Source organism: Xenorhabdus eapokensis (genome assembly GCF_001908105.1).
In genome coordinates this window covers 57,672-113,498 of record NZ_MKGQ01000007.1, presented here as the reverse complement: position 1 = coordinate 113,498, position 55,827 = coordinate 57,672, and the positions used below count along the sequence as shown (strand labels likewise).

The 55,827-nt window shown below is 45.8% G+C and carries 68 protein-coding genes (2 of these 68 running past the window's edge); 20 read left to right on the top strand and 48 right to left on the bottom strand.

Annotated features, from left to right (window positions below):
• The 5 genes from ispG to der form a co-directional block, all read left to right on the top strand.
• Positions 1-812, top strand: partial view of a flavodoxin-dependent (E)-4-hydroxy-3-methylbut-2-enyl-diphosphate synthase gene (gene ispG / locus Xedl_RS07375; RefSeq protein WP_074023180.1) — the 3' portion only. It extends 310 nt beyond the left edge of the window; the window shows 812 of its 1,122 coding nt (coding positions 311-1,122); its start codon lies beyond the left edge, outside the window; its stop codon occupies positions 810-812.
• Between the two features lie 103 nt (positions 813-915).
• The gene (hisS, locus tag Xedl_RS07370) at positions 916-2,193 is read left to right on the top strand and encodes a histidine--tRNA ligase (RefSeq protein ID WP_074023179.1); all 1,278 of its coding nucleotides are present in this window, start codon (positions 916-918) and stop codon (positions 2,191-2,193) included.
• Positions 2,194-2,207: 14 nt separating this feature from the next.
• Entirely contained in the window at positions 2,208-2,828 is a 621-nt protein-coding gene (locus Xedl_RS07365; protein WP_074023178.1) for a YfgM family protein, read from the top strand.
• Between the two features lie 16 nt (positions 2,829-2,844).
• Positions 2,845-4,017 carry an outer membrane protein assembly factor BamB gene (gene bamB / locus Xedl_RS07360; protein WP_074023177.1) on the top strand — a complete coding sequence of 391 codons (1,173 nt, stop codon included), beginning with the start codon at positions 2,845-2,847 and terminating at the stop codon, positions 4,015-4,017.
• Between the two features lie 162 nt (positions 4,018-4,179).
• The gene (der, locus tag Xedl_RS07355; protein WP_074023176.1) at positions 4,180-5,676 is read left to right on the top strand and encodes a ribosome biogenesis GTPase Der; all 1,497 of its coding nucleotides are present in this window, start codon (positions 4,180-4,182) and stop codon (positions 5,674-5,676) included.
• Positions 5,677-5,910: 234 nt separating this feature from the next.
• Here der and Xedl_RS07350 read toward each other — a convergent pair whose 3' ends face one another.
• The 4 genes from Xedl_RS07350 to hemF all read right to left on the bottom strand — a co-directional run bounded on the left by Xedl_RS07350 (position 5,911) and on the right by hemF (position 9,897).
• Positions 5,911-6,141, bottom strand: a complete 231-nt coding sequence (locus Xedl_RS07350; RefSeq protein ID WP_074023175.1) for a protealysin propeptide domain-containing protein — start codon at positions 6,139-6,141, stop codon at positions 5,911-5,913.
• A 231-nt stretch (positions 6,142-6,372) separates the two neighbouring features.
• Positions 6,373-7,431 (bottom strand): M4 family metallopeptidase, encoded by a 1,059-nt coding sequence (locus Xedl_RS07345; RefSeq protein ID WP_074023174.1) that lies wholly within the window; start codon positions 7,429-7,431, stop codon positions 6,373-6,375.
• A gap of 232 nt (positions 7,432-7,663) precedes the next feature.
• Entirely contained in the window at positions 7,664-8,743 is a 1,080-nt protein-coding gene (locus Xedl_RS07340) for a M4 family metallopeptidase (protein WP_074023173.1), read from the bottom strand.
• Between the two features lie 245 nt (positions 8,744-8,988).
• Positions 8,989-9,897, bottom strand: a complete 909-nt coding sequence (gene hemF / locus Xedl_RS07335) for an oxygen-dependent coproporphyrinogen oxidase (protein WP_074023172.1) — start codon at positions 9,895-9,897, stop codon at positions 8,989-8,991.
• A gap of 140 nt (positions 9,898-10,037) precedes the next feature.
• Between hemF and Xedl_RS07330 the strand changes: the two genes are divergently transcribed.
• On the top strand, positions 10,038-10,460 hold the full coding sequence (locus tag Xedl_RS07330; RefSeq protein WP_074023171.1) for a GNAT family acetyltransferase: 423 nt from the start codon (positions 10,038-10,040) through the stop codon (positions 10,458-10,460).
• Positions 10,461-10,549: 89 nt separating this feature from the next.
• Here Xedl_RS07330 and Xedl_RS07325 read toward each other — a convergent pair whose 3' ends face one another.
• A complete protein-coding gene (locus Xedl_RS07325; protein ID WP_143187401.1) occupies positions 10,550-10,801 on the bottom strand; it encodes a hypothetical protein in 252 nt (83 codons plus the stop codon).
• A gap of 348 nt (positions 10,802-11,149) precedes the next feature.
• Here Xedl_RS07325 and Xedl_RS07320 point away from each other — a divergent pair, with 348 nt between their 5' ends.
• From Xedl_RS07320 to cysM, 6 genes are all read left to right on the top strand, one after another.
• Positions 11,150-11,713, top strand: a complete 564-nt coding sequence (locus tag Xedl_RS07320) for an RpoE-regulated lipoprotein (protein WP_244149681.1) — start codon at positions 11,150-11,152, stop codon at positions 11,711-11,713.
• A 262-nt stretch (positions 11,714-11,975) separates the two neighbouring features.
• Positions 11,976-13,013, top strand: a complete 1,038-nt coding sequence (locus tag Xedl_RS07315; RefSeq protein ID WP_074023168.1) for a sulfate ABC transporter substrate-binding protein — start codon at positions 11,976-11,978, stop codon at positions 13,011-13,013.
• A complete protein-coding gene (gene cysT / locus Xedl_RS07310) occupies positions 13,013-13,843 on the top strand; it encodes a sulfate/thiosulfate ABC transporter permease CysT (RefSeq protein WP_074023167.1) in 831 nt (276 codons plus the stop codon). Before Xedl_RS07315 ends, cysT begins: the two co-directional genes overlap by 1 nt.
• A complete protein-coding gene (gene cysW / locus Xedl_RS07305) occupies positions 13,843-14,676 on the top strand; it encodes a sulfate/thiosulfate ABC transporter permease CysW (RefSeq protein WP_074023166.1) in 834 nt (277 codons plus the stop codon). Before cysT ends, cysW begins: the two co-directional genes overlap by 1 nt.
• 14 nt (positions 14,677-14,690) lie before the next feature.
• Entirely contained in the window at positions 14,691-15,779 is a 1,089-nt protein-coding gene (gene cysA / locus Xedl_RS07300) for a sulfate/thiosulfate ABC transporter ATP-binding protein CysA (protein WP_074023165.1), read from the top strand.
• Between the two features lie 133 nt (positions 15,780-15,912).
• Positions 15,913-16,794: a cysteine synthase CysM gene (gene cysM / locus Xedl_RS07295; protein WP_074023164.1), complete on the top strand. Its 882-nt coding sequence runs from the start codon at positions 15,913-15,915 to the stop codon at positions 16,792-16,794.
• A gap of 164 nt (positions 16,795-16,958) precedes the next feature.
• Here cysM and crr read toward each other — a convergent pair whose 3' ends face one another.
• The 5 genes from crr to cysZ all read right to left on the bottom strand — a co-directional run bounded on the left by crr (position 16,959) and on the right by cysZ (position 22,024).
• Positions 16,959-17,468 carry a PTS glucose transporter subunit IIA gene (gene crr / locus Xedl_RS07290; protein ID WP_074023163.1) on the bottom strand — a complete coding sequence of 170 codons (510 nt, stop codon included), beginning with the start codon at positions 17,466-17,468 and terminating at the stop codon, positions 16,959-16,961.
• Positions 17,469-17,513: 45 nt separating this feature from the next.
• On the bottom strand, positions 17,514-19,241 hold the full coding sequence (gene ptsI / locus Xedl_RS07285; RefSeq protein WP_074023162.1) for a phosphoenolpyruvate-protein phosphotransferase PtsI: 1,728 nt from the start codon (positions 19,239-19,241) through the stop codon (positions 17,514-17,516).
• Between the two features lie 124 nt (positions 19,242-19,365).
• Entirely contained in the window at positions 19,366-19,623 is a 258-nt protein-coding gene (gene ptsH, locus Xedl_RS07280; protein WP_074023161.1) for a phosphocarrier protein Hpr, read from the bottom strand.
• Positions 19,624-20,064: 441 nt separating this feature from the next.
• Positions 20,065-21,018 (bottom strand): cysteine synthase A, encoded by a 954-nt coding sequence (cysK, locus tag Xedl_RS07275; protein WP_074023160.1) that lies wholly within the window; start codon positions 21,016-21,018, stop codon positions 20,065-20,067.
• A 229-nt stretch (positions 21,019-21,247) separates the two neighbouring features.
• Positions 21,248-22,024 carry a sulfate transporter CysZ gene (cysZ, locus tag Xedl_RS07270; protein WP_074023159.1) on the bottom strand — a complete coding sequence of 259 codons (777 nt, stop codon included), beginning with the start codon at positions 22,022-22,024 and terminating at the stop codon, positions 21,248-21,250.
• Positions 22,025-22,244: 220 nt separating this feature from the next.
• Here cysZ and zipA point away from each other — a divergent pair, with 220 nt between their 5' ends.
• Positions 22,245-23,180, top strand: coding sequence for a cell division protein ZipA (zipA, locus tag Xedl_RS07265; protein WP_074023158.1), 936 nt, complete (start codon positions 22,245-22,247; stop codon positions 23,178-23,180).
• A gap of 310 nt (positions 23,181-23,490) precedes the next feature.
• Positions 23,491-24,180 carry a hypothetical protein gene (locus Xedl_RS07260; protein WP_074023157.1) on the top strand — a complete coding sequence of 230 codons (690 nt, stop codon included), beginning with the start codon at positions 23,491-23,493 and terminating at the stop codon, positions 24,178-24,180.
• Between the two features lie 53 nt (positions 24,181-24,233).
• Here the strand turns inward: Xedl_RS07260 and Xedl_RS07255 are convergent, their stop codons facing one another.
• The 8 genes from Xedl_RS07255 to Xedl_RS07220 form a co-directional block, all read right to left on the bottom strand.
• Complete coding sequence (locus Xedl_RS07255; protein WP_074023156.1) at positions 24,234-24,452, bottom strand: ogr/Delta-like zinc finger family protein; 219 nt, start codon at positions 24,450-24,452, stop codon at positions 24,234-24,236.
• A 63-nt stretch (positions 24,453-24,515) separates the two neighbouring features.
• Entirely contained in the window at positions 24,516-25,628 is a 1,113-nt protein-coding gene (locus Xedl_RS07250; RefSeq protein WP_074023155.1) for a phage late control D family protein, read from the bottom strand.
• Positions 25,625-26,122 (bottom strand): phage tail protein, encoded by a 498-nt coding sequence (locus Xedl_RS07245; RefSeq protein WP_074023154.1) that lies wholly within the window; start codon positions 26,120-26,122, stop codon positions 25,625-25,627. Before Xedl_RS07245 ends, Xedl_RS07250 begins: the two co-directional genes overlap by 4 nt.
• Positions 26,122-28,872: a phage tail tape measure protein gene (locus tag Xedl_RS07240; RefSeq protein ID WP_074023153.1), complete on the bottom strand. Its 2,751-nt coding sequence runs from the start codon at positions 28,870-28,872 to the stop codon at positions 26,122-26,124. Before Xedl_RS07240 ends, Xedl_RS07245 begins: the two co-directional genes overlap by 1 nt.
• Positions 28,865-28,981 carry a GpE family phage tail protein gene (locus Xedl_RS07235; RefSeq protein ID WP_083600290.1) on the bottom strand — a complete coding sequence of 39 codons (117 nt, stop codon included), beginning with the start codon at positions 28,979-28,981 and terminating at the stop codon, positions 28,865-28,867. The genes Xedl_RS07240 and Xedl_RS07235 overlap by 8 nt, the downstream gene beginning before the upstream one ends.
• Before the next feature lie 14 nt (positions 28,982-28,995).
• A complete protein-coding gene (locus tag Xedl_RS07230; RefSeq protein ID WP_074023151.1) occupies positions 28,996-29,313 on the bottom strand; it encodes a phage tail assembly protein in 318 nt (105 codons plus the stop codon).
• 33 nt (positions 29,314-29,346) lie between these two features.
• Positions 29,347-29,862, bottom strand: coding sequence for a phage major tail tube protein (locus tag Xedl_RS07225; protein WP_074023150.1), 516 nt, complete (start codon positions 29,860-29,862; stop codon positions 29,347-29,349).
• Between the two features lie 11 nt (positions 29,863-29,873).
• Positions 29,874-31,046: a phage tail sheath protein gene (locus tag Xedl_RS07220; protein WP_074023149.1), complete on the bottom strand. Its 1,173-nt coding sequence runs from the start codon at positions 31,044-31,046 to the stop codon at positions 29,874-29,876.
• A gap of 261 nt (positions 31,047-31,307) precedes the next feature.
• Here Xedl_RS07220 and Xedl_RS07210 point away from each other — a divergent pair, with 261 nt between their 5' ends.
• Positions 31,308-32,009 carry a phage tail fiber protein gene (locus tag Xedl_RS07210; RefSeq protein WP_074023147.1) on the top strand — a complete coding sequence of 234 codons (702 nt, stop codon included), beginning with the start codon at positions 31,308-31,310 and terminating at the stop codon, positions 32,007-32,009.
• A 26-nt stretch (positions 32,010-32,035) separates the two neighbouring features.
• Here Xedl_RS07210 and Xedl_RS07205 read toward each other — a convergent pair whose 3' ends face one another.
• The 17 genes from Xedl_RS07205 to Xedl_RS07125 form a co-directional block, all read right to left on the bottom strand.
• Complete coding sequence (locus tag Xedl_RS07205) at positions 32,036-32,488, bottom strand: tail fiber assembly protein (RefSeq protein WP_074023146.1); 453 nt, start codon at positions 32,486-32,488, stop codon at positions 32,036-32,038.
• 2 nt (positions 32,489-32,490) lie between these two features.
• Positions 32,491-33,954: a phage tail-collar fiber domain-containing protein gene (locus tag Xedl_RS07200; RefSeq protein WP_074023145.1), complete on the bottom strand. Its 1,464-nt coding sequence runs from the start codon at positions 33,952-33,954 to the stop codon at positions 32,491-32,493.
• Positions 33,951-34,559 (bottom strand): phage tail protein I, encoded by a 609-nt coding sequence (locus tag Xedl_RS07195; protein ID WP_074023144.1) that lies wholly within the window; start codon positions 34,557-34,559, stop codon positions 33,951-33,953. Before Xedl_RS07195 ends, Xedl_RS07200 begins: the two co-directional genes overlap by 4 nt.
• Positions 34,552-35,460 (bottom strand): baseplate assembly protein, encoded by a 909-nt coding sequence (locus Xedl_RS07190; RefSeq protein WP_074023143.1) that lies wholly within the window; start codon positions 35,458-35,460, stop codon positions 34,552-34,554. Before Xedl_RS07190 ends, Xedl_RS07195 begins: the two co-directional genes overlap by 8 nt.
• Before the next feature lie 4 nt (positions 35,461-35,464).
• Positions 35,465-35,806 (bottom strand): GPW/gp25 family protein, encoded by a 342-nt coding sequence (locus tag Xedl_RS07185; RefSeq protein ID WP_074023142.1) that lies wholly within the window; start codon positions 35,804-35,806, stop codon positions 35,465-35,467.
• Positions 35,803-36,441 carry a phage baseplate assembly protein V gene (locus Xedl_RS07180; RefSeq protein ID WP_074023141.1) on the bottom strand — a complete coding sequence of 213 codons (639 nt, stop codon included), beginning with the start codon at positions 36,439-36,441 and terminating at the stop codon, positions 35,803-35,805. The genes Xedl_RS07185 and Xedl_RS07180 overlap by 4 nt, the downstream gene beginning before the upstream one ends.
• Positions 36,442-36,507: 66 nt before the next feature.
• The gene (locus Xedl_RS07175) at positions 36,508-37,143 is read right to left on the bottom strand and encodes a phage virion morphogenesis protein (protein WP_074023140.1); all 636 of its coding nucleotides are present in this window, start codon (positions 37,141-37,143) and stop codon (positions 36,508-36,510) included.
• A gap of 1 nt (position 37,144) precedes the next feature.
• Positions 37,145-37,558 carry a phage tail protein gene (locus Xedl_RS07170; protein ID WP_074023139.1) on the bottom strand — a complete coding sequence of 138 codons (414 nt, stop codon included), beginning with the start codon at positions 37,556-37,558 and terminating at the stop codon, positions 37,145-37,147.
• Positions 37,551-38,018, bottom strand: a complete 468-nt coding sequence (locus Xedl_RS25665) for a lysis system i-spanin subunit Rz (protein ID WP_074023138.1) — start codon at positions 38,016-38,018, stop codon at positions 37,551-37,553. The genes Xedl_RS07170 and Xedl_RS25665 overlap by 8 nt, the downstream gene beginning before the upstream one ends.
• The gene (locus Xedl_RS07160) at positions 38,018-38,233 is read right to left on the bottom strand and encodes a hypothetical protein (protein ID WP_074023137.1); all 216 of its coding nucleotides are present in this window, start codon (positions 38,231-38,233) and stop codon (positions 38,018-38,020) included. Before Xedl_RS07160 ends, Xedl_RS25665 begins: the two co-directional genes overlap by 1 nt.
• An 11-nt stretch (positions 38,234-38,244) precedes the next feature.
• Positions 38,245-38,649 (bottom strand): structural protein, encoded by a 405-nt coding sequence (locus Xedl_RS07155; RefSeq protein ID WP_074023136.1) that lies wholly within the window; start codon positions 38,647-38,649, stop codon positions 38,245-38,247.
• The gene (locus tag Xedl_RS07150) at positions 38,646-38,963 is read right to left on the bottom strand and encodes a phage holin, lambda family (RefSeq protein WP_074023135.1); all 318 of its coding nucleotides are present in this window, start codon (positions 38,961-38,963) and stop codon (positions 38,646-38,648) included. Before Xedl_RS07150 ends, Xedl_RS07155 begins: the two co-directional genes overlap by 4 nt.
• A 3-nt stretch (positions 38,964-38,966) precedes the next feature.
• Entirely contained in the window at positions 38,967-39,170 is a 204-nt protein-coding gene (locus Xedl_RS07145; protein ID WP_074023134.1) for a tail protein X, read from the bottom strand.
• Positions 39,170-39,634: a head completion/stabilization protein gene (locus Xedl_RS07140; RefSeq protein ID WP_074023133.1), complete on the bottom strand. Its 465-nt coding sequence runs from the start codon at positions 39,632-39,634 to the stop codon at positions 39,170-39,172. The genes Xedl_RS07145 and Xedl_RS07140 overlap by 1 nt, the downstream gene beginning before the upstream one ends.
• 86 nt (positions 39,635-39,720) lie before the next feature.
• Positions 39,721-40,377 (bottom strand): phage terminase small subunit, encoded by a 657-nt coding sequence (gene gpM, locus Xedl_RS07135; protein WP_074023132.1) that lies wholly within the window; start codon positions 40,375-40,377, stop codon positions 39,721-39,723.
• A gap of 3 nt (positions 40,378-40,380) precedes the next feature.
• Positions 40,381-41,469: a phage major capsid protein, P2 family gene (locus Xedl_RS07130; RefSeq protein ID WP_074023131.1), complete on the bottom strand. Its 1,089-nt coding sequence runs from the start codon at positions 41,467-41,469 to the stop codon at positions 40,381-40,383.
• A gap of 12 nt (positions 41,470-41,481) precedes the next feature.
• Positions 41,482-42,303 carry a GPO family capsid scaffolding protein gene (locus tag Xedl_RS07125; protein ID WP_074023130.1) on the bottom strand — a complete coding sequence of 274 codons (822 nt, stop codon included), beginning with the start codon at positions 42,301-42,303 and terminating at the stop codon, positions 41,482-41,484.
• A 153-nt stretch (positions 42,304-42,456) separates the two neighbouring features.
• Between Xedl_RS07125 and Xedl_RS07120 the strand changes: the two genes are divergently transcribed.
• Both Xedl_RS07120 and Xedl_RS07115 read left to right on the top strand, forming a co-directional pair.
• Positions 42,457-44,214: a terminase ATPase subunit family protein gene (locus Xedl_RS07120; RefSeq protein ID WP_074023129.1), complete on the top strand. Its 1,758-nt coding sequence runs from the start codon at positions 42,457-42,459 to the stop codon at positions 44,212-44,214.
• Positions 44,214-45,254, top strand: a complete 1,041-nt coding sequence (locus tag Xedl_RS07115; RefSeq protein WP_074023128.1) for a phage portal protein — start codon at positions 44,214-44,216, stop codon at positions 45,252-45,254. The genes Xedl_RS07120 and Xedl_RS07115 overlap by 1 nt, the downstream gene beginning before the upstream one ends.
• Positions 45,255-45,616: 362 nt before the next feature.
• Here the strand turns inward: Xedl_RS07115 and Xedl_RS07110 are convergent, their stop codons facing one another.
• From Xedl_RS07110 to Xedl_RS33550, 13 genes are all read right to left on the bottom strand, one after another.
• Complete coding sequence (locus tag Xedl_RS07110) at positions 45,617-46,732, bottom strand: helix-turn-helix domain-containing protein (protein WP_074023127.1); 1,116 nt, start codon at positions 46,730-46,732, stop codon at positions 45,617-45,619.
• A 12-nt stretch (positions 46,733-46,744) separates the two neighbouring features.
• On the bottom strand, positions 46,745-47,338 hold the full coding sequence (locus Xedl_RS07105; RefSeq protein ID WP_074023228.1) for a hypothetical protein: 594 nt from the start codon (positions 47,336-47,338) through the stop codon (positions 46,745-46,747).
• Positions 47,339-47,569: 231 nt separating this feature from the next.
• Positions 47,570-47,812, bottom strand: coding sequence for a hypothetical protein (locus Xedl_RS07100; protein WP_074023126.1), 243 nt, complete (start codon positions 47,810-47,812; stop codon positions 47,570-47,572).
• Positions 47,812-50,172, bottom strand: coding sequence for a replication endonuclease (locus Xedl_RS07095; protein WP_074023125.1), 2,361 nt, complete (start codon positions 50,170-50,172; stop codon positions 47,812-47,814). The genes Xedl_RS07100 and Xedl_RS07095 overlap by 1 nt, the downstream gene beginning before the upstream one ends.
• A complete protein-coding gene (locus Xedl_RS07090; RefSeq protein ID WP_074023124.1) occupies positions 50,166-50,498 on the bottom strand; it encodes a DUF5405 family protein in 333 nt (110 codons plus the stop codon). The genes Xedl_RS07095 and Xedl_RS07090 overlap by 7 nt, the downstream gene beginning before the upstream one ends.
• On the bottom strand, positions 50,498-51,316 hold the full coding sequence (locus tag Xedl_RS07085) for a DNA adenine methylase (RefSeq protein WP_074023123.1): 819 nt from the start codon (positions 51,314-51,316) through the stop codon (positions 50,498-50,500). Before Xedl_RS07085 ends, Xedl_RS07090 begins: the two co-directional genes overlap by 1 nt.
• A 1-nt stretch (position 51,317) precedes the next feature.
• Positions 51,318-51,539 carry a TraR/DksA C4-type zinc finger protein gene (locus tag Xedl_RS07080; RefSeq protein WP_074023122.1) on the bottom strand — a complete coding sequence of 74 codons (222 nt, stop codon included), beginning with the start codon at positions 51,537-51,539 and terminating at the stop codon, positions 51,318-51,320.
• A complete protein-coding gene (locus Xedl_RS07075) occupies positions 51,532-51,774 on the bottom strand; it encodes a DUF2732 family protein (RefSeq protein WP_074023121.1) in 243 nt (80 codons plus the stop codon). The genes Xedl_RS07080 and Xedl_RS07075 overlap by 8 nt, the downstream gene beginning before the upstream one ends.
• Positions 51,775-51,849: 75 nt before the next feature.
• The gene (locus Xedl_RS07070; protein ID WP_074023120.1) at positions 51,850-52,209 is read right to left on the bottom strand and encodes a DUF5347 family protein; all 360 of its coding nucleotides are present in this window, start codon (positions 52,207-52,209) and stop codon (positions 51,850-51,852) included.
• A 133-nt stretch (positions 52,210-52,342) separates the two neighbouring features.
• Positions 52,343-52,579 (bottom strand): hypothetical protein, encoded by a 237-nt coding sequence (locus Xedl_RS07065; protein ID WP_074023119.1) that lies wholly within the window; start codon positions 52,577-52,579, stop codon positions 52,343-52,345.
• Between the two features lie 37 nt (positions 52,580-52,616).
• Positions 52,617-52,994 (bottom strand): hypothetical protein, encoded by a 378-nt coding sequence (locus tag Xedl_RS07060; RefSeq protein WP_074023118.1) that lies wholly within the window; start codon positions 52,992-52,994, stop codon positions 52,617-52,619.
• A gap of 12 nt (positions 52,995-53,006) precedes the next feature.
• Positions 53,007-53,579: a hypothetical protein gene (locus Xedl_RS07055; protein ID WP_074023117.1), complete on the bottom strand. Its 573-nt coding sequence runs from the start codon at positions 53,577-53,579 to the stop codon at positions 53,007-53,009.
• A gap of 4 nt (positions 53,580-53,583) precedes the next feature.
• Complete coding sequence (locus Xedl_RS33550; RefSeq protein ID WP_244149680.1) at positions 53,584-54,255, bottom strand: hypothetical protein; 672 nt, start codon at positions 54,253-54,255, stop codon at positions 53,584-53,586.
• A gap of 94 nt (positions 54,256-54,349) precedes the next feature.
• Between Xedl_RS33550 and Xedl_RS07040 the strand changes: the two genes are divergently transcribed.
• From Xedl_RS07040 to Xedl_RS07030, 3 genes are all read left to right on the top strand, one after another.
• Positions 54,350-54,637: a helix-turn-helix domain-containing protein gene (locus Xedl_RS07040; RefSeq protein WP_074023116.1), complete on the top strand. Its 288-nt coding sequence runs from the start codon at positions 54,350-54,352 to the stop codon at positions 54,635-54,637.
• Positions 54,634-54,864, top strand: coding sequence for a hypothetical protein (locus Xedl_RS33545; protein WP_074023115.1), 231 nt, complete (start codon positions 54,634-54,636; stop codon positions 54,862-54,864). Before Xedl_RS07040 ends, Xedl_RS33545 begins: the two co-directional genes overlap by 4 nt.
• 84 nt (positions 54,865-54,948) lie before the next feature.
• Positions 54,949-55,827, top strand: partial view of a phage integrase gene (locus Xedl_RS07030; protein WP_074023114.1) — the 5' portion only. 135 nt of this gene lie beyond the right edge of the window; the window shows 879 of its 1,014 coding nt (coding positions 1-879); the start codon lies at positions 54,949-54,951; the stop codon falls past the right edge of the window.

The following is a 55,827-nucleotide window of genomic DNA, read 5'->3' as shown; positions in this document are numbered from 1 at the left end:
GTCTGCGTATCAACCCTGGCAATATCGGTAACGAAGAGCGTATTCGTCAGGTTGTGGATTGTGCCCGCCACAATAACATTCCGATTCGCATTGGGGTTAATGGTGGCTCGCTGGAAAAAGATCTACAAGAAAAATATGGTGAACCCACACCAAAAGCGTTGGTTGAATCGGCAATGCGTCATGTGGATATTCTTGATCGTCTGAACTTTAACCAATTTAAGGTGAGTGTCAAAGCCTCTGACGTTTTCCTGGCGGTTGGGGCATACCGTTTACTGGCTCAACAAATTGATCAACCGCTGCATTTGGGCATTACGGAAGCAGGTGGCGCTCGTGCGGGTGCGGTGAAATCTTCAATCGGCCTTGGTATTTTGTTGTCAGAAGGAATTGGCGATACGCTGCGTATTTCGTTGGCCGCAGATCCAGTGGAAGAGGTTAAAGTCGGTTTCGATATTCTGAAAGCATTGCGTATTCGTTCACGGGGCATTAATTTCATTGCCTGTCCAACGTGTTCGCGTCAAGAATTTGATGTTATCGGTACAGTTAATGCACTTGAGCAGCGTCTTGAAGACTTAATCACTCCAATGGATGTTTCTATCATTGGTTGTGTCGTGAATGGTCCTGGGGAAGCTGAAGTTTCAACGCTTGGCGTAACAGGGGCGAAAACCAAAAGTGGCTTTTATGAAGATGGCATTCGTCAAAAAGAGCGTTTTGACAATAATAACTTGATTGATCAACTTGAAGCGAAAATTAGGGCGAAGGCAGCTATCCTTGATGCTAAGAACCGAATCAGCATCAATCAGCTTGATGAGTAATTTATTGGGGATATAAGCATATAGATTTGCTTGCAGATTGAACCTTGCAAGTATTCGCTTTTATAATCGATGGCATTGTATAAATATTAATAAGAGATAAAACGTGGCAAAAAATATCCCAGCTATTCGTGGCATGAACGACTGCCTTCCTGCTGAAACGGCCATCTGGCAACGAGTTGAATCTACGGTGAAGCGTGTGCTGTCAGGTTATGGTTTTAGCGAAATTCGGACACCGATTGTAGAGCAGACCCCGTTATTCAAACGTGCAATTGGGGAAGTAACCGACGTTGTCGAAAAAGAGATGTATACTTTTGACGATCGCAATGGTGAAAGCTTGACCCTGCGCCCAGAAAATACCGCAGGATGTGTCCGTGCCGGTATTCAGCATGGTCTGCTGTACAATCAGGAACAGCGCTTATGGTATATCGGGCCTATGTTCCGTTATGAGCGTCCACAAAAAGGCCGTTACCGTCAATTCCATCAGTTAGGGGCTGAAGTGTTTGGCTTACAAGGGCCAGATATTGACGCTGAACTTATTTTAATGACAGCACGTTGGTGGCGTGAGCTCGGCATTGCCGATCACGTTACACTTGAATTGAACTCAATTGGTTCATTAGAAGCCCGCGCAAATTATCGTGAGGCGCTGGTAGCATTCCTTGAGCAACACAAAGAGAAATTAGACGAGGATTGTCAACGCCGCATGTATACCAATCCACTGCGTGTATTGGACTCTAAAAACCCTGAAATTCAGCAACTTTTAAATGATGCGCCGGCGTTGTTTGATTATCTTGATGCTGAGTCAAAAGAGCACTTTGATGGACTGTGCCAGATACTTGATAACACTGGGATAAAATACCGCATCAACCAGCGTCTGGTTCGCGGCCTTGATTATTACAACCGTACTGTTTTTGAATGGGTGACATCAGCATTGGGTGCACAGGGAACCGTCTGTGCCGGTGGTCGTTACGATGGTTTAGTTGAACAATTGGGCGGTAAAGCAACACCCGCAGTTGGTTTTGCCATGGGCATGGAACGTATGGTCTTATTAGTGCAGGAAGTCAATCCTGACTTTGTTGCTGATCTGACCGTTGCCGATGTTTATTTCTCTTCCTTTGGTGAAGGGAGCCAGCAGGCGGCATTAATATTGGCCGAAAAAATCCGCGATCAACTGCCAGAATTACGTTTAATGACTAACCACGGCGGTGGTAACTTTAAGAAACAATTGACACGTGCGAGTAAACACGGCGCCAAAGTCGCCTTGATCCTGGGAGAAGATGAAATTCAGGCAGGCAATATTACAGTGAAAGATTTACGCAACGGTGAACAAGAAACGTTGTCACAACAAGCGATCGCAGCGCGTTTGAGCGAACTGTTAGGCTAAGGAGAGAGACTCTAGTGCAAGTCTATACCACAGAAACTGAACAAGTTGACGCGATAAAGCGTTTTTTATCTACCAACGGTAAATACCTTGCTGTTGGCCTGGTGTTAGGTATTGGTGCTTTGTTGGGTTGGCGTTACTGGCAGAGTCATCAAACCAACCAATTACATAATACGGCGGCAGTATTTGAAGAATTGAACAAATCACTGGCGTCGGGATCGAAAGAACATGTTGCTGCCGTAGAAAAGTTCGCTAATGAGACAAACAATGTCTACGGTGTTATGGCTGATCTGGAACTGGCAAAACAAGCTGTTGCTCAGAATGATTTGGCTCAGGCAGAGAAAAATTTGCTAGCGGCATCCGGCAAAGCTAAAGATGAGAACATGCAAGCATTGTCTAACCTCCGCCTGTCCAGGGTTCAATTAGCGGAAGATAAAGCAGATGTTGCATTGAAAACGTTGGATTTGGTCAAAGGCAAAGGCTGGCAGATTATGGTTGAGGATATTCGTGGGGATATTCTGGCTAAAAAAGGGGATATTGCTGGCGCACGTGCAGCCTATTCCACGGGACTTGGACTTGATGGCCCGCAGGTAATTAAGGATTTTATGAAAATCAAACTTAATAATTTATCCAACTAAGGGAGCCAACTTCATAATGCAGCTTCGAAAAACACTCTTGGTTGGGCTGGTTGCTTCTGTTCTGCTGGCAGGTTGTTCAAGTGAACAGGATGCGGTAACAATGTCACCGTTACCGAAGGTTGAAAATCAATTCAAACCTCGTATCGTTTGGGATAAGTCTGTTGGGAGTGGTACGGGAGAGTATTACTCCCATTTATCACCGACCTGGCAGGGTTCGACAATTTATGTTGCTGACCGTCATGGTGTTATCAAAGCATTTGATATAGACAGCGGCAAAGAGATATGGACAACGGATCTGTCAGAAAAAGCCGGTCTATTGTCATCCCATTTGCCAGCGCTGCTTTCTGGTGGTTTGACGGTATCCGGTGATCGCCTGTATGTCGGCACAGAAAAGGCGAAAGTCATCGCATTGGATGTAACGGACGGTAAGGTTGAATGGGAGTCAACGGTTGCCGGCGAAGCGTTGTCCCGTCCTGTTGTGAGTGATGGTTTTGTCTTGATTCATACCGGTAATGGTATGTTGCAGGCATTAAACGAAACCGATGGTAGTATTGTCTGGTCAGTTAACATGGATACACCTGCGTTGTCCGTTCGTGGTGAATCCGCTCCTGCCGTGGCCTATGGTGCAGCTATTGTAGGTGGTGACAATGGTCGTATTAGTGCGGTTCTGCTGTCTGAGGGGCAACTAATTTGGCAGCAGCGTATTTCTCAGGTAACAGGTTCTACCGAAATAGATCGTCTGAATGATGTTGATATGACTCCGGTCATTTCAGACAATGTTATTTACGCGATAGCTTATAACGGTAATTTGGTGGCAATGGATATGCGTTCAGGCCAGATCATTTGGAAACGTGATCTGGGTTCGGTGCATGATATGGTGGTCACTGACAACAACATTTTTATTGTTGATCAAGATGATCATATTTTGTCCCTACGCAAGAGTGATGGTGTGACATTATGGTCGCAAAATAATCTCTTGCACCGTAACCTGACAGCACCGGAAATGTACAATGGCTATCTGGTTGTTGGTGATGCTGAAGGTTACTTGCATTGGTTGAATATGGCTGATGGCAAATTTGTGGCGCAGAACAAGGTTGATGGTTCCGGCCTGTTGAGTCGTCCGGTTGTTGCCAGCGATAAACTGATGCTACAAGCGAAAGACGGGACAGTTTATCTGTATACCCGCTAACTTTCAGAGCGTGTTTTAAATAACACACAATTATACGGCTCCTGAGAATAACAGGAGCCGTTTCGTCTTTTTAGTATCTTTGTGTCTTGCTGTGATGAACAATATTAAGACGTCACTTTCAGCAGGGTATCGATTTAAATCTAGTCATGAGGCATCAAGAAAATGATACCTGTCGTTGCGCTGGTTGGGCGCCCCAATGTTGGAAAATCCACCTTATTTAACCGATTGACCCGAACCAGAGATGCGCTGGTAGCGGACTTCCCAGGCTTAACCCGTGATCGTAAGTATGGACGGGCGGAGGTTGAAGGGCAGGAATTCATCATCATTGATACGGGCGGTATTGATGGTACGGAAGAAGGCGTAGAAACGCATATGGCTACGCAATCTCTTATGGCCATAGAAGAGGCGGACATTGTTCTATTTATGGTTGACGCCAGATCGGGATTGATGCCTGCTGACCATTCGATTGCCAAGCATCTGCGTAGCCGTGAAAAAGCAACTTTTTTGGTGGCGAATAAAACCGATGGTATCGATATTGATACCTCTATAGCTGAATTTTATTCACTAGGTTTAGGAGATGTTTATTCCATTGCTGCTTCTCACGGCCGTGGTGTAACACAACTGATTGAACGTGTGTTGTTGCCATTTTCTAATAAAGAAGAAACGGAAGAAGACGTTGAATTAACGGAAGAAGAAGCTAACGCAGCGTATTGGGCAGAAATGGAGCAAGCCGAATTGGATGCTTCGGCTGAACAAGAAAAGGAGGAGGAGGCATTTGATCCGACAACGTTGCCTCTGAAACTTGCTATTGTTGGCCGCCCTAATGTGGGTAAATCCACATTAACCAACCGTATTTTGGGTGAAGAACGTGTTGTCGTTTATGATATGCCTGGTACGACCCGTGACAGCATTTATATTCCTATGGAGCGTGATGGCCGTGAATATATTTTGATTGATACAGCGGGCGTTCGTAAGCGTGGGAAAGTCACTGAAACGGTTGAGAAATTTTCTGTGATTAAAACGCTTCAGGCGATTGAAGATGCCAATGTTGTGTTACTGATAGTAGATGCTCGTGAAGGCATTTCTGATCAAGATCTCTCTCTGCTGGGTTTTATTCTTAACAGTGGTCGTTCTCTGGTTATCGCCATCAACAAATGGGATGGCATGAGTCAGGAAGATAAAGATCACGTCAAAGATATGCTTGAGCTACGTTTGGGTTTTGTTGATTTTGCCCGTATTCACTTTATTTCTGCACTACATGGTAGTGGTGTTGGCAATTTATTTGAGTCAATTTTGGAAGCCTATGAAAGCGCAACCCGTCGCGTTAGCACTTCCTTATTAACCCGTATAATGCGTATGGCAGAGGATGATCACCAGCCGCCGATGATCCGTGGTCGCAGGGTGAAAATGAAATATGCTCATGCTGGTGGATATAACCCACCTATTGTGGTTATCCACGGTAATCAGGTAACAGATTTACCTGACTCCTATAAGCGTTATTTGATGAATTATTTCCGCCGTTCTTTGAAGGTGATGGGAACACCTATCCGTATCCAATTTAAAGAAGGAGCTAACCCTTATGCCGATAAGAAAAATACATTAACAGCATCTCAGCTCCGTAAACGTAAGCGTTTAATGGAACATCTGAAAAAACGGTAATTATTTAAAAATATTGATATAAATAAAGGGCTATTTTTAGCCCTTTATTATTTAGATATAGAAATAATAATTTAACTATCATAAAGCATAGCAGATAGAAATAATTTTAGAAGTTAATCTAATTAGTTTGGGATATCTTTTAAGCTTATCAATGAAGTTATTGTAAATTTGGTTCTATTAATTTTAACATTTAATTTTTTTTCATATTAAAATTAGGCAAATCAGAGAGTAACACTATTTTTCTGGCAATGAATAACTATCTTCTGGCTCAGGTTTTTTTTTATATATTAAAGGATCATCTTGAGAGTTTAAGGCGTTTTTGTTAATTGAGTTTTTCATAAGTTTATTGACATGCTCTAATGTATTCAAAACACACTCTTTATCGTTAGCATCACAGGTTTTTGCAATATACTCCAGTAAATAAGGGGGAATTATATTTTGTTTTCTTGCTTCATTGTTACTCATGATAATGCCCTATTTGTCGGTATGTTATCGTGTTGGTGTATATTTGACCTAAACTAGATAGTAGCCAAATTAACCATGTTAGTCACTACTAAAAATGTAAATTTTTTATGATATGAATTTTTATGATATGACATGAGAGTAAGATCATTAGCTTAATTAAATTAAGGATAAATATATAAATGTAATCAAGACCTTCCCTGGTCTTGAATGGTTAGAGGGGGATTACAACGTTTAAAGTAAAGTTCCGACTTGTTTCCATGAATGAGTCACAATATCCGACATTTTCTTGCCAAATAATACGTTAGCATTATCAACAGTTAGTTGTGCAAAATCATTAAAACTGGCTTTGTGAGACAATCGTTTGTCCAATAAAGTGTTATACCAAATTTTTCCGGCTTGCTCCCATGAATAGCCCCCTAACTCTGTTGCCAATAAATAGAACGCTTTATTAGGAATACCCGAATATTTATGGACACCCCCGTTATCGTCTCTGAAGGATAAATCCTGATATTGATCCATATGACCGACTTGATTATCTTTCGGGCTTGCTGTTCCCGGATTTTTGAATGAGCGCAAGGCAACATTAGGATCATTGTCTGGATTAAGTGCCGAGCCAAATATTCCCTGGCCTATTAACCAATCAGAGTCGTTGGCCTTTTGGTTATTTGCATACTGTTTCACCATAATACCGAATACATCTGAGATAGATTCGTTTAATGCCCCCGATTGATAGGCATAATCAAGATTTGCTTCACTTTCAATTACTCCGTGGGTGAGTTCATGTGCAGTAATATCAATACAGGAGGTAAAACGGTGAAAATAAGGAGCATAACCATCACCGAACACCATTTGATTATTATCCCAAAATGCATTCATATAGTTTTCTTGATAATGTACTGTAGCTACTAATCTAAGACCCTTATTATCAATAGAGTTACGGTCAAAAACCTCCTTATAAAATTCATAGGTTTTACCAAGATAATTATAAGCTTCAGTGGCTGAAACATCATCAATCGCAGCCATACCTTCACTTAAAATTAATTTATCTCCTGGATATTGATCCTTATGTTCAGCATCGTAAATAGTTCTATTTAATTTATCATCATAACCTGGTTGATATTCATGAAATAAAACGTCCATTTCAGCAGAGCTATTCATTAAATTGTAAACATGATTTAATGTTTTTAATATGCACATTTTATCGGTTTGGCCGCAAATTTTAACAACATATTCTAATAAATAGGGTGGAATGATACCGGATTTGTTTAATTTTTTTTGATTGTTTCGCATAATAATACCCCCACTTTTTAGATGTTATGTATATTTTATCTCTAGGGACTTTAATTAAGTATTAATCTAAATGATGGTATTTTCTACTAACGGAAGGTTTTTTTGTTGGGTTATGACATATTAATTATATTAATTTATAAATATAATAAAGGGCTATCCTTAACCCTTTATTATTTATTTTAGGGTTATCTTACTGTTACTGCATCCAATCTGAATTGGTATATTATTAATATTAATTTAATTTTTCTTTGGAAAGTAAAACACCAACCTGTTTCCAACCCCGACTAACAATAGCTGATGTTTTCTGGTCGAATAACTTCTCAGCATTATCAATCGTCAGTTTGGCAAAATCTTCAAAATCTGCATCTGAAGATAGACGCTTATCCAGTAGCGTTTCATACCAAATTTTTCCTGCTTTTTCCCAGGCATAGCCTCCCAACTCCGTCGCTACCAAATAAAATGCCTTGTTAGGAATGCCTGAATATATGTGAACGCCGCCATTATCAACGAAAAAGGGGAGATCTTCATATTGATCCATATGACCAACTTGCTTATCTCCGGAAAATGCGCTTCCAGGGTTAATAAAGGAGCGTAGGCCAACATCAGATTTATTTTCTGGGTTAAATTTTGGTCCCAGTAAACCTTGACCTAATAGCCAGTTGGATTCATCGACTTTTTGATTATTAACATATTGTTTTACCATAATGCCAAATACGTCTGCGATGGATTCATTAAGAGCACCAGACTGGTAGATATAATCCAGCCCAGCTTCGCTCTCGATGACACCGTGAGTTAACTCATGAGCTATAATGTCAATGGCAGAAGTAAAACGATTGAAATATTTTCCATCCCCATCACCAAATACCATTTGTTTTCTGGTCCAGAATGCGTTCAGATAATTTTTTCCATAATGTACTGTAGCAATTAACCTGATTCCTTTGTTATCAAGAGAATTGCGGCCGAAAACTTTTTTATAGAATTCATGAGTCTTACCAAGATATTCATAAGCCTCATTAACTGAATCATCTAAACTCTCTGGCATACCTTCGCTGCGAGATAACTCTTCCCCTGGAAAATCTTCTTTATTTTTAGCGTCATAGATAGTGCGATGTAGTTTATCGTCTGCTTTTGTTTTAGCTTCCTGCTTATCCTGTTGAGAAAAAATTTCTTCAGCAGGCGCATTCATCAATTGATAAACATGATCTAAGGTCTTTAATACATATTGGTTATTATATATATCACAATCATCAGAGATATATTCCAGAATAAATGGAGGAATTAAGCTGTATATGTTGGTTTGATTATTGCTCATAATAATACCCTATTTTGTTGTTAGATATTGTATTCGTTTTTTGGGCCCGGATTGAATACTAGCTGTAATTAATAAGCGAGTCATTAGTATGAGCATTGACTTTTTATGTCAGAATATTGCTAATGAAAAAATAAATATTTTTATCAGTGTTATGATAAATAACCCATATTCTTCAGGTTAAATTTTTTAAAATAAAGGCGTAAAACAGGAATAAAGAAATTTTCTTATATTCCTGTTTAGAATTGTCATACCCAATCTTTTTTTATCAGAAATGAAGTATATAATTTAGATTCAGGAGAGTTGATTTCTGGGGAGTAACCATATTCCCAACGTACTAATGGGGGCATGGACATTAATATGGATTCAGTTCTTCCACCGCTTTGCAGGCCAAAAAGCGTTCCCCTGTCCCAAACAAGATTGAATTCAACATAGCGGCTTCGACGATATAATTGGAATTGTCTTTCCCGATCACCCCAGATTATATCTTTTCTTCGTTCTACAATAGGTAAATAGGCGGATAAAAATCCATTGCCGACAGCTTGCGTGAAATTAAAGCAGGTATCAAAATCGGGCGTATTTAGATCGTCATAAAATAAACCACCAATGCCACGTGGCTCATTGCGGTGCTTAATAAAAAAGTAATCATCACACCATTTTTTATATTTTGGATAAACATCATCACCAAACGGTTGACATAAATTTTTGGCAACGGTGTGCCAATGAATAGCATCTTCTTCGAAACCATAATAAGGCGTGAGATCAAAGCCACCGCCAAACCACCATACAGGAGGTTTTCCTTCTTTTTCAGCAATAAAGAAACGCACGTTTGCATGGCTGGTTGGGACATAGGGATTAATGGGGTGAATGACAAGAGAAACGCCCATGGCTTGGTAACTGCGACCAGCTAACTCAGGGCGATGAGCTGTAGCAGAAGCGGGCATTGAAGCGCCAGAAATATGTGAAAAATTCACACCAGCTTTTTCAAAAACCTTACCTTCCGTCAATACACAGCTTCTTCCGCCGCCACCTTCTTCTCGTTGCCAGCAGTCTTCCAGAAAGGTTGATTGACCATCAAGTTGTTCTAGCTGCTTGCAGAGGTGATCCTGCAATGAGAGAAGAAAATTCTTAACTTGATATAGATTAGGTACATTCATTTCTGTTTTCATTTTGATTAGTTTATAAAGGCATGCAGTATACCTGCTAGTATCAGTAAACGCATTTTCAGATTGATTCCAAAATAAAAGTAGTGATAATTAACATTGATTCAACTGCTTATTAAATAGGCTTACTCACTATGGAAATTCGGGTATTTCGGCAAGACGACTTTGAAGCCGTTATCACACTTTGGGAACGTTGTGATTTGATTAACTCTGGTGATGATCCAGAAATAGATATTGAACGCAAACTCACCCATGATGCTGATTTATTTCTGGTTGCTGAAGTTGCAGGAGAAGTAGTTGGTACAGTTATGGGCGGTTATGATGGACATCGTGGTCATGCCTATTATCTGGGTGTACATCCTGAATTCAGAGGAAGGGGAATAGCCAATGCATTGATCTCCCGCCTGGAAAAAAAATTATTGGCCAGAGGTTGCCCCAGTATTTTGATCGTGGTTCCAGAAGAGAATGATGCAACAATCTGTATGTGTGAAAAGATGGAATATGATTATTTTGGTCAAGAAAATGTCATGTTTAGCAAGCGATTGATTATTGATTAAATGAATTGTTAGATAAACCTACAAGTTATGTAATGGCTGAATAGGATCATATTATTTATATACTCTCTATTTAGCCATCATTATCTTTTTCAATCATTATTTTTTGATGGAGCATGAATGGAGTGTGCCCATCTTCTTATATATTTGTTTTTTATCACAAGAAGATCTTTTGACATTGCCGGCTTTTTATTGTCAAAGTAAAGCACCACTTTAATATTCCCATTCTCATCCTTAGATAGAAAATAATGTTCAGGTATAGAGGATATGGACTTTCCTTTTAATACAGTCCAGCCGGAAGGTTGCTGATAATCGACTTGATATTGATAAGGTGTGTTCATCATTTATCTCCTGAGTTATAGGGTTTATCCTATGATCCATAACAGCGAAATATAAAATAAGCATTGGCTGATAACCGACATAGGATAACGGGATGAAAACATTATCAATATCAATGCTACTCGATCATGCAGTTTATTTTATAAATGGATGAGCAATACTTAATAAATAACATCTTTTAAACATGATCTTGTTGTTTCTGTTGATGAATGGTTTGTATATTTACAATTGAATGTTTTTTTAGGAAGGTGGTCTGATAGATATCAAATGACAACTCCATAGAGATAAAGGTTAAGAAAACAAAGATGAATAAATTTTTTGCATTTAATTCCTGTTCTAAACAGAAGAGGGTTATGGTGGTCAGCAGTTTAGTAGGATGCTCATTCTTATTGACGGCTTGTGCCGGAACTTTAAGAATATCATCGCCTTTTAATTGGCTTGGCAGTTCCTTAAGCGTTTCTGAGCAGGGTATAGGAAAAATCAATAAACAGACGGATATGTCCCAATCTGCGATCGAAAAAGGGTTGGAGGGAAAATATCGTCTGCGTAGTGGTATGGAGATGCAAGATGGCAAGTTAGTGAGTGTTATTCAGGGCATGGAAGATGGTCAGGTAAAACTGGAGTTTCACGGTCTGGTCAATGGTAAAGTTGATCGCATTGACGTGTTGGATGATGAGGTTAAAACAGTTTGGGGAACGAAAATAGGCACACCTTTCTCCAATCTCTATCACCAGGCATTTGGAAAATGTCAGCGCTCTCATGATCTTACTGTGTCGCCAGCTGTCATTTGTACTGCTTCACAAAGTCAACATGTCAGCTATGTTTTTACCGGAGTTTGGGAGGGACCTGAAGGGTTAATGCCTTCTGATGATGTTTTGAAGGACTGGAAAATTTCCCGCATTATTTGGAAATCCTGATAAACGCCTAAAAAAGCTTTGTATCACGTAAAAATCTTTTAACCCACTTGGATGATCAGGGCAGAGTGCCAGAATTCAAACCGTTTCAGAGAGTTGAAAGCGGCTGGCATCTGTAACCTGATATTTTCTATACCTTATCGCTTTTCATCATTTCTCATAAAAATTCGGTATATAAAACAGTAGCTAGTAAACTACCTTGTTATAAGGATTCTAGATACAGTAGAGAAATTGTTGTCAAATGATGTGACGAGTAGGGTGTTGGATGAAAATAGTGGCAATAAAAAATAAATTACTCAGCGGAGTGATTAGCCTGTTGTTTTGTGCCTGTCTCAACGTTTATAGCTCTAACGCCTTGGCTGTTGAGTTGTTGAATAGCTCTTACGATATTGGACGAGAACTATTCTTGGGCTTGAATCCAGAATTTGAAAAACAATGGAATGAACGGAACCCGCAGGATAAGCTGACCATCAAGCAGTCCCATGCCGGTTCATCTAAACAAGCATTGGCCATTTTGCATGGATTGCGGGCAGATGTCGTCACTTATAACCAAGTCACAGATATCCAGATCTTGCACGATCGCGGCAATCTTATTCCCGCTCATTGGCAACAGCGTTTGCCGAATAACAGTTCGCCATATTATTCCACTATGGCATTTCTGGTACGCAAAGGTAATCCCAGGCATATCCAAACCTGGGAAGATTTAGTGCGCAATGACGTCAAGTTAATTTTCCCAAACCCAAAAACGTCAGGTAATGGGCGCTATACCTATTTGGCCGCCTGGGGCGCTTTTCAGCAAAAAAATCCGCATGATCCCGCTAAGGTTCGCCAACTGATGCAGCATTTTTTACAGAATGTCGAGGTATTTGATACCGGAGGTCGTGGCGCAACAACTTCCTTTATTGAGCGGGGAATCGGGGATGTGCTGATTAGCTTCGAATCTGAGGTCAATAACATTCGTAAACAGTATGGGGAAGATCATTACCAGGTTATTGTACCTCCGGTGAATATTTTGGCTGAATTTCCGGTAACCTGGGTGGATAAGAATGTTCAGAAAAACGGTACGGAAGCGGTTGCTAAAGCGTATTTAAATTATCTGTATAGTCCGGCAGCCCAGCAAATCATAGCCAGTTTTAATTATCGTGTAATCGATCAAAATGTGATGAAAGCACAGCAATCCCGTTTTCCTGTAACCAAACTGTTTCGCCTGGAAGAACAATTCGGTAGCTGGCCTCAAGTGATGAAAACTCACTTCAATACTGGCGGTACGCTTGATCAGTTAGTGAAAGAAGGGCGCAAATAATGCGGGTATTTAGCAAACGTGTCTTGCCCGGATTTGGCTTGAGTTTAGGCTGTAGCCTGTTGTATGTCTGCCTTATTCTGCTATTGCCATTAAGTGCGCTGGTAGTACAGCTTTCCAGTATGACATGGGAGCAATATTGGCAAGTCATCATCAACCCACAGGTTGTTGCCGCTTATAAGGTGACATTGTTGGCCGCAGCGGTTGCCAGTGTGTTCAATATGGTTTTTGGCATGTTGATGGCCTGGATATTAACGCGCTATCAATTTCCCGGACGCAGTTTATTAGATGGTTTGATGGATTTGCCATTTGCTTTACCGACGGCAGTTGCAGGTTTAACGCTAGCGACGCTCTTTGCTGCAACTGGGTGGTATGGTGCCTGGCTTGGTAATTTTGATATCAAAGTCACCAATACCTGGCTGGGCATTGCAGTCGCAATGGCATTCACTAGCCTGCCGTTTGTGGTGCGCACTGTTCAGCCTGTACTTGAAGAATTAGGCCCTGAATACGAGGAAGCAGCACAGACATTGGGAGCAAGCCGTTGGCAAACTTTTCGGCGGGTTGTATTACCTGAGGTTTCACCTGCATTGATTGCCGGAACGGTGCTCTCTTTTACTCGTAGCCTGGGAGAATTTGGTGCCGTGATTTTCATTGCCGGCAATCTTGCCTGGCAAACTGAAGTTGCTTCCCTGATGATCTTTATCCGCCTGCAAGAATTTGATTATCCGGCTGCGAGTGCGATCGCTTCCGTCATCCTCGCTGCATCGTTATTACTGCTGTTTAGTGTCAATATATTGCAAAGCCGCTTTGGTAAACGGATAGGGGGACATTAATGACTGAATTTTCCGTACACACAGTGGCACAACGTTTCTCTATAAATTGGGGAAAATGGTTGTTGATCGGCACTGGTGTACTTTTTTCTCTTCTATTGTTGGTCATACCGATAGCATGGATTTTCTTGACTGCCTTTTCTAAAGGAATCGACATGGTTGCCCAGAACCTTTTCGATTCCGATATGCTACACGCTATCTGGCTGACCGTGATGATTGCGCTTATTACCGTCCCCCTTAATTTAGTTTTTGGTGTGATGACGGCGTGGTTAGTCACACGTTTCCAATTCCCCGGCAGACAATTATTGCTGACATTAATTGATATTCCGTTTGCGATTTCGCCGGTTGTAGCTGGGTTACTTTATCTGCTTTTTTATGGTGCTAATGGTTGGTTGGGGAGTTATGACATCCAATTGATGTTCTCATGGCCTGGTATGGTATTGGTGACCGTGTTTGTGACATGTCCGTTTGTGGTCCGTGAATTAGTGCCGGTGATGTTGAGCCAAGGTAATCAGGAAGATGAAGCTGCCATATTATTGGGCGCTTCCGGCTGGAAGATGTTCTGGCGCGTGACATTGCCAAATATTCGTTGGGCGTTGTTATATGGCGTTGTTTTGACCAATGCGCGGGCGATTGGGGAATTTGGGGCTGTGTCTGTGGTATCGGGAGCCATTCGTGGTGAAACCTATACGCTGCCTTTGCAGGTGGAGCTGTTGTATCAAGATTACAACACGGTTGGCGCATTTACGGCTGCGGCCTTATTGGCGGTGATGGCGATGATTACCCTGATTGTCAAAAGTGCATTGCAATGGCGTTTAAGCCGCCAGCAAGGGTAGGTGAGGAACGGGATATGAGTATTGAAATCAGTAAAATCAGTAAATCTTTTGGTCGATCTCAGATACTGAATGAAATTTCACTGGATATTGAATCGGGTGAGATGGTAGCCCTGCTTGGCCCATCGGGTTCTGGCAAGACGACATTGTTGCGGATCATCGCAGGGCTTGAGCAGCAGAGTGCAGGCCAATTGAAATTCCACGGGCAGGATGTCAGCCGACTACATGCAAAAGATCGGCGTGTTGGATTTGTCTTCCAACACTATGCTTTATTTCGCCATATGACGGTGTTCGATAACGTAGCTTTTGGCCTGACCGTTCTCCCTCGTCGTCAGCGTCCCACTGCTGAGGCACTGCGTAGTAAAGTGATGGCCTTGCTAGATATGGTGCAACTTTCCCATTTAGCAGAACGTTATCCATCGCAGCTTTCTGGTGGGCAAAAACAGCGTGTAGCCTTAGCAAGGGCATTGGCGGTTGAACCACAGATCCTCTTGTTGGATGAACCTTTTGGTGCATTAGATGCTCAGGTTCGCATGGAATTGCGTCGTTGGTTGCGGCAGTTACATGAAGAATTGCAGTTTACCAGCGTATTTGTCACCCATGATCAAGAAGAGGCAATGGAAGTCGCTGACAGGGTGGTACTGATGAATCAAGGGCGCATTGAGCAGGCCGGTACTCCCCAACAAGTATGGCATGAACCGGAGAGCCGTTTTGTCCTTGAATTCATGGGGGAAATAAACAAACTGAATGGTGAAATTAAAGGTTCCCAACTCTGGATTGGCGGGAAAATTTTTCCATTGAATATCACACCGCTACATCAAGGAAATGTTGATGTTTTTTTCCGGCCCTGGGATATGACGCTTAGTGCCAAGCAAACACCTGCCTGCCCTTTGCCAGTGCAAGTGATGGAAGTGAGCCCGCGCGGCCATTTTTTCCTGCTATCTGTTCAGCCGTTAGGATGGGGTGATGAATACCTGTCAGTGATTTGGCGGGATGCTTCCTCCATACCGGTTAGGGGAAATGACTATTTTATTGGTGGCACAGGCGCTCGTTTGTATGCGGGGGATTTGCCATTAAAAGTGTTGCGGTTTGCTGAATCTGCCTGATTTAATTCATCTTTATATTGAATCCTTATTCCCTGCTATGCAAAGGAGTGGGGATTTTTTGCTTAATGTCTTGCTACAGTTTCCTTAATATGATTATTTGTTTATCCATTCTTATACGAATTAGGTTAATGCTGTGGCAAGCTTGGAAGAGTTTATAGGTAATACACCGCTGGTGAAATTACAACGAATTACAGAATGTGTTGATGCTGAGATTTGGGTAAAGCTGGAAGGTAATAATCCGGCGGGTTCCGTAAAAGACAGGGCTGCACTTTCGATGATCCTGCAAGCGGAATTGCGTGGGGAAATTGCCTCAGGTGATGTTTTGATTGAAGCAACAAGTGGCAATACCGGCATTGCACTGGCGATGATCGCGGCGGTAAAAGGATATCGCCTAAAATTGTTGATGCCTGAAAATATGAGCCTTGAGAGGCAGGCATCAATGCGAGCTTACGGTGCTGAATTAATTTTAGTCAGTAAAGAATTGGGAATGGAAGGTGCGCGGGATTTGGCACAAGAAATGGAGAAGAATGGGGAAGGAAAAGTTCTGGACCAATTTAATAATACGGATAATTCACTGGCACACTTTAATACTACGGGTCCGGAAATTTGGCAACAAACACAGGGACGGATCACGCACTTTGTCTCCAGTATGGGAACGACAGGTACGATTACGGGGGTGAGCCGCTATCTGAAATCTCAGTCAGACAGAGTGACAACCATCGGATTACAACCTGCGGAAAACAGTCATATTCCTGGTATTCGTCGTTGGTCTCCGGCCTATATGCCCGGCATTTATCAGAAAGAGCTGGTGGATCAGATCTTGGATATTACTCAGAGTGAAGCAGAAACGATGATGCGGCTGTTGGCACAGAAAGAAGGTATTTTTTGTGGCGTAAGCTCTGGCGGTGCTGTTTCTGGCGCGTTACGCATCGCGGCCGAAAACCCTGGAGCAGTCATTGTTGCGATTATCTGTGATCGTGGTGATAGGTATTTATCTACCGGTGTTTTTAATTAACTTTTTATCTTTTATTACGCCTATAATTTCAAAAAAAATCGCCCTGTTTTATCAAACATTCGACTAACTCGCTTGATAAAACAGTGACGATTTACGAACAGTTCATCAATTAAAATGAATCGCTTAACAGAAAAAGAGGGAAATATTCCTCAATGATTTTTCTGTCACTTCTTGATGCGCATAATAACAGACTCACCAACGACCACTGCTCCACTGACTTTCGTTAACTCTTTAATTTCGTCCATGTTAGAAATAACAACAGGAGTTAAGGTTGATTTAGCTCTTTCTTCCAGAAATGCCAGATCAAACTCTAAAACCAAATCACCTTTTTGTACCCGTTGACCTTCTTCGGCAATGCGTTTAAAACCTTCACCTTTCAGTTCAACGGTATCAATGCCAAAATGGACGAATAGCTCAATGCCACTATCAGATTCGATAGAAAAAGCATGATTAGTTTCGAAGATCTTACCAATGGTGCCATCAACAGGAGCGACAATTTTGTTGCCGGTTGGTTTAATAGCGATACCATCACCAACGATTTTTTCAGCAAAAACAACATCTGGAACATCTTCGATGTTGACTATCTCACCTGACAATGGTGCGATAATTTCAATACTGCCACTATTTTTTTTATCGTCTGAAACCAGAGATTTCAATTTATCAAGCAGACCCATGAATCTTCTCCTAATTGTTTAATGGGACCGTATTCTGGCTAATTCTTAGCAGAGTGTTTTTTCTCTGGTAAAGGTGTCAACCAAATCCATCAATTCCTTTGCTGTTGGCTGAGTCAAAGCCTGCTCTGCCAGTGCTTTTGCATCATCATAATTAGTATTACGGATGATCTTTTTAATGCGTGGAATTGATATTGCACTCATGCTGAACTCATCCAACCCCATGCCCAGAAGTAACAGTGTGGCGCGCTCATCACCGGCCAGCTCTCCACACATGCCAGTCCATTTGCCTTCTGCGTGTGAAGCATCAATAACCTGCTTGATTAAGCTCAACACTGCTGGTGACATTGGGTTGTAGAGATGAGAAATCAGCTCATTACCACGGTCTACCGCAAGAGTATACTGAGTTAGATCGTTTGTCCCAATACTAAAAAAGTCAACTTCTTTTGCAAGATGATGAGCAATGGTTGCAGCAGCAGGCGTTTCCACCATGATGCCAACTTCAATCGATTCATCAAATGCTTTGTTTTCATTGCGTAACTGCTCTTTGAGTAACGCAAGCTCAACTTTCAATTCCCGAATTTCTTCAACTGAAATAATCATTGGGAACATAATGCGAAGTTTACCAAATGCAGAAGCTCGCAGGATAGCACGTAATTGAGAATGCAAAATCTCTTTACGGTCAAGGCAAATACGGATCGCGCGCCAGCCAAGGAATGGGTTTTCTTCTTTTGGCAGATTCATGTAAGGTAAGTCTTTATCGCCACCAATGTCCATTGTACGGATAATGACAGCTTGGTTGCCAACAGCTTCTGCAACGGCTTTATAGGCCTCAAATTGTTCGTCTTCGGTTGGCAGAGAATCGCGATCCATAAACAGGAATTCAGTACGGTATAAACCAACACCTTCGGCACCATTGCGTTCAGCGCCAGCGATGTCACGGACTGTACCGATATTGGCGCAAACTTCAACTTGATGACCATCCAGTGTGATGGCAGGTAAGTCTTTCAGCTTCGCCAGTTCGTTTTTTTCTGTCAGATACTCAATTTTCGCTGTTTTCAGTTTCTCGATTTCGGTATCAGAGGGGTTCACATAAATGTGATTATTGACGGCATCCAGAATCAGGTAATTACCATTTTGGATTTGCCTGGTCGCATTGGTTGTACCAACAATTGCGGGTAATTCCAGCGAGCGAGCCATAATGGAAGTGTGGGAAGTGCGGCCGCCTAGATCAGTGATGAAACCTAATACCTTGTCCAGATTGAGTTGTGCGGTTTCTGATGGCGTCAGATCACTGGCAACCAAGATGACTTCTTCTTCAATGGAACCCAAGTCGATAATTGGCATATCCAGAATATTTTTTAGTAAGCGCTTACCAATATCACGGACATCGGCGGCTCGCTCTTTCAAATATTCATCATCCAGTACTTCCAGCGCATTGGCCTGATCTTCAATAACGGAATGAACGGCTGCATCTGCTGTTAACAGATTTTTTTTAATAAGCGTGATGATTTCCTGCTCTAGCTCTTCATCTTCCAGCAACATGATATGGCCTTCGAAGATTTCGGCCTTTTCTGCACCCAGATTTTTTTCGGCTGTTTCTCTAATGATTTCTAATTGTGCGGAAGATTTGTCACGGCCTTGCTTAAAGCGGGAAATTTCTTGTTCGACTTGTTCAGGAATAATTTTTTTATGATTGATAATGATGGGATCTTCTTTCAGTAATAACGCTTTACCGAAAGCAATTCCTGGTGATACTAAGATGCCTGAAATCATATTATATGACCTTACTGCGGGTGATTACCTTTCATTAAGACTTAGGGGACGCCCTAAATATCCCCAGGTTTTATTGGCCTGGGGATAAGCTGAATGAAATAGATTGGCTTGATTGAACGGAAGATTACTCCAATTCACCCATCAATTTAACTAAATGTTCAACAGCCTGTTGTTCATCTTCGCCTTCAGCAGAAATCGTTACGACTGTACCTTGAGTCAATCCCAGCGTTTGTAACTTGAACAGGCTTTTTGCGCTGGCAGACTTGCCCCCAGAAGCTAAGGTGATGTCAGAAGCGAAGCCTTTTGCTTCTTTGACAAATTGTGCCGCAGGGCGAGTGTGGAGACCGTTTGGTGCAGTAATAGTAACTTCTTGCTGGAACATAATATTTCCTCAATAACTTAAATATTCGTTGATAAGCCAAGAGAATGCTATTGGATATAGCGGAATTCGCTCCGGCTTATACAACCGTTAAAATGATAACGAAGTAAAGCGTATCCCCTCTGCCTTTCAAGTTATTGCTCTGTTAATTTTAACTTGAAATTTAGTGGGATTATAATAATCATTATCAAAAAATTAACATACTTGATGCGCTCTATTGTTGATTTGGTGTTAATACACGCTATCCGAAGAATGGTTTAATTGAATAACCTTTTTTGCCGTTTGGTTGGCGATTAATTTCGCGCATCAAAATAATTACTGGTTAAATACTAAAGCTACTTGAATAAATCATCTAGGAAAGCTTTAAACTTTGATCTGATGCACAAAAAAGCACCCTGGAGGTGCCTTTTTGTCAATGTAGTGAAAAATTCTATAGAGTAATTTTTACTCATTGAGTAAGTCAGCAAACAGTGCTGTGCTGAGATAACGTTCCGCCGATGAAGGCAAAATCACCACAATATTTTTGTCCTTGTATGCCTCTTCTTGCGCTATTTTGATGGCTGCCGCAACCGCCGCGCCTGAAGAAATTCCGGCGAGAATTCCTTCTTTTTCAGTGAGTTCGCGTGCAATTTTTATCGCTTCTTCGTTGCTGATTTTAAATACGCGGTCAACTAATGTTAAATCTAAGTTATCAGGAATGAAGCCTGCGCCGATTCCCTGAATTTTATGCGGGCCTGGTTTAAGCTCTTCACCGGCTAATTTTTGGCTGATAACAGGTGAATCTTCTGGTTCTACCGCAACGATAGTAACTTGTTTGCCCTGCGTATTTTTTAAGTAACGGGCAACACCCGTAATTGTGCCGCCAGTTCCTACACCAGCAACAAAAACGTCTACATTGCCGTCAGTATCTTCCCAAATTTCAGGGCCAGTGGTTTTTTCATGAATTTCAGGGTTGGCGGGATTGCTGAATTGTTGCAGAAGTATATAACGTTCAGGGTTGCTGTCACGGATTTCGTTAGCTTTTTCAATGGCACCTTTCATGCCTTTTGCACCTTCGGTTAACACCAAATTTGCGCCTAGTGCTTTCAGTAGTTTACGTCGTTCAAGGCTCATTGTTTCAGGCATGGTCAAAGTTAACTTATAACCACGAGCCGCTGCAACATAGGCAAGCGCAATCCCTGTATTACCACTGGTTGGCTCGATAAGTTCTTTATCTTTGGTCAGAATGCCACGTTTTTCAGCATCCCAAATCATATTGGCACCAATGCGGCATTTTACACTGAAGCTGGGGTTACGGGACTCTACTTTCGCCAGGATACGACCGTTTGCGAAATTTTTTAAACGTACTAGCGGAGTGTGACCAATAGTCAACGAATTATCTTCATAAATTTTGCTCATTGTTCGATTGCCCCTAACATACCGTAAATACTGATTAACCATACGCTAACATCATATTTATGGAAATAAGGTTTCAGTCTATTCTTATTATATAAAAGAATAACTGATGGTCATTTTATATTCTTTTGATTATTTAAGGTTAGCATAATTTTTTCATAAATCCTCTGACATACTTATAGTTTGTCAGAGGATTTATTGCTGTAGTAAGCAGAGGATAGTAAACAGAAAATTAGTTTGATGATGTGCGATTCAGGTCATGTTGAGCACGGTAGCGATCAACCCACATTGCAGTGGCTCCACAAACCACAACAGGCATGATAAACAGATTCACGATTGGGATCATAGTCAGAATACTGACTGCTGCGCCAAATTGCAGGTTATCTATTTTGTTTTGACGCAACGTTTTGCGCATAGTGGTAAAACTGACTTTATGGTTATCAAACGGATAGTCACAATATTGGATTGCCAGCATCCAGGCACTAAAAATAAACCAAAGGAGAGGAGCGACGGTTTGGCCTATTACTGGAATGAAATAAAGTAACAAAAGGACAAGTGCTCGCGGAATATAGTAAAGAATTTTCACCACTTCGCGTTTCAAAATACGGGGCGTATCTTTGAGTAAGTCGATAACGCCAGTATCTGGTGCTGGTATACCGGTTAAGTCAGCCTCCAATTTTTCCGCCAGCAAGCCATTAAATGGTGAAGCGATAAAATTAGCGAGCGTGCTAAAAAAATAAGTAAAAATCAATAAGATAGAAATAACAGCAAGTGGCCAAATTAAGTAGCTTAACCATTGCATCCAGTCTGGTATTTTATCGAGCGTCCATTGTACCCAGCCATCCAGTTTATGGTATAGCCACCAAAATGAACCACCTAGCAATAAAATATTAGCCAATAAAGGTAATAGAACGAATCTCTTAATGCCAGGACGGGTTATTAGTTGCCAACCTTGGACAATATAGTGAAATCCATTCGCATGTTTTGGCGACTTTGTCGAATTCGTCATATTTTCTTATTCTCTCTTAGATGATTGAGGCGGTATGATATAGGCAGGATTTTCCACTGACCAGTCGTTTTATGAGTAAAAAACATCCGAAAAAACAGAGGAAATCTCTCATTATGGTAAGAAAAGTATGTAGAGACTTGCACTTGTCCTATTTGACAAATACTCTTATCTAAAGAATATTCCGCCGTAGTGGCAATTAATTTAAACAACAGAGATAGCAATGATGCAGGATTTGCGTCTGATATTAATCGTTGTTGGTGCGATAGCCATAATAGCTTTGCTATTACATGGGTTGTGGACCAGCCGTAAAGAGCGTTCATCACTCTTTCGTGATCGCCCAGTTAAACGTCATAAACAGGGGCGTCAGGAAGAGCCAAAGGATGATGATGGTGATGAACTGTTTGATAATACGCCAAAGTCGAATGTTCAGCGGTCGGCGAAAGCGCATACTGAATATCGTACAGAGCCGGTTATCGAACGTCATGCGACTGAATCGTCAATCGTAGTACCTGGTGGTGGTACAGATCCTTTACTTGCAAAGCATCAATCTGATGTTTCTACAGTCAAGGTGGAAGGTGTTGATGATCAACAGGAAGAACCCCAACTTGGTTTGTTCGATCCGATTGAATCTGTCGAATCGAAAGAAACCAGGGTAGCAGAGTCAGATTCTGAAATTGTGGAAGGGCAGCCAAAAGTAACAGAGAATGAAGTACTGTCTAAATCTGAACAGACTAAAAAAGAGACAGTATTGGTATTGCATGTTGCCGCTCATCATGGGCAAGAACTGAATGGTGAGATATTGTTCCAAAGCATTTTACAGGCAGGCTTCCGGTTTGGTGAGATGAATATTTTTCATCGCCATCTAAACCCGTCGGGTAGTGGTGCTGTATTGTTCAGTTTAGCTAACATGGTAAAACCTGGCTCATTTGACCCAGACCAAATGGTAGATTTCACTACTCCTGGTATTTCCATATTTATGCTTGTGCCTTCATATGGTGATTCCAATCAGAATTTTAAACTGATGTTGCAGACGGCACAGCGTATCGCTGCCGATGTGGGGGGCGTAGTTCTGGATGGTGAGCGTAAAATGCTGACACCACAGATGATCGAACTCTATAAGGCGCGTATCCGTGATACACTCAATGTCGGTGAATAACCCTTCTTTTTTTAGTATCAAACCCCCGCTAGTCGGGGGTAGAATGTCGCTTAATTGTGTTGATTATAAAGGAATTTTTTAAATCAACATCCACATTTCATCCACTTTATAACTGAAACCTTTAGCAGAAGCCCTTCGATTTTCGAGGGGCTTTATCATTTATCACCATAAAATTATCAGATAGATTCCATATCTATACAGAGCAGTCCTTGACCAAAAATTTTCATTTGTAATATTTGTCTATATTTATTTAATAAATCAATTCCATTGAAATGGATAACTAAACGAAATTAGATAGGGAGTAATATCCATGAAGTTAGTAAAATGTAAAAAGTGCAGGGAAGAAGTTCCAAAAAAAGAGAAAAAATGTCCCAAATGTGGGGTTAAAAATCCGGGAATAACAAAGCTAGAATCCGCATTAGGAATTGCCATCATAGTAGCTATTGGCATAGGCATATATCATTTTATCAGTGCAGATGATGAAAAGCAGCCCGAATTCTCTGAGTATGCTAACGAAACTTTAAAAAACTACAGAGAGAAACCGCAAAAGACACGAAAAGAGATTGTTGATAGTTACATTACTGCCAAACACATAGAGAAATCTAATACTGATGTTTTTTACAATTGTCTGAGCCAAATGTCTTACACAAAATCGCCTGATTTGAAGCTAGGGGAAGTGCTTGGCTGGTGCTATGTTGACTTCAATAAAAATCCAAATTCACTTGATGATCGTATCAACCTTGATACTTTTGTTGCAAATTTTAGCGGCTGGGATGGCTCTTATCGTCCGTTAGAAAAAATGATTAAAAAAACCATGCATGATGACTCAAGCTATAAACATGTGAGTACCACTTATCGATTAGCTCTTAATAAACAACCTCCCTACGCTATCGTACAAACCATATTCAAGGGAACCAATTCTTACGGTGGAGTCGTACAACAATCAATTAAAGCAAAAATTGATCTAAAAACCGGAGAACCAATTGAGTTAGTAGAGTAATAAACCTAAAAGCCCCAAAAATATAATGGGGCTTAATCTTTTTTAGGGTGAAATCAAAATTGCATCACAGTTTGCTGACCACTCACCGGATGCGGCGGGGCAGCCTCAATTAAGATCGGTTTAGCCACCCAGCGGACAAAAGTTTCATGGCTGACAAACGTCGCACCACAATTGATATTCTGGCACTGGTTGTAACGCTCTTTGGTTTCGGCGGTGTGTTCAAAACTGCTGCGGGTGTGCGCAACATGGTGGCAAAGGGGGCATTTCATCATAATATGAGTGCCTTAGTGAAAATGGTTGCCAGCTTTATTAGGCAATGGTGCGATTATAGCAAATTACGCACTCATGTCAGCATCCGAAATCTTGACCTCTAATTCCAAAGCTGAGGTTAACCCACTGTCATTGAGTGTATGAGTGACAGTAACCAGCGTCCACTCAGCTTTATCAATTTCAGGTTTGAAGCCGCTGACTTTGATTTTCATTTCTGGGAATAATTCCGGTTGTCCTTTGGCCAGTTGAATGGAAAAGGATGCCACACCACGCTGAATCTTTTGCCATTCTGCTTTTGCTGCCCGTTCTGCATTAGACCGATTGGCATAGGTATGCTTCAGTACCAACACATTTCCTTCGCTGCCAGCTAGATAATCCCCTTGCTTTTCTTCTTTTTTCTGTGGATTTGCCTGACTTGTTTTGCGCCGCTTACGTTTGACAGTGACGTTATCTTTTTTCTTCGGTTCACGGGTATTCAGCCAACTTGCAGAAACACCGGTATAGGCGCTGCGGTCTGCCAGTGAAAACCGGTATCCGTCACCCGACTGGCGGGTAATCATTACGACCGGCAACGGGCGACCGCTGACGGTTTTGTTCTGCCCTGAGCGAATAAACAGCAGATAGCCGTTTTTAATAGTGGCAATCGCGCCTTCCTGTTTAGCCAGCCGGGTTAAGAAGCTGCCATCAGATTCGTTGGTTTGATCAATATGATTGAGCCGGATATCCGCCAGCCTGCTGTCCACCTCCGGCTTCAGGTTATTACGACTGGCGATGGTGCGCACAATATCGCTGAGTGTTTTTTGATGATAGGACAATTCGCGGCTAATATTCAGGGTCGCCCGAAAATCGGCACTGCGGGCACGAACCGTCACTTTATCCGGTACGCCGCTGTATTCGATTTCATCCACAATAAACTTGCCCTTATGGATGAGTGCGGCGCCTTGCCAGCCGAGATGCAGAGAAAACTCAGCACCACGGGGTGGCAACGACAACAGGCCATCACTGTCATCCAGCTCAATATCAAGCTGGTCTGCTTCAAAGCCGCGATTATCAGTCAGGCTGAGGGAAATTAGCCGATCCTGAATGCGGGCATTGATATTACTATCGCCCGCACTCAACACATAAACGGGCGTGTTAGTGTTACCTGTTACCCAGCCCAGATGTGGTAATGACATCATGAAAATAACCTCGTGAGTTTATCGGGAGCCGCCGTCTTAATACTGCCCAGTATGTTGGTCGCGCTGTTTTTCAGGTCATCCAGTTGTTTATTCAGGTCACCGAACATCTCACCCAGATTTTCATCCACACGACGTAAAGTGACAGTAAAGTCGATTTTTTTGGCAGCCCCATCGACAAAGAATTCTGTCTTGGTCTGATCAATACTCTCAATAATAAACATACCGTAAATGGTGCCCTGACCATCCAGAAATGACCAGGCTTTGCCACTGTCCGCCATCAGTTGTAACGCCAGCAGCGATAACCGTCCCCCCGTGATTTCCGGGTACAACGAACCGGATAAGGTGATGGTGTCATTGTTCGGCCCGATAAACTGAAAAGCTGGACGGACACCAATCCGGTTATTGAAACCATAGCGCCACGATTGCTGGTGTTGCAAGTTCTGGTAGGGCGTGGTTTTCAGCATAAAGACAAATAAACCCAATGCGGCCATCATCAGTAAAAATCCTCTCTGTCAGAAAAAACGCTGCGAGCACGGGCACGCTGTTGCTGTTCCCTGCGATCCAACTCACGGGCGACAGCCTGTGCGATATCCTGTGCGGATTGTGCCGGCGTGGCATGAATGTGAATTTCATAGGCGGGGCGGTCATTACGCTGATGCTGATTGATAACTGCCACCCCGGTGGTTTGATAGTGCGCGGCAGGCAGGCTGTACGGATGCAGTGGGGTCGATTGGGCACCCACAGCAGACACGGCTCCCATTGACAGTGCCGTGGCGGCTATGCGAGCCAGTGCGGCCGTTTGCCGGCGGCTGGTTACGTGGGTAGGGCCGTTTATCAGCTCAGGGCCATATTCACCGACCAGACCAAATTTCCCTGCTGGAATATAACCGCCAGTATCATGGGCGCCAGCAAAGCCAAACGGGTTGGCATGGGGGCGTGTTGCACTGTTATAGGCCTCCAGCGCCTGTTTTACTTCTGGCTGTTGCGCCTGCTCTTTCATAAAATCAGGCGTCACGGCCTCTTTAATCTGTGTACCTAATTCAGACAAACTTTGCTTTAACGCTGCCCATTTTTCCTTAATGCCGGTGACCAGCTTATCGATAATTTCCCGCCCGAATTTTTTAAACCGCCCTGGCAGTTTCTTGGCGTTCTCGACAATCTCATCCCATTTATTTGAAATGTACGTTTTGATGGTATCCCATCTGGCTAAAATGTCGGCCTTGATTTCACCCCATTTGCTCACAATCTTTTGTTTAATACTGGCCCATGCTGTAGAAACATAGTTTGAAATGTTATCCCACAGTTTTTTAAACCACGGCCCCAGTTTGTCCCAATTTTTCCAAATCAGATAGGCACCCAGAGCAATCAGGCCAATGATCAATAACAGGGGATTTGTCAGCACCAGCACCCGCAACCACGACAACACTTTACCGACAGCAGAAAATGCCGACCCCAATTTCAGAATAGAACCAGCGCCCTTAATACCGAGCACGCTCAGACTAAACTTAACCATAGCCAATGGCCCCAACAAAGCCGCCAATGCTAACGTAATAGCACCGAAGACAGCCAAGATAACACCCAACCCAATGGCAATCATGGTTATTTTTTTCGTCAATTCAGGGTTGGCCTTAGCCCATTTCCCAATGGAACGCATAATATCGGTGGCTTTTTGGAAAATATCCCTTAAAGGTTCTTTGACGGAATCATATAAAGTAATTCCAATATCTTCCCAAGCTGAACGCAAGTTTTTGATATCTCCATCCATATTGTCAGCTTTCGCTTTAGCAACCTGACGGGCTGTATCATCCTGTTCATGAATTTTTTTGATATATGCATCAATGCGTTTTTCAGGATCTATCGAGCCTTGCTTATCCAGTAATTCAAGCATGGCGGATGAAGCTTCAACCCCAAAAATATCTTTGACAAACGCAATTTTCTTCGCATTACCGACGCCGCCAATACCCTGTTTTTTAAAAGCGGACTCCAAATCAGACAGTATCTCTGGCATGGCTCGCATTTTTCCACTACTGTCCGCAATGGAAACATTCAATTCATTAAGCGCCTTCTTCGCCGCGCTGGGTTGAGCAGCCAAACGCAACAATGCCATCCTTAAAGATGTACCTGCTTGCGAACCTTGTATCCCTACATTCCCTAGTAACCCTACAGCGGCTACCACCGACTCAAAGTCCTGGGCTGCTGACTGTGCAGCAGGGCCAACATATTTCATGGTTTCCCCCAACATACGTAAATCAGTGTTAGAGGTGGTAAAACCGTAAGTAAGGATATCCGCAACTCGTTTCATTTCATCGGCGGGGATTTTGTAAGCACTCTGAATATTAGAAGCAATATCAGCCACCTCAGCCAGTGAGTCATCCATACCTGCCGCTTTTGCCAAGTCCAGCATGGCAGGAATAGACTTTTGAATCTTATCAGGGTCGTAACCGGCCATCGCTAGGAACCCCATCCCGCCAGCGACATCATTCGCTGTAAAACTGGTTGTTGCCCCCAGTTGCCTAGCTTGTTCACGCAATGCTTTTAATTGTGGAGAATTCTTATCCAAACGAGTCAGAGCCTGCACGTTCGACATGCCCACCTCGAAATCGTAGCCCGGCATCATCACGCGCTTGGCGCTGTAGAGCGCTCCCACCCCAGCGGCGGTGGCGGCTGCGCCTGTCGTCGCCACCTGATTACGCACATCCTTCATTTTCTGGTAGCGGGATTTGGCCGCCGCCATGCGCTGTTCCTGCTGGCGCAGCCGCTCCAGTTGCTGCTGCTGTCGCTCAAGCGCACCGGTGGTTCGGCTGATATCACCGTTAATGCGCCGCTGAGCTTCCCCAAGCCGATGAGTCGAGATACCGCTGGCGTGCAGTGCATCCCGTTGACGTTGCAGAGACTGGCTTAAGGAATGGGTTTTGTCTTTTAGCTGACGGGCGGCATTTTTAGCCTGCTGGAGTTGCCTGATCTGGGTTTGTGTGGGGCTGGCACTGGCATTGAGGGCACGGCTTAACGTCGCCACCCGCTCGGTGGCACTACGGTAGGCGTGTTCGGTACTGCCCAGAGCCTGCTTGGTTTTGCGAAAACCGTCAATTTTGCCGGCTTGCTGGTTTAACTCCCGCAATTGCTGGCGTGACTGTTTGATGGTCTCCGCCAGCCGCTTATTGGTTGCCTGCGCCCCTTTAAATGGCCGTGTCAGTTTATCCACGGCACTTAAGATCACTTGCAGGCGTAAATTACGGTCACTCATCGGCGCCACTCCGTTTGATGGCCCGGTAACGCCATTCCAATAATTCCGGCAGGGACATGTCGGCGGTCACGGCGGGCGACCAGTGAAAGACGGTGGCGATATCCGCCACCAGTTCATCAACAGTTATGCTGTCTGGAAATCGGACTTCACCGACTTCGGTAACAAAAAATTGACCACCTCGACACTCAGGTTAATCAGGTCACCGGGGGACATCAGTAATAAATCGTTTTTGGTCAGGGCGGGTGCTGTGATACGGGGCAACACCAGCATCATGGAATCGACATCCATTTCCATCAACGCTTGAAGGCGCACCCCGCGCAGGGCGCCGCTGTTAGGCTTGCGCACGATAATGTCAGTAACCGACGTCGTACCACGGGCAATCGGCTCTTCCAGCGTCACTGTCGCATGTTCAGGCTGGATGGCAGGGATTTGTTCAGTCATGATAATGTGTTCCTTGGGTTAAAAATTAGTGAGTTACAAGCCGATAGCTCGGCGATGGGCTTCAAGGCGATCCACGCCGCCGACGATTTCCACCATATTGACGGTGTCAATTTCGACCAGCACTTCACCGTCCCACGTCAATTTAAAGTAGGTGTTTTTGGCGCTGACTTTCGTCTGGGTATTGTCGCCCTGCTTGTAGTTACCCGGGTCGAATTCCGAGAAGCGGCCACGCATCACCACTTCAACCGCAATCACTTCGCCGGTATCGTCACGCTGGAAGGAGCCGTTAAAACGCAGGGCTACGCCATCCACTTTCTCAATGCCCCACTGTTTATACAGTTGAGCTTCAATACCACCGAGGGTAAATTCGGCATCCAGTGCGCCGTCGTCCAGTCCCAAATCCACATTGGCCGCACCGTTCATGCCGCCGCCACGATAGGCTTCGAATTTGCGGCTCAGTTTGGGCAGGGTCACCTCCTCCACGACGCCGACGTAGTTGTTGCCATCATTGAATAAATTCAGGTATTTCAGTTTGCGAGGTAATGCCATTAGTGAGCCCCTTAGCTGTTAATGCGGCTGGCGAAGTTCATCAGGTACTGATCGGAAATACGCTGGCGCAGCAGCAGGTTTTCCAGTGGCGGCACCGGCGTGTAGTCATAGTCGATATAGAGCTTGCCGGCTTTCAGGGTGTCTTTGCTGTTGGCGTTCTCGTCATACCAGCACTGGCCGTCAATCAGGTAACCGTTAGATTTGAGTTCACGCAGTTTGGCATTGATGCCTTCGATGATGTCGCGTACCAGTGACGGTGTCAGCGGTTTATCAATCGCCCACATATGGGCTTCCGCCATCGTGTCAGCCAGTACCTGGGCGGTACGGGTGTAGCTTTCAAACTGGAACAACGGATCATCGGAGCAGGTGCGGGAACCCCAGAAGCGGAACCCGTCTTTGCGGATCAGCGTGGTGACATCATTCTGGTTCAGCAGGTTGGCATCGGTGGCGACATCCTGCAAATCCCAGAACACATCCGCCGAAATGCCGGTGACCCCATTGACGCCGACGTTAGACAGGGTTTTATGCCAGCCGGTTTCTTCATCAATTTTAGCCCGCAAGCCCAGGGCACGGGCGGTTGCATACGCGACAGCTTCGCGGCTGGTCACGGTATCCCAGCTCAGGAAATCCGGCCAAATCAACATCAATTCACGGTGTTTAAAGTAGCCACGGTACTTAATAGCCTCACTGATAGTCTTACAGCCGTAGGCATTGACATACGCCATCGCGCGTAGCTTCTGGGCAATCCCCGCCAGTGCCTCAGCAACATGTCGGGTATCGTGACCGGGCACAGCGAGTATACGCGGTTTCACGCCAAGCTGGCTTTGTGCGGCCAATAACGCCTGCATGCCGGTTTTCTTGCCTTCATCGGTGACGCCGCCAATGATATTGGTCGTGGTCTCGGCTTCGGTTTTACCCTGTGCCACACGTACCACGACCGTAACGGGCTTCGCCTGATCAGCAATCGCCCGCAGGGCATGGAATAACGTCCCGGTTTCGCCGGCCTTGCCACTGGCGGTCAGGACGTCGGTTAACAAGACGGGGGTATTTAAGGGAAAGGTGTTGGGATCGGCATCATCCCCCGTGCAGACCATACCGACAATGGCAGTGCTGACGGTGGTAATGGTGCGGGTGCCTTCGTTGATTTCCTGCACGCGCACGCCATGATGATAGTCTTGGGCCATAGCGAAAAACTCCTGCTTAAGTGATTTCGTTATGGTGGTCGGCTTTACAATAAAATGCAGGTGGTTGGGATTGTGTGGAGGCTGGTACAAATTATCTCAATATTCAGTCCAATGCCATGATATTGCTGCAAATGGCGGTTTGGTCATTTTTCAATATACCAATACGGCTATTTTATGCACAAACTATTTTGCGCGTTCCATGATGAACCGTTTTATTCCGGCGAGTGAGTGAGATATTGATATCCGTAAAACCTCGGTTTAGTGGATACAGCGACAACGAAATGGGTTTCTGGGAATTTTTTCAGGCAATATAGCGCGTTTGTTGAAGCGCAAGGGCGGTGGCCTCGCATCAATTTCACATCCGACGAACAGAATTATCAAAAATATTTGTCACTGGAGGCCAATTTCCCCAGCACGGGTCCCTCATTAACCCTATATGAACGCTCATTAAGTTCGACCAGTAGAAACTATGCAATTCAATTTCCGCAAAAATCAGGAACAATCACATTAAGTACGGATTACACCGTCGTTGATGGTTACCTAAAAAAATCCTCGCCCATTATCCAAATCTACCCCGATGGTACATTTACCACCAACGACGAATCCGAGGGTGCTACCGTTGAACGCCTGTCCGAGGGCGTTTACCTCATCAAAAACGTGCTGGGATTTAATGCTGATGCCGCATGGGGCGGAGTTGATGGTGGGGTTGAGATACCGCTGTGTAAAAATAAACTGCCGTTGATTTGGGTGGATTATCGCGTGCTGCCCGATGGTTCCATCAAAATCATGACGTATCATCGAGAGCACACTGGCGCACCCGCATTCGCCAGAAATACACGAGAGGGTTACGTTGACGGTGACCCGATTGATATCCCTGTTGGTCGGTCTATCGCTATTCGTGTGCAAATGCCAGAGAATTCTATCTGGAATCAGCAACAACGGAAATTGACTGAGTCGGAATGAATATAGGGGCTGCGTGCCCCTGATTGTTATTTTGGCGTTTTAGGCCAGTCAATGTTGGGCGCTGCCGAACAGTCTACGCGGTTTAATAACACGGTATATTTTTTCCACGCGATCAGTGCCGATTGCTCTGTGTCTGTTGCCATGTTGAGATCGACAGCATATTGAAGTGGAGTGATGGAATTTGCGGCCTGTGACATACGATAGCGTTTTTCCTGTTCTGCCTGTTGCTGCAATTGCTCCGGTGTTGGGGGCGGTAACTCCATCAAGGTAGGCAGGCCATCCGCGCCTGCCACTATCCGCTTACCGGCTGATTGGCCTGCAAACATTTTTTTGTACAATTCATCGGTGATCGGTTTCACGTCGTCTGGATAAGAACCCTGTTCATCATACGGCCGGTAAACAAAACCATTTTCAGCGGCACTATAAAACCAGTCATTATCGAATTTTCTTTTTGTTTTATTGTGTTGAATATTTTTCATTGTTACCTCCCAATTGCCAGCCATGCCACTGGAAAATTGTTAACTATGCCATCTTCTCGTTTTGTCGCGGCATAAAACTCCGAATTATTCACCGGATAGCCAAACGCGTTATCTATACGTGCCCCCTGTGAAGTTGAATTAGTGACTAATACCACAAAGCAAGCTTCGGAAAACATGTGGGGGAAATTGAAGTTTCTGTTACTTTCCGATTCAGCCCCCCACTGTATAATCAGTCCTGTCGACTCATCTTTAAACCAGCCTTTACCACTAAAGACCCCAGAATTCTTTCGGGCAAACGAGGCGTTCAACCAGTGACTGAGCCAGCCACCCCATGTGGCACCACGAATATCTCCCCATGGAGTCAGTGACGCATTCTGTGATTCATCGCCTGCAATAAACCCTCCATCAGCAGTCATTTTTCCCTTTGTTGAAACATTCTTCAGAATGGAAAGATTGCCCTGAGATGCAATATCGCCATTGCGGGTATTGAAATAAATGGAGGTGACATCATTGGGATTATTATGTGTCGATTTAAAGCCCACTCCGTACCATGAACGAATTTCTATATTGTTGCCCTCGAAACTGGCCGCATCCCGCGAGCCGACCACTAAGCTACCACCGCCTAACACCAATGACTGTGTGAGTAGTTGTTTTACAGTCACATCACCATTAATTCCGCCACCGGTACGCGTATCCAGTGAATTTAGTGCTCTGTCAACAACATCCGCCAAACCGAGGTTTTTCACAAACTCCGATTTGTTGGGGATATCTGCGCCATTTTTGGATTTTTCGAGCCTGGCATTGGCATTGTTATTGGCATTGGCCGCATTTTGATGAGCTGTTGCAGCCAAATCATAAGCTGTCTTAACCGCTTTCGGGGTTGCCGCCTGCGTTTCGCTGTTACTGTTTACCGCACTACTTAAGCTAACAAACCCCCTTTCTTTCAGCGTCGCATCAGGGTGACGTCGGCTTTGTTCATGCTCACGAATAGCGTTGACAACCGCCGCATCCGCATATTCGCGAGTCGCCAATACTACGGACGGATCGACTTTCAGTGTCACCGCGTCGGTATGGCTGACAATCAACACCATGCGAATAGTCTGGGTGCGGCCTGAGCCTTCCTGTAATTGCGGTTTGTAGGTTTCGGCACAATTGCCGACGGCAATTAAGATGCCGTCTTTATCAAACAGGCCAATCTCACGAATCCACCAACCGCCCTCGCTCTCCGGTATGACCTGTTCAACCATAATATGATTGGTATTTTTAGGGTCAATATTCAGGGCATTAATCGCGGCGCGGCGTTTTTCATTCACCAATTTGGTTTGTCGGGTATCTGGCGTTGGCAAGCTGCCACCGCCATCACCCACGGCCATATGGGTGATTTCAATTTTAGTGCCCAATGCCGCCGCATTTGCCAACTTATCTGCGCCTAACTGTGTCAGCAGCGCAAAGTATTTCGTACTCATGATTTAATCCTCATATCATCAATAACATGCACTGCCGCGCCCACCACGTCAGCACCTGAGACAACCACTTCTTTAGGGAAATAGGGGTAAACCGTCAGGCTATCGCCGCTGTAACTGGTCACAGCACAATAGGCTGTACCGCCCGTTTCCAGTTGGATAGACATCCCAATCAAATGGCGGGAGGCGGGTTTCGCATCAAAAATCAACCGTTCCAGTTCAAAGTAAGTGGCCTCGGCGATCCCCGTTTCCATCACCCCGATATCGAGCCGGAAGGTACCGGGAGCGTCGTTGGTCTGCCACCATTCAATCACGCGGATCAAATAGCCGAAGGGTTCGACCACACGCCGGATAGCACCAATGGTGCCTTTGTGCTTATGCACAAACATTGCCGCGTTGATAGATTCACGTTTGGTATGCTCTGGCCAGTCCATATCCCAGCGGTCAACCGACCATGCCCACGCCAGATACGGTAACAACTGCACCGGACAACGATCGGGGTTCCACAGGTCACGGACAGGCACCGGGATCTCAGCCAGACCAGATAACGCAGTGGCAGCGGCCACTTCCAACGGTGAGGAACCGACCGGCAACAGGCGGTTATTCATCTGAACCCCCGATAGTCACGGTGGCACGGGTGCAGAAACTCGCCTGCGTTTTATCCAACACCATGTCCTGAGTGGGTTTTTTCAAATCAACCCGCTGAACACCGGGGACATGCAGTGCCGCATAAATAGCACTGCGCACAATATCGCGGCCAATGCGGTGCTGCTCGGCGGTGTAGCGTGCCAGCCGTGCCCGCGCATCCTGTAATATCGGTTCATACTCCGGTGTGGGATAGCAGTACAGCACGGCATCAATCTCATAATCGACAATCCTGGCTGACTGTACGGTCAGACGGTCAGCAATGGGACGCACGTCCTCATCATTCAGGGCACGGCTGACGGTCGCGATCAGTTCTTCACTGGCCGCCCCGTTTCCCTCACGGGATAAAATACTGACGGTCACATACGCTGGCGCGGGACTAATGATCGAGGCATCCGCGACCCGGCCGTCAGCGCTGCGGGCATGGTATTCATAGGCGCCGACCGGGCCAGCCACGCTTAAGCCTTCAAATGCCTGGGGAATACGTACACGATAATCGTTATCCGGTTCCATCAATGCCGGTGTCGGCGGTATGGTCGTGTTATCCGCCGGATGCAGCATCATACGGGAAACGTTATTATTTGCCCCCAACTGATCCAAATCGCTGCCTTTGGCATACGCTACCATCGCCGCCCGCGCCGCTTCATTGATACGCTGGCGTAACAATAATTCACGGTAGGCGTTTTCCTGTAACAATTTGGTGATGGGTTCCGACTCCAGCGCCAGTGTGCGGGCGATCGCGTCGCGCTGTTCTGGCGGGTACAAGCCGATCAGGGCGGCCTTACGCTCGGTAAACAGCGTTTCAAAATCCAACGGTTCAACCACATCGGGCGGGGGTAACTGGCTGAGATCAATGGTTGGCATGGTGTCACCTCACTGGCACAGAAAACGCTATCGGATCACGGGCAGGGGAATAATGGCCGCTGATATCGACCGTCATGTGTCCCGCCGCATTCTGGCTGAGCCTAATCGCCGTGACGATGATGCGCGGCTCCCATTGCTGGATAGCGGTATAACAGGCCGCCATCAGTTGCAGGCGCAGCGCCGGGTTCTGTGGCGCATCTATCAGTGCCGACAACAGGGAACCATACTGACGGCGGGCGATCCGGCTCCCCACGGGTGTCATTAAAATGTCGCTGACGGACTGGCGAATATGGTCAATATCCGTCAGTGGCTCACCGGTTTGGCGATTCATCCCCAGATACCTCATGAGACGGGGCCTCCTGACGTACCGTCACCACTGCGCACACCATGGTGCCGGTGAGAATCGACCACAACCCCGTTAGAGCTGAATTGGCCGCCGGTGTGGGTGATATTGCCGCGCATCACCCCGCCATTCCGGATCGCCAGACTGCCTGTGGTCAAATGGTTCGTGCACAGCACTGTCGGGGTATCCAGGGTAATTTGATGACTGGCCGTACAGGTGATATCCGGCGCGGTGACATGGACAGACACCGAAGCGTTCACGGTGGCCGTTTTAATTCCCGTGACCGTTAATGCACTGGTCTGGGGTTCATACTCAATCACTGCCCCGTCGGGAAAGACCAGGTGGGCGGCCATCGGTGAGTGGGAAGGGGCCGGAAATTCGTCGGAAAAAATCGCCGGCAGTACAAACGCCGTGGTGAGATCACCGCCGATAGCCAGTAATAAGACCTGCTCGCCAACGCTGGGCGCCCACCATGTCCGGGCGTTCCCGGCTCTGGCCGTCAGCCAGTTTAGCCAGTCCGTTTCAAGGTGACCGGTTTCCACGCGACAGAGGCCACGGGTAGTATCTACCTGAGTGACGGTGCCAATGCGGATCAGGTTGCGCAGCCGGCGCAAAAGTTCGGTTAATTGTGTGTTCATGCGCACAACATGTCACTGTGCGTAATGGTCTGCACGCTATCGGGGTTGTGTCAGCCCTGACACACATTAGCGGGTGAGATGGGTGAGGATTTGCGCTTCAATATGGGCGATATCCTGTGGTGTCAGCCCCAACAGACGGCGTGATGGATAGTTGACTTCCATGTTTTTGCCCCGCATCCGCTCTTTCAGGCCGAAATGATGGACGCGCGCAACAGTGGCCACTTTGGGGGCAAAGAAGATGGCCGCTTCTTTATCGCTGGCCGACAGGCGCAGGTAACGGGCAGTGGCCAGTTTCTTAAACATGCGCGTTTTTTTGCTGTTTTTACGGGTATTAATGCGATCAATTTTGACGGCCAGAAAGCGCTGGATATCGTTTTTGTAGAAGGTACGCACGCCCTTGCGCTCAGCATCATACCCCGTGATCACCTCGCCCGATTTGCCCTTGCGGATCTGCCAGTTTTTCAAGGTACGGGTTTCGCCCCGCCAGACAAAGGTCATGCCTCGCTGAACCTGAATTACTTGTGCTTTGCGCTGGGTATAGCGACTGCCATCGGGGTTACGCTGGGCGCGGATACGGTGGAGCTGACTTTGGCGCAGATCCCGCGCAATCTCACGGGCCAGTTGCTGGCGACCGGCGGGGGACAGTTGGGTTAACAATGCCGTGAGGGCGGTATCCAGGGGTTGCAATGCGTTATCGTCCATTTCACCACCGGTCAAACGGGTTTTCAGGCTCAGGGACAGCGGTCACGGTGCTGACCTCGCCCTGCTGGGTGACCACAACACGCTCAGTCAGTTTTAAATCAATGCTGATATCGGCGGTGGCGTCATTGAGGATATTTACATCAAAGGTGAAACCGCTGCGGTTATCGGGATTGGCGAAGATGTCCGGCTGGTGTTCACGTAACCAGTGGACGATCACCGCCATTAAGATATCCTGCTGGCCCGGCCAGGCTTCGATAATCAGGTTGAGCGTGTATTCATATTCGTAAGACAATGATGATGCCATCGTTGCCCGCACCGTCCCATTTTCCACAAACAAATGCAGGTATTCGGGGTTATCGCGCAGGTAGGGCATTTTGGCCGTCAGCGCGGTGCGTAATAAGTGGGGTTTATTCATAAGGCACCGGTAATTGACACTGTGTCTGAATATAGTCCTGTAATCCGCGGATCATTTGTCCGGCGAGGGCAATACGCTCTCGGAGTAACCAATAATTTCCGACAGCGGTGTCAACAGGTCGGGGGGCGACTGCATCAGCCAGGCCGGGGGCGGGGGCGGGACACCGGGCTTTGATGTACACCCGCTCAGGGTGAGCCAGAGCAGCGCTATGCAACTTATCAATTTCAGATTTGGCATGGGTCAATTCCTGTAAGCGCACCGCATCCTGTTCAGCTAGGTGTTTCATGCGCGCCTGCTGTTGGTGATTGAGAGCGATTTGCGCTGAGAGCGATTGGTTTAACGCCTGGTTTTTTTCGGTGAGCCGCCCATTTTCCGTATACACAGACCAGACGGAAAAGGCGGCGGATCCCATCAGCGCGATAACTACAATCACAGCGCCCAATTTTAGTTGCCATTTCATTATTGTCTGCCAACAAATTGATTGTATTTTTTGCCTAAAAAACAGAATCCAAAAACAATCGGCATCAAAATGACCAGTAGTGGCCATATAAATGACGTAAACAAAATGACCCCAAAATCTTCCGGATCGTTAGCTCGTTTTTCTATCAATGTAAAAATAATGCATGCCGCAATAAAACCGACAACATAAATTATTGGAACCAGAATAATACCCATCGTTCAATTCCTCATAGCAGTTTAAACGCCTGTACGAAGATGTCATCAGAATAAGGCTGCTTGCCGTTCTCCATCTGTATCATCGCCTTAGTCAATGCTGTCATGATGGATTTGTCGTTAACATCAATCACAGCATGGCTGGATACACCGACAGTTTGGCTCACATACGTGATGTAACCCTCGGTATCATTTTCTGTCTCTGGTGCCCAACGGGTAATGATCTGTCGGATACTGTTCAGGCCATATTGGCGTTCGTAATTACGCAAAATCTTAAGCATGGCACGAATACCCCACTCAGGGGCAACAAACTGACAGAATGCCTTATCGGTCTGGGTATCCCGTAATCCCTGCCATTTATCACCGTGGCGGATATTGCCCGGATTATGGTTGCGAATGCCCCTGTCGCCCTGACTCATTCTTTACCTCCCAAACGCTTATTAATGGCGCGGATCGCAAACTCGCGCAGCTTCTCAACGCCAATAAATCCGATAGCGCCGCCGAGTGCCGGCGATACACTGCCGGGGATGCCGAACAGTTCCAGCGCGCTGGCAATGCCCCAGGACAGCGCCCCGCAAAGCAACGGTTCCACCCAGCGGTTCTTACGCTCGATACCGTCATAAATCAGGCGCCCGTAACAAATTAATGCCGCCAAAACAGAGCCGGATATTTGCGGCCATGAGTTTTTTAGGCCGTTGAGTAAGTCGGCCCATATATCAGGTTGTTTGTCCATATCTTAGTCCCATAGTTGGATCATCGGCGTCACCGGGGCGGGCGCGATATCCGGCAGTTCAATCACCCTGCCGTGGGGCAGAATCGCCCCAACCTCGGCCAGACCAGGATTGGCCTCCAGTACCTGCTCGGTGACGCCGTGTGTGCGTCCGTAGTGGCGCCAGCACAGGGCGTCTACCGTGTCATATTGTTGTGTTCGTACCTGCATTAGATCAGCTCCACGATATTGTGTGTCGTGCATTTAATGCGCTGGATAGCCCACACGGCATCACGGTGCAAATCGTCAATGGTGGGATCGAGTGCATCGGCCTTTTTCGCCCCGTCCGCGGTGGTGTCAATGTCGCGGTAACGCTCACTAAGCCCGGCTTTTGCCATGCAATACACCGCGCGGCGGTAGAGGTATAACAGTTCAGATTCATCATCAATCTGGCTGGCCGGCACACTGCCCAGCGTGTGATAGCCGAGGCTGATTTGTTGTGACTGCCAGCCCGCCAGTTCCCGGTGGGTTTCAATCACCGCATTTTTCAGCGCGGCCAACAGGCGGCCTGGGGTCACCGTACCATCGCTGCGCATGGTGGCGCGAAAATCGGCCGTATCAATGGGGGGCCAGAAATCACCACTGGTGATCGTCTGGGCGGCTTCGTTGATCGGTTCGGGTGAAATGAAATCCATAACAACCTCAAATTAGGTAGGGCGGTGGGCGAGAGGTCGAAAACGGGTTTCTTCTCCCGCGCCGCCCTGGCGCGTTGGCACGTTCGTTAATGGTCAGCGCTGTTTTTCGCTGCCAGAATTTTCTCTAATTGTTTGATATCTGCTTTTACCCCTGAGCGATCATGGAGCTCCAGGGCGCGCATCAACTCGCACAATGCGGGTTGTGGGAAGTCGTTATCACGCAAGCTGTAACCCAGCCATTTATGCAGTTCCCCGCGGACTTTATCAGGCATATCTTCATGTTCAATCAGTGACATGGTGCGCTGTAATATGTCTAATGGGATCGGGTTTTTCGCGGTATACGCGTCTTTAGCCCGGTCGGCCATTTCTTCGGCGATAGCGCAGCCCGTTGTACGTGATTGCCCCTCGGGCATGGTGAGCCGGTGCTTTAAGGCATATTCGGCAATATCCAGCCCTTGTGCATAAACACCGGCATCAAAGCTCCACAACATGAGGTACATCAGAACGTCATCCTGTCCCCCTGACTGATGGCGGAGGGTTTCCGTGATCCACGTTTCATACAGTGGCAACGCGTTACGTTTGTAAATGGCTTTGCGCTCAAATGACTGGATTTTGCCCAGATCTCGCCGGTGCTGGCGCAACATCAGCTTGACTTGCGTGGTGACTGAGGGATCGGCCAGCCGGCCATATTCAGCGGCTTGTCTGGCCTCCACTTGCATGCGTTTCTTTTCCCACGGGTTCACGCTTTACTCTTCCGTTTTGTTGGCATTATCTGTTTTAACTGGCGCATCAAGCTTGGCTTTGATCAGCTCAATGTTTTCAATCAACGCGACACAGTCGTAATCTTCGACAATGTAATCTTCATTAACCGATTCGTAGTTTTCCACCCGGTCACGCTTTGGATTATCCAGTACCTGACGGCGCCGCGAGTCTTCCTGCCAGTAAATCGATAGATTATCCAGTCGGGTGATCAACATGGCGTCTTTTGGAAAATACGGCACCCGCACCGCAGGCAAACCGCCAATACGTTTTTGGCTGATAATCACCTCCGCCGCCAACGCTTCGGTGTTGGCCTGGTCACGGTTAACGATAGGGAAATATTTATCGGATAACAGTTGGCGGCCACAAATGACAACCAGTTCGGTATCATCGGCGTACACCTCGGAAATGGCTTCATCCACAGCGTGCATGACCAGTGCATCCAGGTTGGCATAATCGCCCCCTTTACCCACTTTCAGGGGTTCGGCGGTCGTGATATGGGTGTCTTTATCGGTGGAGGAACCGATCACATGGCCGGGTGCTTCCAGTCGGATTTTATGCAACCAACCGACATTCACGTCCTGCAATAATTTATGGATGGTGCGGTCAGATGTCGCGGCGCGGTGGGTGCCGTTCCAGCCAATCATGATGCGGTCAAGCGCCTGGCGTTTGATAATTTCATCACGAATACGGCGCTGGAAATCGTCAAAAATGGCCCACATATCCAATTTTTCATAACGAATGGCGGTATCAAAGTTAGTCTGCTTACAGTGATACTGTTGTTTGGACAAATCGGTGGGATCGGTCGGTTCGCGGTCTTTCTCTTTGGTGTCCGTTGTCCCGGCGATGGTGGAGCCGATACCTAAACCGATTTTTTCCCCCACCTGCGCTTTAACGGGAACAATATTGATCATCGTTAAAAATACAGCACTGAGCTGAATTTTGCTTTCCAACTTTTGCGCGGCGCTGGGGGCGATTTCCACTTTTGCGGTGGTGAACGTTGCGGGTTCAACACCGTAAAGTTCACCCAAACGGGTCAGATAACCGTTAAATTTAAAGCGTGTTTCTGTTCTCATCGTCGTTTCCGTTTAGCAGTCAGTGAGGTTTTCGGTGTTTTCGCCGTTACCGCCAAAAGCGTGGGGGCGTTGGGGCTGCTTATCTTGCTGGCTGAGATCGGTTTTCAAGGTGTCCAATTCAGCGCGTAATGCTTCGGTTTGCTTTTTAAACGCATCAATTTCATCTATTTTCTGTGAGAGCTTTTCAACTTCACCCGCGGTTTTAACCTGCTCGGTTGCACACAGCTCAATGGACTGGCGAATATCAGACAAATTGATATCATTGGTTTTGCGTTCTCGGGTAAACAGCGCCTTGATACTGTCTAACAAGCCGGTTTTATCACTGTCTTCGGTAAACTCAATCCGGGTTTCTTCGGCCGCGGTAAAGACGTTGTCTTTATGCTGTTTGCGCTCTGACAAATTGGTATTTTGCCCCTCACCATCCTGGCTAAATTGCAACATACTGGTGCCCAGGCTGGCCGGATTATCGGTGACAGCCAACCCAACCAGATAAGCGCCGCCCATATCGGAAAAGTTCGGGTTGATTTCCACCGAGGTGTAGACTTTCTGGCGCTTTTTATTCATTTCTATCAGTTCAGGCGTCGGCGTCAGCACGCCATAGAGCGCCAGCTTGCCGGACAATGGGCCTTCACTGATTTCTTCGGTGTAGACTGAATCCACATCACCGAAACGCGGCATCCACGCGTAATTCCAGTGCTCCATATTGATACGGGCACCGTAAACCGTGGGGTTGTAATTCTTTTCGATATCCGTCAGCCATTGGCGCTGGACTTTGCGGCCGTCAGTCGTAGCGCCTTCAACACAAAGGCGCACGGGCTTGGTTTTTTTGGTCATTGCACAGGCTCCGACAATTTCAATGTTCGTGCATAAACTGAATGAGCGTATGTTTAAGGGATTGGCGTCGGGAAACAATGCCTGACCATTGTATGAGGAATGGCACAATGGGCGTGCAGGGCAGGCATGCCAGCCAGTCAGTAATCTGGCGGCATGAAGACATTACACGATATTGACCCACGTAAGAGAGCGATGCACCTGTACTTTAGCGGGTACAGGATCGCGCGCATTGCGGAAATCCTCAACGAAAACGCCGTCACCATTCACAGCTGGAAACGGCGTGACAAATGGGATGACATCACCCCCTTTGACCGCGTTGAAATGAGTGTTGAAGCGCGCCTTTGTACGCTGATAGCCAAAGAAAACAAAGAGGGGAAAGACTTCAAAGAGATTGATTTGCTGTACCGTCAGCTTGAACGGCACGCCAAAATTCACCGTTATCAGGCGGGCGGCAATGAAGCGGATCTGACCCCGAAGATAGCCAACCGCAACAAGGGTCAGCGCCGCGCCCCGGAAAAGAACGTGTTCAGCGAAGAACAGATCGAAAAGCTCGAGCAAATTTTCCGCGAAAACATGTTTGAGTACCAGAAAGTCTGGTATGGCGCAGGACATCAACACCGCATTCGCAATATTCTCAAATCCCGCCAGATAGGGGCAACGTACTTTTTTGCCCGCGAAGCGTTTATGGACGCCCTGATCACCGGACGCAATCAAATCTTTTTATCGGCCAGTAAGGCACAAGCGCACGTTTTCAAAGGTTACATCATTGATATGGCGCGCGAGGTGGATGTTGATCTCAAAGGCGATCCCATTGTTTTACCCAATGGGGCTACGCTTTATTTTCTGGGGACGAATGCCCGCACAGCCCAAAGTTATCACGGCAACCTCTATCTGGATGAATATTTCTGGATACCCCGCTTTCAAGAGCTGCGCAAAGTGGCATCGGGCATGGCGATGCATAAAAAGTGGCGCCAAACGTATTTCTCAACGCCATCGGCACTCACACACAGTGCCTATCCGTTCTGGTCAGGAAAGCTATTTAATCGCGGACGACGCAAGGCAGATCATGTTGAGGTCGATACCACCCACCGCGCCTTAGTTAACGGCATGATGTGCGATGATGGTCAATGGCGGCAAATCGTCACCATTGAAGATGCGATGAAAGGGGGGTGCAACTTATTTGATATCGACCAGCTCTATCTCGAATATAGCCCTGATGAATTCGAAAACTTGCTAATGTGTGAGTTTGTCGATGATATCGCGTCAATTTTCAACTTACAGCTCATGCAAAAATGCTTAGTTGATAGCTGGGAAGTGTGGGACGACGTACAACCCCTGATGATACGTCCGTACGCCTACCATCCGGTCTGGATTGGATACGATCCGGCCAAAGGGACACAAAACGGGGACAGTGCTGGGTGTGTTGTCATCGCGCCGCCCCAGTTCCCTGGAGGCAAATTTCGGATACTGGAGCACCATCAATGGCGCGGTATGGATTTTCGCGCCCAGTCTGATGCGATCAAGGCACTGACCGAACGCTATAACGTACAATATATCGGTATTGATTCCACCGGTCTGGGTCACGGTGTTTTACAAAATGTGCGTGATTTTTTCCCGGCGGCAAAAGAGTTTGTTTATAACCCCGCGTTAAAAAATGCCCTGGTACTCAAAGCCTATGACGTTATCAGCCATGACCGGCTGGAATATGACGCTGGCAGCAATGACATCACCCAATCGTTTATGGCCATTCGGCGAGCAACCACCGCCAGCGGCAACCGCCCCACCTATGAAGCTGACCGTAGCGAAGAAGCCAGCCATGCGGATTTAGCCTGGGCAACCATGCACGCACTCTATAACGAACCGATTACCGGCGAGAATAGCAACCATCATAATATTATTGAGGTCTTTTAATGAGCCGTAAGAATAAGAAACGCCAGAGCCAGAAACTGACACCGACACCGGATACCGCCCCAATGGAGGCGTTTACGTTTGGTGACCCTATCCCCGTGCTGGATAAACGTGAAATCTTTGATTACCTGGAATGTGTGCGCGTCGATAATTACTATGAGCCGCCCATCAGTTTTAACGGGCTGGCGCGCACGTTCCGCGCCGCCCCCCATCATAGCAGTGCCATTTTTGTTAAACGTAACATCCTGACCAGCACGTTCATTCCGCACCCGTATTTAAGCCGCCAAGTGTTTGATAGCTGGGCGCTGGACTTTTTACTCTTCGGCAATGGCTACCTGGAATTGCGTGATAACCGATTAGGGCAACCGCTGACCCTGAAACACTCGCCGGCGAAGTTCACGCGCCGTGGGGCTGATCTCGATACCTATTGGTTTGTGCAGTATGGCTATGAGATCCAGCCGTTTGAGTTCAAAACCGGGAAGGTCTTTCATTTGATAGAGCCGGACATTAACCAGGAGCTGTATGGTTTACCGGAATATCTGGCGGCTATTCCGTCCGTTCTACTCAATGAAGCCTCGACACTGTTCCGCCGTAAGTATTACCTTAATGGCTCGCATGCGGGATATATCCTTTATATCAGTGATGCCGCACAGAAAACGGATGATGTGGATAAAATTCGGGAAGCCCTGAAAAGCAGCAAAGGCCCCGGCAATTTTCGCAATCTGTTTTTATACGCCCCCGGCGGCAAGAAAGATGGCATTCAGACTATCCCACTGTCCGAAGCCGCGGCGAAAGATGAATTCTTGAATATCAAGAATGTGAGCCGTGATGATATGTTGGCGGCGCACCGTGTCCCTCCTCAGCTAATGGGGATTATCCCGCAGAATACCGGCGGCTTTGGCGATGTGGAAAAAGCGGCCAAGGTGTTTGTGCGCAACGAATTGCTGCCACTGCAAAGCAAGATGAAACAGTTGAATGACTGGCTCGGGGAAGAAGTGATCCGGTTTGGACGCTATTCGCTGGACGGGGACAACAACGACTAACCCATATCACGTAGATGATACGACCGTCTGCGAGGCGGTCTTTTTTTACCCGAAGAAAAGTAGTTTCAAGTGGGATGATTTCAATATAAAAGTTGAGTTCAGCATACCACCAAACGCCGCCGCGCGCAGTCGTGACCCCGCCGCGCCTGCCCACTAAATGTGTCGCTTTTTATGCACCTGCAAGGGATCATCCGAAGCGCGCCAATACTGGTAACTGGTGGGGCATAAGATCCTGATTTGATCTTGCGGATTCGTGCAAGGAATGCAGGAATTTATGCAGAGCAGTGATTGACGTCTCACCTGAATTTTTTGTGGAAAAATACAAAATTAAATCCCGCCGAAACGGGATTTAAAAAATAAAATCAAGCTATCCTGTTACGATACGCAAACATTGATACAACGTTCTCTGAGCACACTTCTTGATTTGAGCGAGTGACTAAATCGTCATTAGCCAATTCAATCAGCATGTCTGGTGTGATACTTAAGCTCTGCGCCAAGGAATTAATATCAATGTTAAGATCATCTAGCAGTACCTTAATCGCCCTGTGGAAGAGCTCTGGTTTTTCATGCTGAATCAGATAATCCTCTTTTTCGTCTATTGCTTCACCTTTGCGTTTTAATCCCAAAAAGGCGGTTTTATATTGCGTGTCACTTAGCAGTGATAACTGATGTGCCCGATAAATGATAGCTGCCTTACTCACCTTCCACATCAACTTAAAATTACTGAGTCCTCGCCAATCAATTCTTCCACCTATCGGACGAGGAAAATATTTAGCCATCGCCGTTCTGGGTAAAAGTAATGCAGAAGCAAATCGGTTTGCCTGTGATTCGGTCAATCTATCCCCTGTTGATATACCACCATGCAGGATAAGATGAGCCACCTCATGGGCTATATCAAAGCGCTGGCGACAGGGGGATTTTTTCGCTGTATTCCTAACAATGAATGGTCGGGCAAGTGGAACTGACAATGCGTCAACATCATCGGAAGCAGAATCAAATGATGTGACAAATGCTCCCAACTTCTCCGCCAAACGCGTCATATTGTCTATTGGCCCAAAACCTAAACCCCAATCTATACGACATTGCTCGGCTGCTTTTTCAATATCTTCTTGCGTATAAACCTTAATTTCGGGAAATTTCACCGCCGGAAGATTCAAATGTTTTTCAAACAAGTCTATCAAACGACGATACAATTCCGCTTTAGCAAGTGTCGATAGTTTTGTTGCAATTCTCGTTGAACTACGTTTGCGAAAATGGACAATTTCTTCGTTTATTGGAGATTGTCCTTCCATATCAAAAAACTCAGGCATAACCTGTAAGACGGAAGCTAATTCATTCGCAAGCCCATTGGTTGGCACAGCATAGCCGGATTCCAGCCGCTGAATATACTGACGGGTTTTTCCCACCTGTTCAGCTACTTGCTCAAGTGATAACTCGTGATACAGACGAGCCAACCGTAAATTAGAACCGTTAAACACTTTAATCACCTACTACTCATTATGGCTTTTCTTGTCTTTATCAGGCATAAGCGCACTGATAGGATCAAGCTCAATAGGTACGGATGTAGGAAGCGCATCATCAGTTGAATGCAATACAGTGACTCGACTTTCACCATATGTCCATTTGGAAACCATTTCATCCAGTGCATTAAAACCAATGAAGTGAACCCGTGCACCCTCACCTTCAAATTCAGGTTTTTCTACCACGAAACGGTGTACAGTGGAAATTGTTACCTCTGGCTCCCATAACTGATCAACTTCATTGCGTCGGAAAAAGCCTGGCTTTTTAGGGTTAGCAGGGTCATCTGAAAAAAAGCGAACCGGAATACCATCAATGGTAAAAGTAACATCCATTCCCGGATTGGTCAGATGTAGCCAATCATAGGCATCGTCTGAACATAAATGAATTAATCGGTTTCTTTGCCGCCCGAATGTACAAGTACCTCGGGTATAATTATCATCTAACGATGACGAAAGCTGCTCATGAGTATTATCCAAAACCTTCAATAATTCTTCTGCAATAATAGTCAGGCGCTCCTCACTCAACTGAGGATAGCATTCCCAAGGCAGTCGATGATTTGTCATAGATTGCATTTTCTCCTAATGGTGCAAAAATCCGAATTTGTCAATCATGATATTGGTGCATTTTATCTATTTTGTCAACTGACAGACACTCGCGTTATGCGACTCATCAGCCTATTGTTTTACAGTGTAATTTATGAAGAAAACCAATCTGCCGTTGCAATTCTTGATTACCAACAGGCAACTCTACCTTGATAACGCCAGATTTTTTCTGGCGTTGACATTAGTGCCGCATCATTCATCTGAACATTCCGACAACCACTTATCCCCAAAATCATCATTTATCCAACAGTCAGACTTTTCTTGTTCCAGTTGAATAGCTGCACCATCCAGCATTTTTGCGATATCCCTGATTTCTGACTCCGGTTTATCTATAAAACCTCCGATGTATGAAGCAATCAGCAGATCACGGGCGTATTTGATACCCTGCGCCTGTATTTCTTTAACATTGATATCAATAACACATTCAGCTTTCATTATTTCTTCCTCATGTCACCAATATTCATAATCCGCTGCCGCAGTGCCTCGCGGCGCGCCTGTTTGCGAGCCTCAAACTCGCGTTGCTTCCGTTCCTGCTCTTCCGGCATATCCATCAACCTGACTTTGCCCTCACGCACTTGCAGCCGTTGGCCGTCAACACTCATACTCATGCCCTTAATAAACATCTTGCCCAGCGTTTTATTGCCGATGGGGTAACCCATTGATTCAGTAAAACGCATCATTGCCGGCAATAACGCTTCTTCTTGTTCTGTTAATTCAATACGTGAGATAACCCGCGACCCCGAAATACCGATTTCCTCGCGCTGTACGCTATTCTCAGCCGTGTTGATTTCGGTTGCCCGTCCCCATTGGAGAACATCGGATAACGCCTTACCGCTTAAGCCCGCGGATAACGCTGGGCTGTCCTCCCATGCCTGCCAATCCCCTGATCCACAGTTATTGACAGGACTCCGAGGCGCGCCGATGGCGCTTTTTAAAAGATCAAGACCCTCACCGGCCACAGCGGATGCTGGGGCTTGGCTGTCGTGCTTTTTGACAATCCGGTATTCCCGCTCGCGTGTTTTCAACACACCGGCGGCAGGGTTGAGCTGCGCGTAAATCCCGACCACATTTGAGACGGCTTCATCATAGGGGTTGCGTTTGTCACTGATTTCACGGGCAACACGGACAGTCTGCTGATCACGTGGGGTGCAAGGGCCACCCTGTGACAGAATGTAGTTTTCAAAGTCACCCAGATCGGCGGCGGCACGGACCTTTTCGGCAATCTCCCCCAATTGGTCAGCAATATTGATACTGCGCAGGCGACGGCATTCACGGTACGCGCCTTTAGCGGGCAGGTTATAGAACTGAAATTGCGGGATACGCCACGTTGAGGCCCACGCCGTCACCGCCGCCGCGGCATCTTTCAACGGCTTGCCGGTTTCTTCATCGATCAGGCCATCCAGCGCGTAACCGTCGATATTCTTGGCGATGTACTTGGCGATATAACCGACTGCACCGCCTTTATTCATATGCTGGCATTCGAAGCGGTACTTCTGCGCGCCGCGTTCGTCGCCATCTTCCTGCAAGGCTTTTTTGCGCATAATCTCAACCGCCGCCGCACGACTGGCCTTATCGGTAAACAGCAGTAAGTGCCAGTGCGGTGTGCCATCATGATGCGGTTCAACCACCCTGACACCATACACATCCAACCCTGCATCCCGAAACGCGGTACGGATTTTAGACCAGACCCGCACCAGATAGCGCTGGCCGTCTTTGGGGGTATACGCGGCGTCAGCCCAACCGCTGTTGAGTACCGCTATCTTATCTTTCCCCATCTGGCGGGTCGGATGATATTTTGACGGGGTAGTGATGGTGATAAACATACCGATATCCCCACGCGCCGAGGCAACCCGTTCAATCCCTGCAATCTGCGCCATCAGTTCCATACGGCGAATTTCCGGGTTAGAAATGCTTTGCATGACCTTCTCAACCAGATCAAAGCGCTCGCCGGTGGCCACATCCTCAATGTCCATTGACTCCAGATACTGCATATTGGCCAGACGCTGAGATTTCACCTCCTGAATGGCCTGACGGCTGGCATACGGGGAACGGTTTTTATTGACCGCCATTGCAGCAATCAATAACGCTTCCCGCCAGCGGGTACGGTGCGCCTTGAGCCGGCGATACCAGAAATCGTCATTCACCAGACGGGATACCGCCGCAACCACATCACCCTGTTGCAACGTGCCTTTAAGGTAGCGGCCATAATGCGCCGGTGTGACATGCAGTCCGCGCGCCAGTTTCGCCAGCTCGCCATAAATCGGAGACAGGTTGCGCATCTGATAGATAGCTTCTTTATCACCGTTCGCCTCCGCAATGCACTGATCACAATACTGTTCAAACAGATTGAAAAATCCGGCAGCAATTTGAGTCGCCAGTTTTTTAAGCGGCTTGTTCTGGAGATCAGGCAGGCGGTTAAACTGGCTGATTTCGGTCGAAATGCGCGCCGTCGTCATCAGCGCGGTGTGAGTATCCATCTCAAAACGACGGGTTACTGCCTCAATGCGTGGCCAGAATTTTTGATGGAAATCGAAATAAAGAAAATCCTGGGCTTTCAGAAGACCCTGTTCTTTCAACGTCTTTTCATAACGTTTCTGATAGGGATAACGCAGAATACGGGGCAGAGAATCGATATCTTCTAAAATCGCTTGCCCCTGAAGGCGTCTTTCACGGGTAAGCGATCTTTCAATACCGGCAATAGCCTGATGGCGCGGTGCATTCCACCAATAGGCATACTGCCCATTGGCGGGTTCAGCTTCGGGTTGGACACTGAAATCAATCGGACGGCTTAACATGTCACCACACCGCCGTAAGTTTCCGGGTTTAGCAAGTTCAGCGCGGTCTGACAGCGTTTGGCGATGGTTTCAACCGCGGCCAGATATTCTGTCACCGAGCGCATTTTGTGACGGATATAGGAAATATGCAGGTTCACCAGTTCAGCGACCAGTGACACCTCGTTATCATGCCAGCCGGCCAGAGAGTAAATGCCGTCATACGTGTTGAATTGCAACAACGCCAATTTGCCGGGATGTTTCTCATGAACAACAACCGCAAAACGGGTGCCAGTGATATAAACACCGTTTTTAGGATCAAGAACAATCGGTGCATGGTCTGTTGCCATTATTGCCTCCCTGCCAACACGGCAATAATCTCTTTCGCACGCTGACGGTTGCCATTGGCGGCAATCGTGCGCGGGGCGTCGATTTCATGGATAGTGAAGCCGAGATCGGCATACAACTCTTTGGCGGCAATCGAGTTAGACACGATAACCGGTACACCAAGATGTGCATTCAGCGTATATAACTCAACCGCCAGCGCCTCATGCTCAGTATTATTGAAATTGGATTGATAATATTGGGTAAATGCACCCTCGTTGGTTAAATACGGTGGGTCACAATAAACAACATCACCAGGCTCAACGAGAGTTAACGTGTCCTGCCATTCCAGATGGACAATGGACGCTTGCTCAGCTTTATCCGCAAACGCCCAAATTTCAGTCGCGGGGAAATAAGGGTTCGTATGTTTACCAAAGGGAACATTAAATTCTCCTCTACCGTTATAGCGACACAGGCCATTAAAACAGTGACGATTTAACGTTAAAAATAAACTCCCACGGGCTAACTTATCCTCAGCAAAATGCTGTTTACGATTAAATACTCGCCTTAATTCGCTATACCCTTCTTTATTTCTGGCGGTTGAAAACCAAATCGCCGCCGCTCTTGTAAACTGATCACAGTCGGCCTTGATACCCTGATACATATCAATCAAATCGGCATTCACATCCGCGACCAAATAAGCCTCATAATCCGTATTCATCATCACAGCACAGGAACCCGCGAACGGTTCAACCAGTCGCTTACCCGCTGGCAAATGCGGCAGTAACTTATCCATAATGCGGGCTTTAGAGCCTGCCCATTTGAGAATGGTTTTATTGGCCATTTCACACACTCCGGTAATGTTTTTGTTTCAGTTCAAAAACGCTCTGGCAGGTTGCACAGCGGGTGACACCGGCAACAATCCGGCGACGCTGGGCGGGAATAGGCTGGCCGCAGTCTTCACACGCAAATGCAGAAACCCCGACCGGGCGGTTAACATGGGCGGCTATCCGGCATTCCAGTATTTCGGCGGCGTGTTCACAGGCACGATCGAGTTCCCTAGACATAGTTCCACTCCTGCGCTTCACGTTCGATGTTTTCAGATTCGCGCTGGATCAGGTCTGCACTGGCAGAAGGCGAAAGCGCTTTATCCAGAACATGGGAGGACAACTTCACCAGACGGACGGCATATAAACTGGCGCAATGTTTCCGTTCTTCCTGGCGCACCTCTTTAACGAGTTGTCTGATGAATTCGTCATCCGTCTTTTTTATGGCATATTTGGCTGAATAATTATCTTTCATTTTTTTATTTCCGGTTTTTAGGTAATAAAAATCCCTGCGGGTTGACGCATTAATAATTAAAACGTTTGTTATAAATTAATGTTCAATTAAATTTGGCATCACTAATTTATTCGGCAATTCTTTTGCTACCGTTTTAAATTGATTAATGACCCTAATTAACGAACGGATCTCTGCTTCCGTGAATTCACTAAACTTGGCGTTATAACGGGATTTATCAAACCCGGCTAAATAAAACATTGCATGCAACAATTTTTCATTGTTCATGACGCGGTTATTGGTGCGGTCACGCATAGATGCAATAAAATCGGCCAGTTGGCTGTTTGATTTTTTAATATCGTAAACAATCGGTGCCAGTAACTCAGCCGTTTTATTTAATCCTTTGATTTTCTCATCCAGCGTTAATGATACAGCGCGGCAGGGTTCAGTATTCGCCATGATATCACCTCATAATAGGGATAATAACGGGGTTAACATTGTTGTCGCTAAACCAATTGAAACTAAAGTCATCATCAATGAGTTTTTACAATTGGTATTAGTGGATTTTTTATTAAAATCATCACTGGAAATTTTATATTTGTACTGCATCCTCTGTAATTGGTTCATCTAACCGTTCCTCATATAACTGCCGACAAAAACTCAGCGCCTGCGCTTTGGAAGCAAATTTACCGTAGGAATATTCACTGTCCCCGATCTGGTAGCGGGTGAACGTGCAAACAGCGCTGGGACGTAACGGGCGAATTAATAACGTACCAAATTTAATTCGTCCCTTGCTTAATTCCACTGGTGTTGGTAGCGGCTTTCGCATATTGATTACCTCATCGTTATTATTATGTTGCCGACTTTTAGCCCTGTCCGGCGCAGGGTGTTGTGGTAAGCTGGAAATCGCACCATTCACACGACAGATCTTCATTAACCGTTAACTTAAATATAAAAGCCTTCGGATTTAACTTTTCGATGGCATTAATCACATCAGAAAAAAATCGAACAAATGTCTTATATGAAACTGACGGGCATTGATTGCTAATACCATCAACCATCAACACCACGGTTTTTCCACTATTACAGGCGTTATAGATCGCACGTAAGCTAGAAAGCGGGAAAATAATATTTTCAACATAGGTATATTTGTTTTCTATTTGAATAAATAAACCTGCACCGGGTGACATATTGTTGACTCTACCCTTGTTTAATTCCACGGGTGTTGGAATAGTATTTTGCATATTGATTACCTCTTAAAATACATTGAGGGCTTTTTTGATGGTTAAACAGTTCTTCCTAAGCAGTAATTTCAAACTCTCTTCATCATCAGCCCAATTGACCCCGAATGAAATCATTCTTTTGAGCACTGGCAATCCGTAAATAATATAGTTGTTATCTTTTCTATATTCTGAAAATGCGTGATGAAGAGTTCGGGCTATTTTTAAAACTTCATTTTCAGACTCCACTTTTTCCCATACAACATAACGATGCAAAACATCGTCCAGGCACAGAGCCATTTCACGGGACAGGAAGTTATTAAGCCGATTATCATCAGACGACTTTGATTCTGTGGCATTGATGGCTCGCTTTACCTCGTCAGCTAACTGATATGGTTGAACCTGTTTCACTTCCCCAAACCCAATCCGCACAGATTTAGAAAAAGGGTAATCACTCCCCGTTGCAACCTGCATAAACTGCCCCAGCGTGTCCTGAATATATTCAGGGGTGATTTCAACCTCGTCTTTGATATCAGCAAAAACATCATGCAGACGCGCCATCATCGTTAGTTGCAGTTTTGAACGTTCCAGGGATGTTGAGTTTTTCATTTTTTTACCTCATAGCTATTATGCTGTCATTACTTACTGCTTGCCGGCTTACAATGCTCTCTACCCTTTCCAATTCGGGCGGTATAACTCCCAAATCATCAACCAATTTATTAACCCGCTTAAACCAGCCAGCTTTCCAGCCGATACGCTCATCAGCAGATATCTTTCTATTGGCTTCATAAACCATTTCCAGCCACTCATTCCACATAATCATGAGATGAATTCGCCTGCCATTAACCATGCGTTCGCTTTTGATAGGTAAACAACCCAAGTAAGTTAATTTGCGGATGCTGCTTTCTGATTTCCCTGTACGGCGACAGAACTCCGTAACTGAGATTGGATCAGGGGTTTTAAACAATAATTGCAGTATCCCGATTAAATTATGAGCAGGCTCATCTACCTGATTGAACCACTGAGCTTTCCAGCTGATACGCTCATCAGGAGGCAATTTGCCGGTCACTTCATAAATCATTTCCAGCCACTCATTCCACATGATCATCAGACGCATATCACTAAATTCTGCACCGTTAATTTGGCGCTCGGTTCTGACAGGTAAGCGACGGCGGTCAACCAACTTACGCACACTGCTTTCCGTTCTCCCTGTACGGCGACGGAATTCATTAACCGTGATTGGATCTGGGATCTGAAACAACAATCTCAAAACTTGTTCATTCATGTGCTAATCTCTCTTTTTGGGGTATTTCTGTTACAGAACACCCCAAACTGGCTTACATGAACTAATAATGCACCATACAGATGAGAACTGCAATATGAAGATCACTATTGGAGAGAAATTATTATTGATGCGGGAAAGCGAGAGACTAAAAAGCCGCCCAGAAGCTGCTGAAATGCTTGGAATTCCTACCAATGCTTTATGGAGATATGAAAATGGAAAAACTATGCCAGATGTGGACGTCGTCACAAAAATTTTAAGTCACCCTAGATTTGAAAAATATGCTCTTTGGTTTGTAACTGGCAAAACAGCACCAGAGATAGGCCAAATTGCGCCAGCCCTATTCGATCCTAAAAATTATGAACAGGAGGAAAAATCTGCATGAAACTTAATGAAAAATTGAAAGAAATAGAAGCAGTCGAAAAAATAGGCTTACTTTTTTCGGAAAGTGAAGCCCCCAAAAGCTGGATCGCTATTAGCGCAATACTTAACCATAAAAAGGTAGAAAAATATTCAACTTGGTTTGTCACCGGAAAGATTGCTCCTGAAGCTGGTCAGATATCGCCGGCTATCGCACACAATGGGCGCGCGAGAACAATGTTTTCGCTTTAAGAGCCGAAAGTTGGCTATCTATTTATCAACACTATGTTTTTCAGACAGGTATAGAACTACCTCGTCTAACCGGAGGGCGCAGTCATGGCAATTAAGGCGCTTGAAGGTGGACGTTATAAAGTGGATGTAAGACCGCAGGGCAGATCGGGAAGACGAGTCCAGCGTATATTTAACAAGAAAGCGGATGCTGTCGCATTCGAGCGAAACATCTTAGCTAATGTTAATAATCAAGAATGGAAACCAACAGCAAAGGATCATAGAACGTTATCGGAACTTTTTGATATTTGGTGGGACTACGAGGGGCGCAACTTAACCTGGGGCGTAAAAAGAAAGCAGACAGTGATGGGGATGATCAGGGATATGGGTGATCCTGCTGCTTACCAGTTAACCTCTCGTTTTATAAACGAATATCGTTCCAGAAGGTTGTACGAAGGCATAAAAGCATCAACCATCAATAGAGATATGACAATGTTTGGCGGTATTTTCACTACCCTGATCGATATAAAGGAATATACAGGAATTCACCCAATTAAAGGTATAAAACCGCTCAAGGAAAAAACGCCGGAGATGTCTTATCTTACCAAGGAAGAAATTGCCACATTGTTAAGTGCAGTTACTGATGATGCTTGGCGTTTAACCGTTCTATGTTTAAACACTGGTGCAAGATGGGGAGAGGCGACTAAGCTAAAGGCCGAAAACATGCTGCATAATCGCGTTACGTTTACTGAAACAAAAAACGGTAAACACAGAACTATCCCTATTTCTGATAAGGTGATGAGGACAGTTAAGACTAAGCAGTCTGGTTTATTGTTTGATGTTAACTATCAATCATACAGGAAGTTACTGAAAGAGATAAAACCAGATCTACCTAATGGTCAAGCGGTGCATGTTTTGCGACACACGTTTGCCGCCCATTTTATGATGAATGGTGGAAATATATTAACCTTACAGAAGATTATGGGG

Excerpts from the sequence above, each read along its gene's own strand:
- bamB (WP_074023177.1), top strand. The coding sequence starts at position 2,845 with ATGCAGCTTCGAAAAACACTCTTGGTTGGGCTGGTTGCTTCTGTTCTG.
- der (WP_074023176.1), top strand. The coding sequence starts at position 4,180 with ATGATACCTGTCGTTGCGCTGGTTGGGCGCCCCAATGTTGGAAAATCC.
- Xedl_RS07350 (WP_074023175.1), bottom strand. The coding sequence starts at position 6,141 with ATGAGTAACAATGAAGCAAGAAAACAAAATATAATTCCCCCTTATTTA.
- Xedl_RS07345 (WP_074023174.1), bottom strand. The coding sequence starts at position 7,431 with ATGCGAAACAATCAAAAAAAATTAAACAAATCCGGTATCATTCCACCC.
- Xedl_RS07340 (WP_074023173.1), bottom strand. The coding sequence starts at position 8,743 with ATGAGCAATAATCAAACCAACATATACAGCTTAATTCCTCCATTTATT.
- hemF (WP_074023172.1), bottom strand. The coding sequence starts at position 9,897 with ATGAATGTACCTAATCTATATCAAGTTAAGAATTTTCTTCTCTCATTG.
- Xedl_RS07330 (WP_074023171.1), top strand. The coding sequence starts at position 10,038 with ATGGAAATTCGGGTATTTCGGCAAGACGACTTTGAAGCCGTTATCACA.
- Xedl_RS07325 (WP_143187401.1), bottom strand. The coding sequence starts at position 10,801 with ATGATGAACACACCTTATCAATATCAAGTCGATTATCAGCAACCTTCC.
- Xedl_RS07320 (WP_244149681.1), top strand. The coding sequence starts at position 11,150 with ATGGTGGTCAGCAGTTTAGTAGGATGCTCATTCTTATTGACGGCTTGT.
- Xedl_RS07315 (WP_074023168.1), top strand. The coding sequence starts at position 11,976 with ATGAAAATAGTGGCAATAAAAAATAAATTACTCAGCGGAGTGATTAGC.
- cysT (WP_074023167.1), top strand. The coding sequence starts at position 13,013 with ATGCGGGTATTTAGCAAACGTGTCTTGCCCGGATTTGGCTTGAGTTTA.
- cysW (WP_074023166.1), top strand. The coding sequence starts at position 13,843 with ATGACTGAATTTTCCGTACACACAGTGGCACAACGTTTCTCTATAAAT.
- cysA (WP_074023165.1), top strand. The coding sequence starts at position 14,691 with ATGAGTATTGAAATCAGTAAAATCAGTAAATCTTTTGGTCGATCTCAG.
- crr (WP_074023163.1), bottom strand. The coding sequence starts at position 17,468 with ATGGGTCTGCTTGATAAATTGAAATCTCTGGTTTCAGACGATAAAAAA.
- ptsI (WP_074023162.1), bottom strand. The coding sequence starts at position 19,241 with ATGATTTCAGGCATCTTAGTATCACCAGGAATTGCTTTCGGTAAAGCG.
- ptsH (WP_074023161.1), bottom strand. The coding sequence starts at position 19,623 with ATGTTCCAGCAAGAAGTTACTATTACTGCACCAAACGGTCTCCACACT.
- cysK (WP_074023160.1), bottom strand. The coding sequence starts at position 21,018 with ATGAGCAAAATTTATGAAGATAATTCGTTGACTATTGGTCACACTCCG.
- cysZ (WP_074023159.1), bottom strand. The coding sequence starts at position 22,024 with ATGACGAATTCGACAAAGTCGCCAAAACATGCGAATGGATTTCACTAT.
- zipA (WP_074023158.1), top strand. The coding sequence starts at position 22,245 with ATGATGCAGGATTTGCGTCTGATATTAATCGTTGTTGGTGCGATAGCC.
- Xedl_RS07260 (WP_074023157.1), top strand. The coding sequence starts at position 23,491 with ATGAAGTTAGTAAAATGTAAAAAGTGCAGGGAAGAAGTTCCAAAAAAA.
- Xedl_RS07255 (WP_074023156.1), bottom strand. The coding sequence starts at position 24,452 with ATGATGAAATGCCCCCTTTGCCACCATGTTGCGCACACCCGCAGCAGT.
- Xedl_RS07250 (WP_074023155.1), bottom strand. The coding sequence starts at position 25,628 with ATGATGTCATTACCACATCTGGGCTGGGTAACAGGTAACACTAACACG.
- Xedl_RS07245 (WP_074023154.1), bottom strand. The coding sequence starts at position 26,122 with ATGATGGCCGCATTGGGTTTATTTGTCTTTATGCTGAAAACCACGCCC.
- Xedl_RS07240 (WP_074023153.1), bottom strand. The coding sequence starts at position 28,872 with ATGAGTGACCGTAATTTACGCCTGCAAGTGATCTTAAGTGCCGTGGAT.
- Xedl_RS07230 (WP_074023151.1), bottom strand. The coding sequence starts at position 29,313 with ATGACTGAACAAATCCCTGCCATCCAGCCTGAACATGCGACAGTGACG.
- Xedl_RS07225 (WP_074023150.1), bottom strand. The coding sequence starts at position 29,862 with ATGGCATTACCTCGCAAACTGAAATACCTGAATTTATTCAATGATGGC.
- Xedl_RS07220 (WP_074023149.1), bottom strand. The coding sequence starts at position 31,046 with ATGGCCCAAGACTATCATCATGGCGTGCGCGTGCAGGAAATCAACGAA.
- Xedl_RS07205 (WP_074023146.1), bottom strand. The coding sequence starts at position 32,488 with ATGAAAAATATTCAACACAATAAAACAAAAAGAAAATTCGATAATGAC.
- Xedl_RS07200 (WP_074023145.1), bottom strand. The coding sequence starts at position 33,954 with ATGAGTACGAAATACTTTGCGCTGCTGACACAGTTAGGCGCAGATAAG.
- Xedl_RS07195 (WP_074023144.1), bottom strand. The coding sequence starts at position 34,559 with ATGAATAACCGCCTGTTGCCGGTCGGTTCCTCACCGTTGGAAGTGGCC.
- Xedl_RS07190 (WP_074023143.1), bottom strand. The coding sequence starts at position 35,460 with ATGCCAACCATTGATCTCAGCCAGTTACCCCCGCCCGATGTGGTTGAA.
- Xedl_RS07185 (WP_074023142.1), bottom strand. The coding sequence starts at position 35,806 with ATGAGGTATCTGGGGATGAATCGCCAAACCGGTGAGCCACTGACGGAT.
- Xedl_RS07180 (WP_074023141.1), bottom strand. The coding sequence starts at position 36,441 with ATGAACACACAATTAACCGAACTTTTGCGCCGGCTGCGCAACCTGATC.
- Xedl_RS07175 (WP_074023140.1), bottom strand. The coding sequence starts at position 37,143 with ATGGACGATAACGCATTGCAACCCCTGGATACCGCCCTCACGGCATTG.
- Xedl_RS07170 (WP_074023139.1), bottom strand. The coding sequence starts at position 37,558 with ATGAATAAACCCCACTTATTACGCACCGCGCTGACGGCCAAAATGCCC.
- Xedl_RS25665 (WP_074023138.1), bottom strand. The coding sequence starts at position 38,018 with ATGAAATGGCAACTAAAATTGGGCGCTGTGATTGTAGTTATCGCGCTG.
- Xedl_RS07160 (WP_074023137.1), bottom strand. The coding sequence starts at position 38,233 with ATGGGTATTATTCTGGTTCCAATAATTTATGTTGTCGGTTTTATTGCG.
- Xedl_RS07155 (WP_074023136.1), bottom strand. The coding sequence starts at position 38,649 with ATGAGTCAGGGCGACAGGGGCATTCGCAACCATAATCCGGGCAATATC.
- Xedl_RS07150 (WP_074023135.1), bottom strand. The coding sequence starts at position 38,963 with ATGGACAAACAACCTGATATATGGGCCGACTTACTCAACGGCCTAAAA.
- Xedl_RS07145 (WP_074023134.1), bottom strand. The coding sequence starts at position 39,170 with ATGCAGGTACGAACACAACAATATGACACGGTAGACGCCCTGTGCTGG.
- Xedl_RS07140 (WP_074023133.1), bottom strand. The coding sequence starts at position 39,634 with ATGGATTTCATTTCACCCGAACCGATCAACGAAGCCGCCCAGACGATC.
- Xedl_RS07130 (WP_074023131.1), bottom strand. The coding sequence starts at position 41,469 with ATGAGAACAGAAACACGCTTTAAATTTAACGGTTATCTGACCCGTTTG.
- Xedl_RS07125 (WP_074023130.1), bottom strand. The coding sequence starts at position 42,303 with ATGACCAAAAAAACCAAGCCCGTGCGCCTTTGTGTTGAAGGCGCTACG.
- Xedl_RS07120 (WP_074023129.1), top strand. The coding sequence starts at position 42,457 with ATGAAGACATTACACGATATTGACCCACGTAAGAGAGCGATGCACCTG.
- Xedl_RS07115 (WP_074023128.1), top strand. The coding sequence starts at position 44,214 with ATGAGCCGTAAGAATAAGAAACGCCAGAGCCAGAAACTGACACCGACA.
- Xedl_RS07105 (WP_074023228.1), bottom strand. The coding sequence starts at position 47,338 with ATGACAAATCATCGACTGCCTTGGGAATGCTATCCTCAGTTGAGTGAG.
- Xedl_RS07100 (WP_074023126.1), bottom strand. The coding sequence starts at position 47,812 with ATGAAAGCTGAATGTGTTATTGATATCAATGTTAAAGAAATACAGGCG.
- Xedl_RS07095 (WP_074023125.1), bottom strand. The coding sequence starts at position 50,172 with ATGTTAAGCCGTCCGATTGATTTCAGTGTCCAACCCGAAGCTGAACCC.
- Xedl_RS07090 (WP_074023124.1), bottom strand. The coding sequence starts at position 50,498 with ATGGCAACAGACCATGCACCGATTGTTCTTGATCCTAAAAACGGTGTT.
- Xedl_RS07085 (WP_074023123.1), bottom strand. The coding sequence starts at position 51,316 with ATGGCCAATAAAACCATTCTCAAATGGGCAGGCTCTAAAGCCCGCATT.
- Xedl_RS07080 (WP_074023122.1), bottom strand. The coding sequence starts at position 51,539 with ATGTCTAGGGAACTCGATCGTGCCTGTGAACACGCCGCCGAAATACTG.
- Xedl_RS07075 (WP_074023121.1), bottom strand. The coding sequence starts at position 51,774 with ATGAAAGATAATTATTCAGCCAAATATGCCATAAAAAAGACGGATGAC.
- Xedl_RS07070 (WP_074023120.1), bottom strand. The coding sequence starts at position 52,209 with ATGGCGAATACTGAACCCTGCCGCGCTGTATCATTAACGCTGGATGAG.
- Xedl_RS07065 (WP_074023119.1), bottom strand. The coding sequence starts at position 52,579 with ATGCGAAAGCCGCTACCAACACCAGTGGAATTAAGCAAGGGACGAATT.
- Xedl_RS07060 (WP_074023118.1), bottom strand. The coding sequence starts at position 52,994 with ATGCAAAATACTATTCCAACACCCGTGGAATTAAACAAGGGTAGAGTC.
- Xedl_RS07055 (WP_074023117.1), bottom strand. The coding sequence starts at position 53,579 with ATGAAAAACTCAACATCCCTGGAACGTTCAAAACTGCAACTAACGATG.
- Xedl_RS33550 (WP_244149680.1), bottom strand. The coding sequence starts at position 54,255 with ATGAATGAACAAGTTTTGAGATTGTTGTTTCAGATCCCAGATCCAATC.
- Xedl_RS07040 (WP_074023116.1), top strand. The coding sequence starts at position 54,350 with ATGAAGATCACTATTGGAGAGAAATTATTATTGATGCGGGAAAGCGAG.
- Xedl_RS33545 (WP_074023115.1), top strand. The coding sequence starts at position 54,634 with ATGAAACTTAATGAAAAATTGAAAGAAATAGAAGCAGTCGAAAAAATA.